48 protein-coding genes (1 of these 48 only partly in view) are annotated in these 57,671 nt (G+C 55.6%); 39 read left to right on the forward strand and 9 right to left on the reverse strand.

What is annotated here, in order from left to right; translation table 11 throughout:
* Positions 1–771, forward strand: the 3' portion of a protein-coding gene (gene pap, locus Q7F16_RS25450; RefSeq protein WP_409556508.1) for a polyphosphate:AMP phosphotransferase. 744 nt of this gene lie to the left of the window's left edge; only the last 771 of its 1,515 coding nucleotides appear in the window; the start codon falls outside the window, past its left edge; the stop codon is at positions 769–771.
* 103 nt (positions 772–874) lie between these two features.
* A complete protein-coding gene (locus Q7F16_RS25455; protein WP_095973951.1) occupies positions 875–2,059 on the forward strand; it encodes a thiolase family protein in 1,185 nt (394 codons plus the stop codon).
* Between the two features lie 191 nt (positions 2,060–2,250).
* Here Q7F16_RS25455 and Q7F16_RS25460 read toward each other — a convergent pair whose 3' ends face one another.
* Positions 2,251–2,448 (reverse strand): DUF6316 family protein, encoded by a 198-nt coding sequence (locus tag Q7F16_RS25460; protein WP_003199200.1) that lies wholly within the window; start codon positions 2,446–2,448, stop codon positions 2,251–2,253.
* Between the two features lie 190 nt (positions 2,449–2,638).
* Here Q7F16_RS25460 and Q7F16_RS25465 point away from each other — a divergent pair, with 190 nt between their 5' ends.
* Positions 2,639–3,589, forward strand: a complete 951-nt coding sequence (locus Q7F16_RS25465) for a DMT family transporter (protein WP_079305384.1) — start codon at positions 2,639–2,641, stop codon at positions 3,587–3,589.
* Positions 3,590–3,776: 187 nt separating this feature from the next.
* Here the strand turns inward: Q7F16_RS25465 and Q7F16_RS25470 are convergent, their stop codons facing one another.
* The gene (locus Q7F16_RS25470) at positions 3,777–5,171 is read right to left on the reverse strand and encodes a class II fumarate hydratase (RefSeq protein WP_014337208.1); all 1,395 of its coding nucleotides are present in this window, start codon (positions 5,169–5,171) and stop codon (positions 3,777–3,779) included.
* Positions 5,172–5,373: 202 nt separating this feature from the next.
* Between Q7F16_RS25470 and Q7F16_RS25475 the strand changes: the two genes are divergently transcribed.
* The 7 genes from Q7F16_RS25475 (at position 5,374) to Q7F16_RS25505 (ending at position 13,416) form a co-directional block, all read left to right on the forward strand.
* Positions 5,374–5,892 (forward strand): DUF2059 domain-containing protein, encoded by a 519-nt coding sequence (locus tag Q7F16_RS25475; RefSeq protein ID WP_018602923.1) that lies wholly within the window; start codon positions 5,374–5,376, stop codon positions 5,890–5,892.
* A gap of 12 nt (positions 5,893–5,904) precedes the next feature.
* Positions 5,905–6,204: a BolA family protein gene (locus Q7F16_RS25480; protein ID WP_014337210.1), complete on the forward strand. Its 300-nt coding sequence runs from the start codon at positions 5,905–5,907 to the stop codon at positions 6,202–6,204.
* A 314-nt stretch (positions 6,205–6,518) separates the two neighbouring features.
* A complete protein-coding gene (trhO, locus tag Q7F16_RS25485; protein WP_409556509.1) occupies positions 6,519–7,460 on the forward strand; it encodes an oxygen-dependent tRNA uridine(34) hydroxylase TrhO in 942 nt (313 codons plus the stop codon).
* Positions 7,461–7,496: 36 nt separating this feature from the next.
* Positions 7,497–8,099, forward strand: a complete 603-nt coding sequence (locus Q7F16_RS25490; RefSeq protein WP_200899336.1) for a DsbA family protein — start codon at positions 7,497–7,499, stop codon at positions 8,097–8,099.
* Entirely contained in the window at positions 8,092–9,918 is a 1,827-nt protein-coding gene (locus tag Q7F16_RS25495) for an ABC transporter ATP-binding protein (protein ID WP_409556510.1), read from the forward strand. Before Q7F16_RS25490 ends, Q7F16_RS25495 begins: the two co-directional genes overlap by 8 nt.
* 190 nt (positions 9,919–10,108) lie before the next feature.
* Positions 10,109–12,568 (forward strand): EAL domain-containing protein, encoded by a 2,460-nt coding sequence (locus Q7F16_RS25500; RefSeq protein ID WP_095962652.1) that lies wholly within the window; start codon positions 10,109–10,111, stop codon positions 12,566–12,568.
* A 77-nt stretch (positions 12,569–12,645) separates the two neighbouring features.
* The gene (locus Q7F16_RS25505) at positions 12,646–13,416 is read left to right on the forward strand and encodes a TenA family transcriptional regulator (protein WP_409556543.1); all 771 of its coding nucleotides are present in this window, start codon (positions 12,646–12,648) and stop codon (positions 13,414–13,416) included.
* Between the two features lie 126 nt (positions 13,417–13,542).
* Here the strand turns inward: Q7F16_RS25505 and Q7F16_RS25510 are convergent, their stop codons facing one another.
* The 5 genes from Q7F16_RS25510 to Q7F16_RS25530 all read right to left on the reverse strand — a co-directional run bounded on the left by Q7F16_RS25510 (position 13,543) and on the right by Q7F16_RS25530 (position 18,561).
* Positions 13,543–14,469 (reverse strand): GGDEF domain-containing protein, encoded by a 927-nt coding sequence (locus tag Q7F16_RS25510; RefSeq protein WP_409556511.1) that lies wholly within the window; start codon positions 14,467–14,469, stop codon positions 13,543–13,545.
* 353 nt (positions 14,470–14,822) lie between these two features.
* Positions 14,823–15,563: a YciK family oxidoreductase gene (locus Q7F16_RS25515; RefSeq protein ID WP_014337217.1), complete on the reverse strand. Its 741-nt coding sequence runs from the start codon at positions 15,561–15,563 to the stop codon at positions 14,823–14,825.
* A 230-nt stretch (positions 15,564–15,793) separates the two neighbouring features.
* Positions 15,794–16,465: an N-acetylmuramic acid 6-phosphate phosphatase MupP gene (mupP, locus tag Q7F16_RS25520; RefSeq protein ID WP_003199221.1), complete on the reverse strand. Its 672-nt coding sequence runs from the start codon at positions 16,463–16,465 to the stop codon at positions 15,794–15,796.
* 4 nt (positions 16,466–16,469) lie between these two features.
* Positions 16,470–17,168: a bifunctional 2-polyprenyl-6-hydroxyphenol methylase/3-demethylubiquinol 3-O-methyltransferase UbiG gene (gene ubiG, locus Q7F16_RS25525; RefSeq protein ID WP_014337219.1), complete on the reverse strand. Its 699-nt coding sequence runs from the start codon at positions 17,166–17,168 to the stop codon at positions 16,470–16,472.
* A 61-nt stretch (positions 17,169–17,229) separates the two neighbouring features.
* Positions 17,230–18,561, reverse strand: coding sequence for a TRZ/ATZ family hydrolase (locus Q7F16_RS25530; protein ID WP_046063019.1), 1,332 nt, complete (start codon positions 18,559–18,561; stop codon positions 17,230–17,232).
* Positions 18,562–18,667: 106 nt separating this feature from the next.
* Between Q7F16_RS25530 and mtnA the strand changes: the two genes are divergently transcribed.
* The 27 genes from mtnA to Q7F16_RS25665 all read left to right on the forward strand — a co-directional run bounded on the left by mtnA (position 18,668) and on the right by Q7F16_RS25665 (position 51,201).
* Positions 18,668–19,744, forward strand: a complete 1,077-nt coding sequence (mtnA, locus tag Q7F16_RS25535; RefSeq protein ID WP_409556512.1) for an S-methyl-5-thioribose-1-phosphate isomerase — start codon at positions 18,668–18,670, stop codon at positions 19,742–19,744.
* Positions 19,745–20,174: 430 nt separating this feature from the next.
* A complete protein-coding gene (gene gyrA / locus Q7F16_RS25540; RefSeq protein WP_018602945.1) occupies positions 20,175–22,844 on the forward strand; it encodes a DNA gyrase subunit A in 2,670 nt (889 codons plus the stop codon).
* 289 nt (positions 22,845–23,133) lie between these two features.
* Positions 23,134–24,219, forward strand: a complete 1,086-nt coding sequence (gene serC, locus Q7F16_RS25545; protein WP_046063021.1) for a 3-phosphoserine/phosphohydroxythreonine transaminase — start codon at positions 23,134–23,136, stop codon at positions 24,217–24,219.
* Positions 24,219–25,313, forward strand: a complete 1,095-nt coding sequence (gene pheA / locus Q7F16_RS25550; RefSeq protein ID WP_014337224.1) for a prephenate dehydratase — start codon at positions 24,219–24,221, stop codon at positions 25,311–25,313. The genes serC and pheA overlap by 1 nt, the downstream gene beginning before the upstream one ends.
* A gap of 13 nt (positions 25,314–25,326) precedes the next feature.
* Positions 25,327–26,439: a histidinol-phosphate transaminase gene (gene hisC, locus Q7F16_RS25555; RefSeq protein WP_409556513.1), complete on the forward strand. Its 1,113-nt coding sequence runs from the start codon at positions 25,327–25,329 to the stop codon at positions 26,437–26,439.
* 28 nt (positions 26,440–26,467) lie between these two features.
* A complete protein-coding gene (locus tag Q7F16_RS25560; protein WP_409556544.1) occupies positions 26,468–28,675 on the forward strand; it encodes a bifunctional prephenate dehydrogenase/3-phosphoshikimate 1-carboxyvinyltransferase in 2,208 nt (735 codons plus the stop codon).
* Positions 28,672–29,361 carry a (d)CMP kinase gene (gene cmk, locus Q7F16_RS25565; protein ID WP_014337227.1) on the forward strand — a complete coding sequence of 230 codons (690 nt, stop codon included), beginning with the start codon at positions 28,672–28,674 and terminating at the stop codon, positions 29,359–29,361. The genes Q7F16_RS25560 and cmk overlap by 4 nt, the downstream gene beginning before the upstream one ends.
* 120 nt (positions 29,362–29,481) lie before the next feature.
* A complete protein-coding gene (gene rpsA / locus Q7F16_RS25570) occupies positions 29,482–31,170 on the forward strand; it encodes a 30S ribosomal protein S1 (protein ID WP_057448474.1) in 1,689 nt (562 codons plus the stop codon).
* A gap of 276 nt (positions 31,171–31,446) precedes the next feature.
* Complete coding sequence (locus Q7F16_RS25575) at positions 31,447–31,725, forward strand: hypothetical protein (RefSeq protein WP_409556514.1); 279 nt, start codon at positions 31,447–31,449, stop codon at positions 31,723–31,725.
* Between the two features lie 142 nt (positions 31,726–31,867).
* A complete protein-coding gene (gene ihfB, locus Q7F16_RS25580) occupies positions 31,868–32,164 on the forward strand; it encodes an integration host factor subunit beta (protein ID WP_003199243.1) in 297 nt (98 codons plus the stop codon).
* 26 nt (positions 32,165–32,190) lie between these two features.
* The gene (locus Q7F16_RS25585; protein WP_041475801.1) at positions 32,191–32,415 is read left to right on the forward strand and encodes a lipopolysaccharide assembly protein LapA domain-containing protein; all 225 of its coding nucleotides are present in this window, start codon (positions 32,191–32,193) and stop codon (positions 32,413–32,415) included.
* A gap of 176 nt (positions 32,416–32,591) precedes the next feature.
* On the forward strand, positions 32,592–33,647 hold the full coding sequence (locus Q7F16_RS25590; RefSeq protein WP_409556515.1) for an LPS O-antigen chain length determinant protein WzzB: 1,056 nt from the start codon (positions 32,592–32,594) through the stop codon (positions 33,645–33,647).
* A 654-nt stretch (positions 33,648–34,301) separates the two neighbouring features.
* Positions 34,302–35,615: a UDP-N-acetyl-D-glucosamine 6-dehydrogenase gene (gene wbpA, locus Q7F16_RS25595; RefSeq protein ID WP_409556516.1), complete on the forward strand. Its 1,314-nt coding sequence runs from the start codon at positions 34,302–34,304 to the stop codon at positions 35,613–35,615.
* 17 nt (positions 35,616–35,632) lie between these two features.
* The gene (gene wbpB, locus Q7F16_RS25600; RefSeq protein ID WP_409556517.1) at positions 35,633–36,583 is read left to right on the forward strand and encodes a UDP-N-acetyl-2-amino-2-deoxy-D-glucuronate oxidase; all 951 of its coding nucleotides are present in this window, start codon (positions 35,633–35,635) and stop codon (positions 36,581–36,583) included.
* Between the two features lie 68 nt (positions 36,584–36,651).
* Positions 36,652–38,544, forward strand: a complete 1,893-nt coding sequence (locus Q7F16_RS25605; RefSeq protein ID WP_409556518.1) for an acyltransferase family protein — start codon at positions 36,652–36,654, stop codon at positions 38,542–38,544.
* Positions 38,541–39,116, forward strand: coding sequence for a UDP-2-acetamido-3-amino-2,3-dideoxy-D-glucuronate N-acetyltransferase (gene wbpD / locus Q7F16_RS25610; RefSeq protein ID WP_409556519.1), 576 nt, complete (start codon positions 38,541–38,543; stop codon positions 39,114–39,116). Before Q7F16_RS25605 ends, wbpD begins: the two co-directional genes overlap by 4 nt.
* 2 nt (positions 39,117–39,118) lie before the next feature.
* Positions 39,119–40,201, forward strand: a complete 1,083-nt coding sequence (locus Q7F16_RS25615) for a DegT/DnrJ/EryC1/StrS family aminotransferase (RefSeq protein WP_409556520.1) — start codon at positions 39,119–39,121, stop codon at positions 40,199–40,201.
* 253 nt (positions 40,202–40,454) lie between these two features.
* Positions 40,455–41,690, forward strand: coding sequence for a lipopolysaccharide biosynthesis protein (locus tag Q7F16_RS25620; protein ID WP_409556521.1), 1,236 nt, complete (start codon positions 40,455–40,457; stop codon positions 41,688–41,690).
* Positions 41,687–42,295 carry an imidazole glycerol phosphate synthase subunit HisH gene (gene hisH, locus Q7F16_RS25625; RefSeq protein WP_409556522.1) on the forward strand — a complete coding sequence of 203 codons (609 nt, stop codon included), beginning with the start codon at positions 41,687–41,689 and terminating at the stop codon, positions 42,293–42,295. The genes Q7F16_RS25620 and hisH overlap by 4 nt, the downstream gene beginning before the upstream one ends.
* On the forward strand, positions 42,295–43,050 hold the full coding sequence (locus Q7F16_RS25630) for an AglZ/HisF2 family acetamidino modification protein (protein ID WP_409556523.1): 756 nt from the start codon (positions 42,295–42,297) through the stop codon (positions 43,048–43,050). The genes hisH and Q7F16_RS25630 overlap by 1 nt, the downstream gene beginning before the upstream one ends.
* A gap of 106 nt (positions 43,051–43,156) precedes the next feature.
* Positions 43,157–44,290, forward strand: coding sequence for an N-acetyl sugar amidotransferase (locus tag Q7F16_RS25635; RefSeq protein WP_409556524.1), 1,134 nt, complete (start codon positions 43,157–43,159; stop codon positions 44,288–44,290).
* A gap of 17 nt (positions 44,291–44,307) precedes the next feature.
* Positions 44,308–45,423 (forward strand): glycosyltransferase family 4 protein, encoded by a 1,116-nt coding sequence (locus Q7F16_RS25640; protein WP_409556525.1) that lies wholly within the window; start codon positions 44,308–44,310, stop codon positions 45,421–45,423.
* 9 nt (positions 45,424–45,432) lie between these two features.
* Positions 45,433–46,653, forward strand: a complete 1,221-nt coding sequence (locus Q7F16_RS25645; protein WP_409556526.1) for a glycosyltransferase family 4 protein — start codon at positions 45,433–45,435, stop codon at positions 46,651–46,653.
* 14 nt (positions 46,654–46,667) lie between these two features.
* Positions 46,668–47,624, forward strand: a complete 957-nt coding sequence (locus Q7F16_RS25650; protein WP_409556527.1) for an NAD-dependent epimerase/dehydratase family protein — start codon at positions 46,668–46,670, stop codon at positions 47,622–47,624.
* 4 nt (positions 47,625–47,628) lie between these two features.
* Positions 47,629–48,645, forward strand: a complete 1,017-nt coding sequence (locus Q7F16_RS25655) for an MraY family glycosyltransferase (protein WP_409556528.1) — start codon at positions 47,629–47,631, stop codon at positions 48,643–48,645.
* Between the two features lie 113 nt (positions 48,646–48,758).
* Positions 48,759–50,753 (forward strand): polysaccharide biosynthesis protein, encoded by a 1,995-nt coding sequence (locus tag Q7F16_RS25660; RefSeq protein ID WP_409556545.1) that lies wholly within the window; start codon positions 48,759–48,761, stop codon positions 50,751–50,753.
* A gap of 112 nt (positions 50,754–50,865) precedes the next feature.
* Complete coding sequence (locus Q7F16_RS25665; RefSeq protein ID WP_409556529.1) at positions 50,866–51,201, forward strand: ComEA family DNA-binding protein; 336 nt, start codon at positions 50,866–50,868, stop codon at positions 51,199–51,201.
* Positions 51,202–51,561: 360 nt separating this feature from the next.
* On the opposite strand, the gene Q7F16_RS25670 is transcribed toward Q7F16_RS25665, so the two are convergent.
* A complete protein-coding gene (locus Q7F16_RS25670) occupies positions 51,562–52,779 on the reverse strand; it encodes an O-antigen ligase domain-containing protein (RefSeq protein WP_409556530.1) in 1,218 nt (405 codons plus the stop codon).
* 302 nt (positions 52,780–53,081) lie between these two features.
* Here Q7F16_RS25670 and Q7F16_RS25675 point away from each other — a divergent pair, with 302 nt between their 5' ends.
* On the forward strand, positions 53,082–55,112 hold the full coding sequence (locus Q7F16_RS25675) for an acyltransferase family protein (protein WP_409556531.1): 2,031 nt from the start codon (positions 53,082–53,084) through the stop codon (positions 55,110–55,112).
* A gap of 727 nt (positions 55,113–55,839) precedes the next feature.
* Here the strand turns inward: Q7F16_RS25675 and Q7F16_RS25680 are convergent.
* A complete protein-coding gene (locus Q7F16_RS25680; protein ID WP_409556532.1) occupies positions 55,840–56,085 on the reverse strand; it encodes a hypothetical protein in 246 nt (81 codons plus the stop codon).
* Between the two features lie 40 nt (positions 56,086–56,125).
* Between Q7F16_RS25680 and Q7F16_RS25685 the strand changes: the two genes are divergently transcribed.
* The gene (locus Q7F16_RS25685) at positions 56,126–57,223 is read left to right on the forward strand and encodes a hypothetical protein (RefSeq protein WP_409556533.1); all 1,098 of its coding nucleotides are present in this window, start codon (positions 56,126–56,128) and stop codon (positions 57,221–57,223) included.
* Positions 57,224–57,671 lie beyond the last annotated feature (448 nt).

Here is a 57,671-nt window from a genome sequence, read left to right on the forward strand (position 1 = left end):
CCGTTGCCTGCGCTGGACGGCCAGGTCACGCTGCTCGACAGCCTGGACATGACCCGCCGCCTGGACAAGGCCGACTACGAAGAGCAACTGATCACCGAGCAGGCTCGGTTCGCCGGCCTGCTGCGGGATAAACGCATGCGCCAGCATGCCTTGGTCGCGGTGTTCGAAGGCAATGACGCGGCAGGCAAGGGCGGGGCGATCCGACGGGTTGCGGCGGCCCTGGACCCGCGCCAATACAGCATCGTGCCGATTGCCGCGCCCACTGAAGAAGAGCGCGCCCACCCCTACATGTGGCGGTTCTGGCGGCATATTCCCGCGCGAGGCAAGTTCACCATGTTCGACCGCTCCTGGTACGGCCGGGTGCTGGTGGAGCGGGTCGAAGGGTTTTGCAGCCAGGCCGATTGGTTGCGGGCCTACGGTGAAATCAACGACTTCGAGGAACAGATCGCCGATGCCGGCGTGGTGGTGGTCAAGTTCTGGCTGGCCATCGACAAGGAAACCCAGCTGGAGCGTTTCCAGGAGCGCGAGGAGATCCCGTTCAAGCGTTTCAAGATCACCGAGGATGACTGGCGCAACCGCGACAAGTGGGACGCCTACCGCGCGGCGGTGTGCGACATGGTCGACCGCACCAGCACCGAGATTTCCCCTTGGACATTGGTGGAAGCCAACGACAAGCGCTGGGCGCGGGTCAAGGTGTTGCGCACCCTCAACCAGGCGCTGGAGGCAGCTTTCGAGCGGACTGCAAAACAGGCTCGCAAGAAGAAGCGCTAGGGCGATGGGCACGCATACGCGGGGTGAATGATTGTCGCGGTCGGTTATGCAGTGGATTTATGCTCGATCCACTCTCAACCGACTACAACAATGAGGTACAGCCATGCGTGAAGTGGTGATCGTCGACAGCGTACGGACCGGCCTGGCCAAGTCCTTTCGCGGCAAGTTCAACATGACCCGTCCGGATGACATGGCGGCCCATTGTGTCGATGCCTTGCTGGCGCGCAACGACATCAACCCGGCCAGTGTCGAGGACTGCATCGTCGGAGCCGGGTCCAATGAAGGTGCCCAGGGCTACAACATCGGGCGCAACGTGGCGGTGCTCTCGCAATTGGGCACCGGCACCGCCGGCATGACCCTCAACCGTTTCTGCTCCTCGGGCCTGCAAGCCATTGCCATCGCCGCCAACCAGATCGCTTCCGGTTGCAGCGACATCATTGTGGCGGGCGGCGTGGAATCCATCAGCCTGACGATGAAAAGCGTCAACACCGACAACCTGATCAACCCGCTGCTCAAGGAACAGGTGCCCGGGATCTATTTCCCCATGGGCCAGACGGCCGAGATCGTTGCCCGTCGTTACCAGGTCAGCCGCGAAGAGCAGGACCGCTACGCCCTGCAGAGCCAGCAACGCACCGCCAAGGCCCAGGCGGCCGGGTTGTTCGATGACGAAATCATCCCGATGGCGGTCAAGTACCGGGTCGAGGACAAGAACACGGGCGCTGTGCAGATCCTCGATGGCGTGGTCGACCGTGATGATTGCAACCGTCCGGACACCACCTATGAAAGCCTGGCCGGCCTGAAACCGGTGTTCGCCGAAGACGGTTCGGTGACGGCGGGTAACTCGTCGCAGTTGTCCGACGGGGCCTCGATGACCTTGGTGATGAGCCTGGAGAAAGCCCTGGCGCTGGGGCTCAAGCCCAAGGCATTTTTCCGTGGCTTCACCGTGGCCGGTTGTGAGCCGGACGAGATGGGCATCGGCCCGGTGTTTTCAGTGCCCAAGCTGCTCAAGGCCAAGGGCTTGCAGATCGCCGATATCGACCTGTGGGAACTCAACGAGGCGTTTGCTTCCCAGTGTCTGTACAGCCGCAACCGGCTGGAAATCGATCCCGAAAAGTACAACGTCAACGGCGGCTCGATCTCCATCGGCCATCCATTCGGCATGACCGGCTCGCGGCAAGTGGGGCATCTGGTGCGCGAGCTGCAACGGCGCAACCTGCGCTACGGCATCGTGACCATGTGCGTGGGCGGCGGGATGGGGGCTACGGGGTTGTTTGAGGCGGTGAGATAACCGGGCGCTGACGAGGGGATTATTTATGGCAAGGGGATTTATCTCTGTGGGAGCAAGGCTTGCCCGCGATGAAGTTGATGCGGTCTCTCAAACCGGGGTGTCTGCATCGCGAGCAAGCTTTGCTCCCACAGGGCGTTGCTCCCACAGATAAATCCTCTCGCCACAAGGTGCTGCGCCAGCCGTGGAAGTGTTTAGCTGGCAACCTGAGTCAGTTGCTGCATCCGCTGGATATACGCTTCTATCTCCACTTCTGCCGCTTCGCGGGTGGCGAACGGACCCTCTTGGGTGCCCTCACGTGTATTGAAATAAAACTCGCCGTTAACCCGGCAGATCCGGTCACTGCGAAAGATAGTCGTAGGGGCGGGATCCAAGGCGCGTTTTCCAAGCATGTCGGGTCTCCAGAGTGCAGCGAGGTCTGTTTCAAATGAGCATATGTGTTGTCCCAGATTCCCGCCTGTCCAGCCGATCGACGGCTACGACCCATACAATCCCACGGGCGGCCTCTGCCCAACTGTCCCTGTGTCGTGACGCAATAGACGCCTAGAATGGACGTCCTTTGTCTTGGGCTTCGAGGGTTGCATGCACATATCGTCCGGTCGCTGGGTCTATGGCCTGTTCCTCGCCCTGTTGACTGCCCTGCTCTGGGGAATCCTGCCGATCAAGCTCAAGCAAGTGCTGCAAGTGATGGACCCGGTCACCGTGACCTGGTTTCGCTTGCTGGTGTCCGGCGGTTTGCTGTTCATCTATTTGGCGGCGACCCGACGCCTGCCCAGTCACAAGGTCCTGGGCCCACGCGGCGGCTGGCTGGTGGCGATGGCAGTGCTCGGACTGGTGGGCAACTACGTGTTGTACCTGATGGGCCTGAATCGCTTGAGCCCCGGCACCGCGCAATTGGTGGTGCAGATGGGGCCGATCATGTTGCTGGTCGCCAGCCTGTTCGTGTTCAAGGAGCGGTTCAGTGTGGGGCAGGGCATCGGCCTGCTGGTGCTGCTGATCGGTTTCGCGCTGTTCTTCAACCAGCGCCTGGGCGAGTTGCTGACGTCCCTGAGCGACTACACCGCCGGGGTCTTGATGGTGTTGCTGGCGTCGACGGTCTGGACGTTCTATGCCCTGGGCCAGAAGCAATTGTTGACGGTGTGGAATTCGTTGCAGGTGATGATGGTGATCTACCTGTTCTGCGCGTTGCTGCTCACGCCCTGGGTGCATCCGTTGGAGGCGCTGCAATTGAGCCCGTTGCAAGGCTGGCTGTTGCTCGCGTGCTGCCTCAACACGCTGATTGCCTATGGTGCGTTTGCCGAAGCCTTGGCCCATTGGGAAGCTTCGCGGGTCAGCGCGACGCTGGCGATCACGCCGCTGGTGACGTTCGCCGCAGTGGCGATGGCGGCTTGGTGGTGGCCTGATTATGTCCATGCCGAGCAGATCAATCTGCTGGGGTATGGCGGGGCGGTGCTGGTGGTGCTGGGGTCGGCGCTGGTTGCCCTGGGCCCGTCGCTGATCGCCGGGCTCAGGGCCCGGCGCGTGGGGCGTTAGCCCCCTGTGGGAGCGAGCTTGCTCGCGATGGCGGTCTGTCAGGCAGTAGTGATGTCGAGCCTGCCGGCCTCATCGCGAGCAAGCTCGCTCCCACAGTGATTTTCAGTGGACGCAATATTGCGCTCCACACAGACCCCTTGTGGGAGCGAGCTTGCTCGCGATAGCGGCCTATCGATCAACGCAAGACTCAGCCCTGGCTACCCGCCTCCAGCATATTCTCCGGCCGCACCCAGGCATCGAACTCTTCATCGGTCAGGTACCCCAGTTGCAGCGCCGCCTCACGCAGGGTTAGCCCTTCGCCGTAGGCTTTCTTGGCGATTTCTGCAGACTTGTCGTAGCCGATGTGCGGGTTCAGCGCGGTCACCAGCATCAACCCTCGTTCCAGGTGCGCGGCCATCTGCTCGGCATCCGGCTCGAGCCCGGCGATGCAGTGCTGCTGGAAGTTGCTGCAGCCGTCGGCCAGCAGGCGAATCGATTGCAGCAGGTTGTGGATGATCACCGGTTTGAACACGTTCAACTGCAAATGCCCCTGGCTGGCGGCAAAACCGATGGTCACGTCGTTGCCCATGACCTGGCAGGCCAGCATCGACAAGGCTTCGCACTGGGTCGGGTTGACCTTGCCGGGCATGATGGAGCTGCCCGGCTCGTTGGCCGGCAGTTTCACCTCGGCGAACCCGGCCCGCGGTCCGGAGCCCAGCAGGCGCAGGTCGTTGGCGATTTTCATCAGGGTTACGGCGAGGGTTTTCAGTGCGCCGGACAGGGACGTCAGGGGTTCATGGCCGGCCAGCGCGGCAAACTTGTTCGGTGCGGTGACGAACGGCAGGCCCGACAGCGCCGCCAGTTCAGCGGCAATCGCTTCGCCGAAACCATGGGGTGAATTGAGCCCGGTGCCGACCGCCGTGCCACCCTGGGCCAGTTCGCAGACTGCCGGCAGCGCGGCGCGGATCGCTCGTTCGGCGTAATCGAGTTGGGCGATGAACGCCGACAGTTCCTGGCCAAAGGTGATCGGCGTGGCATCCATCATGTGGGTGCGGCCGGTCTTGACCAGTTTCATATGGCGCGCCGCCAGTTCCGCCAGTCCGCCGGACAGCTCGCTGATGGCCGGGAGCAATTGCTGGTGGACGGCCTGGGCGGCGGCAATGTGCATCGCGGTGGGGAAGCAGTCGTTGGAACTCTGCGAGCGGTTGACGTGGTCGTTGGGGTGCACCGGGCTCTTGCCGCCGCGCGGGTTGCCGGCCAGTTCGTTGGCGCGCCCGGCAATCACCTCGTTGACGTTCATGTTGCTCTGGGTTCCGCTGCCGGTCTGCCAGACCACCAGCGGGAACTGGTCGTCATGTTGGCCGGCCAGCACTTCGTCGGCGGCCTGTTCGATCAGGCGGGCAATGTCGACGGGGAGGTCGCCATTGCGATCATTGACCCGCGCGGCGGCTTTCTTGATCAGTGCCAAGGCGTGCAACACCGACAGCGGCATGCGTTCGTTGCCAATGGCAAAGTTGATCATGGAACGCTGCGTCTGGGCGCCCCAGTAGGCGTCGTCCGGGACTTCAACCTGGCCCAGGCTGTCGGTTTCGATACGGCTCATCGGGTCAAACTCCTTAAGGGCTGAATGCGCAGTTTAGGCCCAGATGGGCGGCTCCGGTTCCCTCAATCATCCCTCAATCCAGGAGCGGTGGGTTCGGCCCGTCAATCGGACCCGGCAAGCTCCGGGGTTGAGGCCCGGCGTTTTTTAGGCGCAGAATGGTCGCCCTTGGGGTTTTACCTCGCCTGTAATGAAAGGAAACTCGATGACCCGTCTTCGTGCCATCTGTACCGCAGTTGCTCTGGTGTGTGCCAGCGGCCCTGTTTTCGCCGATACCGCCAGCCACAACGCCAGCGCCGAAGCGTTCCTGACCCTGGCGCACGCTGACAAACTGGGTACTCCGGTGTACATGCAAGTGCAGCAGATGTTTGCCCAGCGCTTTGAACAGACCAAGGCCCCTGAGTCGAAAAAAGCCACCCTGGAAACCTACCAGGCCAAGGCCAATGCCGCGCTGGACCAGGCCATCGGCTGGAACAAGCTCAAGCCGGACATGGTCAAGCTCTACACCAGCAACTTCAGCGAATCGGAGCTCAAGGACCTGGTCGCTTTCTACCAATCGCCATTGGGCAAGAAAGTCCTCGAGAAAATGCCGCAGTTGACCCAGCAATCGGCCCAACTGACCCAGGCCAAGCTTGAAAGCGCGGTTCCGGTGGTCAACAAACTGCTCGCGGACATGACGGCCGAGCTCGAGCCAAAAGCCGCCCCAGCCAAGAAAAAGCCGTAAGCGGAGCCTGGTATGAGCATGCAACAACGCATCGAATCGACACTCGGGCTCCTGCAGCCCGAGCATTTGCAAGTGCTGGATGAAAGCCACATGCACAGCCGTGGCCTGCAGACCCACTTCAAGGCCGTGGTGGTCAGCCAGCAGTTCGAAGGGCTCAATCGCGTCAAGCGTCACCAGAAGGTCTACGGCACGCTGGGCGAGCTGATGGGTGAGTTCCATGCGTTGGCGCTGCACACCTACACCCCTGAAGAATGGGCGCAGATCGACGCGGCCCCGGCTTCGCCGACGTGTGCCGGTGGCAGCAAGCACTGATTGGGCTGCGGTGGATGGCAAAGCCTTGAGTCTGTGGGAGCAAAGCCCTGTGGGAGTGAGCACTTGTGGGAGCAAAGCTTGCTCGCGATGAAGTTGATGCGGTCTCTCAAAAACCGAGGTGTCTGCATCGCGAGCAAGCTTTGCTCCCACAGGGTCTTGCTCCCACCGAGTGATCCTCACGGCGCTGTTGCCCACAGCAATCGCTGTCTGCACCCCTCCTGTTTTTTGTTAGAATCCGCAACGCGCCTTCCCGGGCGCGTTTTTTTTCGCATCCGGTTCACCCTTTACGAGGGTAGCCACCTGGAGAAACACCCATGGCACAACCCATTGTCGTGGCGGCACTGTATAAGTTCGTCACCCTTGAAGATTACGTCGAACTGCGTGAGCCTTTGCTCAAGGCCATGCTCGACAACAGCATCAAAGGCACGTTGCTGATCGCCGAAGAAGGTATCAACGGCACGGTCTCCGGCACTCGCGAAGGCATCGACGGCCTGCTGGCCTGGCTCAAGAACGATCCGCGCATGATCGACATCGACCATAAAGAGTCGTACTGCGATGAGCAGCCGTTCTACCGCACCAAGGTCAAGCTCAAGAAAGAAATCGTCACCCTCGGCGTCGAAGGCGTGGACCCGAACAAGCAGGTCGGCACTTATGTCGAGCCGCAGGATTGGAACGCGCTGATCAGCGATCCTGAAGTGCTGTTGATCGACACCCGCAACGATTACGAAGTGTCCATTGGCACCTTCGAAGGCGCCATCGACCCCAAGACCACCAGCTTTCGTGAATTCCCTGAGTACATCAAGGCCAACTTCGACCCGGCCAGGCACAAGAAAGTTGCGATGTTCTGCACCGGCGGCATTCGTTGTGAAAAAGCTTCCAGCTACATGCTCGGCCAGGGTTTCGATGAGGTCTATCATCTCAAGGGCGGCATCCTGAAATACCTCGAAGAGGTCCCTCAGGAAGAAACCAAGTGGCGCGGCGACTGCTTCGTGTTCGACAACCGTGTAACCGTTCGCCACGACCTCAGCGAAGGGGACTACGATCAATGTCACGCTTGTCGTACCCCGGTAAGCTTAGAAGACCGCGCCTCGGAGCACTATGTGCCTGGCATCAGTTGCCCGCATTGCTGGGATAAACTGAGCGAGAAGACCCGTCGCAGCGCCATCGACCGGCAGAAGCAGATCGAGTTGGCCAAGGCGCGCAACATGCCGCACCCGATCGGCTACAACTACAAGCAAACATCTTCCGAGGCTTGAACCATGGCGTCACGCCTGCTCTATGTGATGGACCCGATGTGCTCCTGGTGCTGGGGCTTTGCGCCGGTGGCCGAGGCGTTGGTAGAGCAGGCGCATGCCGGGGGGGTGGAATTGCACCTGGTGGTGGGCGGTTTGCGTACCGGCAGTGGTTCGGCGCTGGAGCCGACCACCCGGCGCTACATTCTTGAACACTGGCAGGCGGTCACCCAGGCCACCGGCCAGCCCTTCAAGCTTGAAGGCGCGTTGCCGGACGGTTTCGTCTACGACACCGAGCCTGCCTGCCGGGCACTGGTGACGGCCCGCAGCCTGGCTCCAGACCTGGCCTGGAAACTGGTGAAGCTGATCCAGCAGGCTTTTTATGTGCAAGGCCGTGACGTGACCCACGCCAGCGTCCTGGTTGAGCTGGCCGAACAGGCCGGGCTGCCACGCATCGAGTTCGCCGCGGCCTTCGACCGTGCCGACCAACATGCGGCCACCGCTGCGGATTTCACCTGGGTGCAGGACTTGGGCATCGCCGGGTTCCCCACACTGTTGGCCGAGCGTGACGGCCAGTTGGCCTTGCTGACCAACGGTTACCAGCCCCTGAGCCAACTGTCGCCTTTGCTTGGCCGCTGGCTGGAGCGCGCGGCCTGTGCCTGACCGGCCGCCAGATACATCGCCCTCGCAGCGCATCGACCGGTTGAGCTGGGCACAAATCCGTCGACTGGCCCTCAAGCATAAAAAAGCCCTGTGGATCGCCAACGGCGTGGCCGTGTTGGCGACACTGTGCAGCGTACCGATCCCGTTGCTGTTGCCGTTGCTGGTGGATGAAGTCCTGCTGGGGCATGGCGATGCAGCCCTGAAAGTCATGAACCAGGCATTGCCCACGCAGTGGCAGCGCGCTGCTGGCTACATTGGGCTGATGTTGCTGGTGACCCTGGCCCTGCGCTGTGGCGCATTGCTGTTCAACGTGCTGCAGGCGCGCTTGTTCGCCCGCTTGGCCAAGGACATCGTCTATCGCATTCGCATCCGCTTGATCGAACGGCTCAAGCGCATTTCCCTGGGCGAGTACGAAAGCCTGGGCAGTGGCACCGTGGCGGCCCACCTGGTCACTGACCTGGACACCCTCGACAAATTCATCGGCGAAACCCTCAGCCGTTTCCTGGTGGCGATGTTGACCCTGGTGGGCACCGCCGGGATCCTGGTGTGGATGCACTGGGAGCTGGCGCTGCTGATCCTGCTGTTCAACCCGCTGGTGATCTATGCCACGGTGCAGTTGGGCAAGCGGGTCAAGCACCTCAAGAAACTGGAGAACGACAGCACCTCACGCTTCACCCAGGCCTTGACCGAAACCCTGGATGCCATCCAGGAAGTGCGCGCCGGTAACCGCCAGGGTTATTTCCTTGGTCGTTTGGGGATGCGTGCCAAGGAGGTCCGTGATTACGCCGTCAGTTCGCAGTGGAAAACCGACGCCTCGAACCGCGCCAGTGGTTTGCTGTTTCAGTTCGGCATCGATATTTTTCGCGCAGCGGCCATGCTCACCGTGGTGTTTTCCGACCTGTCCATCGGCCAGATGCTGGCGGTGTTCAGCTACCTCTGGTTCATGATCGGGCCGGTCGAGCAACTGTTGAACTTGCAGTACGCCTTTTACGCTGCCGGCGGCGCCTTGAGTCGAATCAATGAACTGCTGGCCCGGGCCGACGAGCCGCAGTACACGGGTGGCGTCGATCCGTTCAAGGGCCGTGACACCGTGGGCATCGATATCCAGGGGTTGAGTTTCGGTTACGGCGAGGAGCTGGTGCTCAACCAGTTGAACCTGTCCATCTCGCCGGGCGAGAAAGTCGCCATCGTCGGCGCCAGCGGCGGCGGCAAGAGCACCCTGGTGCAGTTGTTACTGGGGCTGTACACGCCACAATCGGGCAGCATTCGTTTCGGCGGCGCCACGCAGCAGGAGATCGGCCTGGAGACCATCCGCGAGAATGTTGCAGTGGTGTTGCAACATCCGGCGCTGTTCAACGACACGGTGCGGGCCAATCTCGCCATGGGCCGTGAGTGCAGTGACGACGACTGCTGGCGGGCACTGGAAATCGCCCAGCTCGATGCTACCGTACGGGCGCTGCCCCAGGGCCTGGAGAGTGTCGTTGGACGTTCCGGGGTGCGGCTGTCGGGCGGGCAGCGTCAACGGCTGGCCATCGCCCGCATGGTACTGGCCGACCCACGGGTGGTGATTCTCGACGAAGCCACCTCGGCACTGGACGCTGCCACCGAGTACAACCTCCACCAGGCACTGGCGCGCTTTTTGAGCGCACGCACCACGCTGATCATCGCCCACCGACTCTCGGCGGTGAAGCAGGCCGATCGGGTATTGGTGTTCGACGCAGGGCAAATCGCTGAAGACGGTGACCATTTGCAGTTGATTGCCGATGGAGGCCTCTACGCGCGACTCTACGGCCATTTGCAACAGATACAGCAGCCTTGAGTTTCCCGGGTTTTTCTGCGCTTAGTATCGGAAAAAAAGCAGGCAAACACGCCGATTTTTCCGAATTCCACGCAAAGCCTGTCGATCTGTTCATCCATTCATTCGAAGGGTTGAAAACTAGCCTAGGCTATTGAGTCAGGAGCGGAATTCTGGCGGGTGTTCGTCCAGCAATACCTGTGCAAGGGACCTCATGAAGCAAAAGCAGACTCTCGCAACACCACGGCTGCTGGGCATCGTCTGGCCCTTTATCGCCGTCGTGCTATTTCAGGCATTGCTTGGCGGTGTCAGCCTGTACGTGCTGTCCGCCGTTCGCGGCTACGTGGCGGGGGAGAGTCTCTGGTCCAAGGGCCAGAAAGACGCCATCTATTACCTCAACCTCTACGCCGACAGCCGCGACGAGGCGATTTTCCGCAAATACCAGCAAGCCATCGCCGTACCTGAAGGCGGCCATGAACTACGGGTGGCGCTGGACCGCGAACCGCCGGACCTGGAAGCGGCACGGGTCGGGATTCTCAAAGGCGGTAACCATCCTGACGACGTGTCCAGCGTGATCTGGTTGTACCTCAATTTCCGTCACTTCAGTTACCTGGAAGAAGCCATCGATCTCTGGACGGTGGGCGACGGCTACCTGATCGAGCTGGATAACGTCGCCCGGCAGATGCACAGCAGCATTACCGCAGGCCAGGCGACGGAGGTGGATATCCGCGGCTGGAAGGCCCAGATCTTTGCGATCAACGATTCCGTCACCCCGGCCGCCAAGGCATTCAGCGACGCACTGGGCGAGGGTTCGCGGTTCATTCTGCGGCTTTTGCTGGTGACCAATTTCGCCACCGCCCTGGGGTTGATCGTCCTGGCGTTGTTGCGTACCCATAAACTGCTGGCCCAGCGGCAGGTGTTCGCCAATGCGCTGCAAATGGAGAAGGAACGGGCGCAGATCACCCTGCAATCCATCGGCGATGGGGTCATCACCACCGACGTCGAGGGGGCCATCGCCTACATGAACCCGGCTGCCGAGGCGATGACCCATTGGAAAGCCGAACACGCCTCGGGCTTGCCCCTGGCCGCGCTGTTCAATTTGCTCGATGACAACGCCCAGACCGAGGGGCTGACCCTGATCGAGCACATTCTCAGCGGCCGGCTCAGCGGCGCCAGCGAACATTCCAAACTGATCCAGCGCCTGGATGGCAGCACCGTGTCGGTCACCCTGGTGGGCGCGCCGATCCGCCATGCGGGCAAGGTCAGCGGCGCGGTGCTGGTGTTGCATGACATGACCCAGGAACGCCAGTACATCGCCAACCTGTCGTGGCAGGCTACCCATGACGCCCTGACTGGCCTGGCCAACCGTCGGGAGTTCGAGTATCGCCTCGAGCAGGCCTTGCACAACCTCACTCGCCAGATCGGGCGCCATGCCTTGATGTTTCTCGATCTGGACCAGTTCAAGCTGGTCAACGATACCTGCGGCCATGCAGCAGGTGACGAATTGCTGCGGCATATCTGCGCCTTGTTGCAATCAGGGCTGCGGGAAAACGACACCCTGGCCCGGCTGGGCGGGGATGAGTTCGGGATCCTGCTGGAGAACTGTTCGCCGGAAGCGGCGGAAAAAATCGCCGAAGGGCTGCGCCAGACCGTGCAGAACCTGCACTTTGTCTGGAAGGGCCGGCCGTTCGTGACCACCGTGAGTATCGGCCTGGTGCATATTGCCCAGACGCCGACGACCCTGGAGGCGTCCCTGCGGGCTGCCGACATGGCTTGCTACATGGCCAAGGAAAAGGGGCGCAACCGGGTCCAGGTCTATCATGCCGACGACTCGGAGCTGTCCCTGCGCTTTGGCGAGATGGCCTGGGTCCAGCGCCTGCACATGGCCCTGGAGGAAAACCGCTTCTGCCTCTACGCCCAGGAAATCGCCGCGCTGGGCCCGGGCGATCATGGCGGTGGACACATTGAAATCCTGTTGCGCCTGCATGACGAAGCCGGGCGGATGATCCTGCCGGACAGCTTCATTCCCGCGGCGGAGCGCTATGGCCTGATGACCTCCCTGGACCGTTGGGTGGTGGAGAATGTCTTCAAGATCATCCGCCAGTGCCTGAATGATTCACGACAGGGGCCCATGGCGATGTGTGCGATCAATCTGTCAGGCACAACGATCGGAGATCAAGCATTCCTCGACTTTTTGCGTAAACAGTTCGCGGCTTATTCGATTCCGCCAGAAATGATTTGTTTTGAAATTACAGAAACCAGCGCTATTTCGAATTTAGGCAGTGCGATTCGCTTTATCAATGAACTCAAGAGCTTGGGATGCTACTTCTCGCTGGATGACTTTTGCGCCGGAATGTCTTCATTCGCTTACCTGAAACATTTACCTGTAGACTTCCTGAAGATCGACGGGAGTTTCGTAAAGGATATGCTGGACGACCCGATTAACCGTGCAATGGTCGAAGTGATCAATCACATCGGCCACGTCATGGGTAAGCGCACGATTGCCGAGTTTGTTGAAACCGCCCAGATCGAGCAGGCATTGCTGGAGATTGGGGTGGACTACGCTCAGGGGTATGTGATCGAACGCCCGCAATTGTTTACCTGCGACACGTTGCAATGTCGGCCGGCCCGGCCCCAGCCGTTGTTATTCAAGGCCCCCGGCACGTTCCGCTGAACCTCTTGTTGATCTGGAAAATCACAATCAAAAGGAGCCCGACAGTGATCGACACATTCAACCGAACAGGCCCGCTCATGGACGCCACGAGCTATCCGAAATGGGCACAGCAGCTCATTACCGATTGCAGCGAGAGCAAGCGCCGGGTTGTCGAACACGAACTGTATCAGCGCATGCGCGACAACAAGCTCAGCGCCAGGACCATGCGCCACTACCTCATCGGTGGTTGGCCGGTCGTCGAACAGTTCGCTTTATACATGGCACAGAACCTCACCAAGACCCGCTTTGCCCGCCACCCCGGCGAGGACATGGCGCGTCGCTGGCTGATGCGCAACATTCGTGTCGAACTCAACCATGCCGACTACTGGGTCAATTGGAGCGCCGCCCATGGCGTGACCCTGGAAGACCTGCAAGCCCAGCATGTGCCGCCTGAGCTGCATGCCTTGAGCCACTGGTGCTGGCACACCAGTTCCTCGGATTCGCTGATCGTGGCCATTGCCGCGACCAACTATGCCATTGAGGGGGCCACTGGGGAGTGGTCGGCGCTGGTGTGTTCCAGCGGTGTCTACGCGGCCGCATTCGCCGAGGAAGACCGCAAGCGGGCCATGAAATGGCTGAAGATGCATGCCCAGTACGACGATGCCCATCCTTGGGAAGCCTTGGAAATCATCTGTACGCTGGCTGGGATGAACCCGAGCAAGGCCCTGCAAGCCGAGTTGCGCCAGGCCGTGTGCAAGAGCTATGACTACATGTACCTGTTCCTGGAGCGTTGCATGCAACTGGAGCAGTCGGAGGCGGTGAGTAAGTCTTCATCCACCCGCGAGCGCCTGGCACTGGCGCAGAGCTGATTTCTACCCCAACAGATAGCCACAACCCATGTGGGAGCGAGCCTGCTCGCGAAGCGCTCTGACAGTCGACGGGGAGGTTGACTGCCAGACCGCTTTCGCGAGCAAGCCCGCTCCCACAGTTGTTTTTCAGCCTGCCATTGCCAGTCGGTTACGGCCTTCGCGCTTAGCCACGTACAGCGCGCTGTCGGCCCTGCGCAGCAGGCTTTCCGATGATTCCCCCGGTAGCAGGGTGGCGCACCCCAGGCTGACCGTCAGCTCGATCCTTTTGCCTGTGGCGAAATAGTCCTGGGTCTGGGCGGCATAACGCAGTCGTTCACCGACCATGGCTGCAGCATCCCGGCTGGTATTGGCCAGCAGGATCAGAAACTCTTCACCGCCGAACCTGAACACCATGTCCACGTTGCGCAGTTGGCTCTTGATCGACTCGGCCACGGCCTTGAGCACTTCGTCGCCAACGCCGTGACCATGGCTATCGTTGATGCGCTTGAAATGGTCGATGTCGAGCATCAGCACCGACAAGGGTTGCAAATGACGTTTGGCCATGTCGATTTCACGCATCAGCGTCTGGTCCATGGCGATGCGGTTGCCGGTACCGGTCAGCGGATCGCGCAGGGCGCTTTGGGTGGCGGCGCGGTAGAGCAGCGCGTTGCGCAGTGGGTACAGCAGCGTCGACATGATGGATTCAAGGTCGCTCTGTTCCGCTTCGGTGAAGCGCTGGTTGCGACGGAATACCAGTTCACCCAGGTGTTCGCCTTCATGGCTGAGGTTATAGCTGAGGGTGTGATGCCCGCGTTGTCCGAACTCCAGGCGCAGGTCACTGGCCTTGTGCTGATAGGCCAACGCATCCAGGGGTACCAACCGCTGGATTTCCCGGAAAAACAGGCCAAGGATGCGCTGTGGCTCCAGGCTGGTCTGCAATTGCTGGCTCAGTTGCTGGCGCAATTGCGAAAGGCTGACGGAGCGTGCCGCGAGCGGCGATGGCTGGCCAAGACCCAGACGCTGCAATTTGGCGCTGTCGAAGTCAATCGCGTTGATCTGGGTGGGCGTTTTCATATGGCGTTAGCCCCTAAGCTAAATCTGTCCTGGCAGGTTGGGTGTGGCGGCTTTGGGCTGCACGTCGTACTGGTCCTTCAGTCCCGTAGGACACTGATTTGAGTTTAGTCTGCTTTCCCTGGCAGGCATAAGTCTCGTCTCAACGTCCATTACTTGCCGAACATGGCATGTTTGAGGAAGTTTAGAGCGAAAGTCGTGCCATTCGGTTCACTTCAATAAAAACCGATTGAAAATCAATGAATTGGCAGCAAGGTGCGGCAAGCCCGGCGACGTGGAGTTGGCGGTTCGCCTCGCTGGGCATCGACCTGGGCCGGTGTCGCGACGGTAAATCGTCGCGACACCGGTAGGGCTCATTATTGCGCGTTGAACGCCTGGCCATTGACGCCGGTGCTGTCCGGGCCCATGAGGTACAGGTAGACCGGCATGATCTCCTCGGGCGTCGGATTGTTGAGCGGGTTTTCCCCCGGGTAGGCCTGGGCGCGCATGCTGGTGCGGGTGGCACCGGGGTTGATGCTGTTGGCGCGCACGGCGGCAACGGTGTCGACTTCGTCGGCCAAGGTCTGCATCAGCCCCTCGGTGGCGAACTTGGACACGCCGTAGGCGCCCCAGTACGCCCGACCCTTGCGCCCGACGCTGCTGGAGGTGAACACCACGGATGCATCCTTGGACAGCTTGAGCAGGGGTAGCAAGGTGCTGGTGAGCATGAACATCGCGTTGACGTTGACGTGCATCACCCGCATGAAATTCTCACCGGACAACTGCTCCAGCGGCGTACGCGGGCCGATGATCGAAGCGTTGTGCAGCAGGCCGTCCAGATGACCGAACTCGGTTTCGATCATCGCCGCCAGTTCATCGTACTGATGAGGCAGCGCGGTTTCGAGGTTGAACGGGATCACCGCCGGCTGCGGATGACCGGCCGCTTCGATTTCATCGTAGACCTGGGTCAGGTTGGCTTCGGTCTTGCCCAGCAGCAGTACGGTGGCACCGTGGGCGGCGTAGGCTTTCGCCGCAGCGGCACCGATCCCGCGACCGGCGCCGGTGACCAGGATCACCCGGCCATTGAGCAAGTCGGGGCGGGCGGAATAATCAAACATAAAAGAACCTCAACAAATTAAAGCGGCACGGTACTGTGGGTGCAGAGCAATCATGGCCAGTGAGCTTAGTGAGCTTAGTGAGCTTAGTGAGCTAGGTGGGCTCTTGTGGCGAGGGAGCTTGCTCCCGCTGGACCGCGAAGCGGTCCCCAGGCGATGGCTTCGCCGCCGGACGGGAGCAAGCTCCCTCGCCACAAAAGCGACATCACCAAAGCGACATCGGCAGAATCAGCTCAGCAACCGCACAACGCGTTATCCAGCACCTCGCGCAGCGCCGAGGGGTGATCGATCACCACATCCGCGCCCCAGTGCCGGGGGTTGTCATCCGGGTGGATGTAGCCATAGGTCACCGCGCAGGTCTTGGTGCCGGCGCTGCGACCGGACTCGATGTCCCGCAGGTCATCACCCACGAACAGCACGCTGGCCGGGTCCAGGTCGAGCAGCTTGCACGCCAGGGTCAGCGGTTCCGGGTCCGGCTTGCTGTTTTTCACGTGGTCAGGGCATATCAGCACTTTCGAGCGTTCGGCCAGGCCCAGTTGCTGCATGATCGGTTCGGCGAAACGCACCGGCTTGTTGGTGACCACGCCCCAGATCAGATTGGCCGCTTCGATATCGGCCAGCACTTCGGCCATGCCGTCGAACAAGTGGCTGTGGACCGCGCACCCCTTGAGGTAGCGATCCAGGAACTCCTGGCGCAGTTCCTCGAATCCTGGTGATTCCGGGTCCATGGAAAAGGTCACCGCGACCATCGCCCGGGCACCGCCGGAAATCTCGTCGCGAATGTGCTGCGTGTTCATCGGTGGCAAGCCACGGTCGGCGCGCATGGCCTGGCAGATGGCGATGAAATCCGGCGCGGTGTCGAGCAGCGTGCCGTCCATGTCGAAGAGAACCGCTTTGAGACGCATCGACTTACTCCTCGCGCAGGGTTTGGATCATGTAGTTGACGTCAACGTCGGCGGCCAGCTTGTAGTGCTTGGTCAGCGGGTTGTAGGTCAGGCCAATGATGTCCTTGACGGTCAGCCCGGCCGCACGGCTCCAAGCGCCCAGTTCGGAGGGGCGGATGAATTTCTTGAAATCGTGAGTGCCGCGCGGCAACAGCTTCATGATGTATTCGGCGCCGACGATGGCGAACAGGTAGGCCTTCGGGTTGCGGTTGATGGTGGAGAAAAACACCTGGCCACCGGGTTTGACCATGCGAAAGCACGCGCGGATGACCGACGATGGGTCCGGCACGTGCTCGAGCATTTCCAGGCAGGTGACCACGTCGAATTGGCCAGGCATTTCTTCGGCCAGGCCTTCGGCGGTGATCTGCCGGTATTCCACGCTGACACCGGACTCCAGTTGATGCAGTTGTGCAACCGCCAGCGGCGCTTCGCCCATGTCGATGCCCATCACCGTCGCGCCGCGCTGGGCCATGGCTTCGCTGAGGATGCCGCCGCCGCAACCGACGTCGAGCACCTTCTTGCCGGCCAGGTTGACCCGTTCGTCAATCCAGTTGACTCGCAGCGGGTTGATGTCGTGCAGCGGTTTGAATTCGCTTTCACGGTCCCACCAGCGATGGGCCAGGGCTTCGAATTTGGCGATTTCGGCGTGGTCGACGTTGCTCATGTGCAGATCCTCGAAAAGCTTGAAAAATCAGGTGCCCCGAGCCGCGGCTCAAGGGGCGTGGTCATTCGTTGTGGCCGCTGATGCGGCGACCCCAGGCCTGGGCCGTGGCGATCAGTGTTGATTCGTTCATGCGGGTCAGTCGGCCATCCTCCAGTAACGGCTTGCCGCCCACCCACAGGTGTTTTACGCAATCGCGACCGGTGGCATAAATCAGCTGTGACACCGGGTCGTAGATCGGCTGCTGGGCCAGGCCCGACAGATCGAAAGCCACCAGGTCGGCTGCCTTGCCCACTTCCAGCGAACCGACTGTCGCCTCGATGCCCAGCGCCCGAGCGCCATTGAGCGTGGCCATGCGCAGCGCCCGATGGGCATCCAGGGCCGTGGCCGAGCCGGCGACGGCCTTGGCCAGCAGGGCAGCGGTGCGGGTTTCGCCGAGCAGGTCCAGGTCGTTGTTGCTCGCCGCACCGTCGGTGCCGAGGGCGACATTGACGCCGGCCTGCCACAGACGCTCCACCGGGCAGAAACCACTGGCCAGCTTCAGGTTCGATTCCGGGCAGTGGATCACGCTGCAATTGCTTTCTACCAGCAAGGCCTGGTCTTCGTCGCTGATTTGAGTCATGTGCACGGCTTGAAAGCGTGGCCCCAGCAGGCCAAGGCGTCCCAGGCGAGCCATCGGCCGCTCAGCGGTGTTATCCACAGCCTGCTGCACTTCGAAGGCGGTTTCGTGAACGTGCATATGAATGGCCGCGTCCAGTTCCTCGGCGATCACGCGGATTTTCTCCAGGTTCTCGTCGCCCACGGTGTAGGGCGCGTGCGGGCCGAATGCGACTTTGATCCGCGGGTGGTGCTTGAGGTCGCCAAACAACTCGATGCCCTGACGAATGGCTTCGTCGGCGCTGGCGGCACCGGGGATCGGGAAGTCGAGGATCGGAATCGCGATTTGCGCACGAATGCCGCTGTCGTGGACACACTCGCTGGCAATCTTGGGGTAGAAATACATGTCGGAGAAGCAGGTGATGCCGCCCTTGATCTGCTCGGCGATTGCCAAGTCGGTGCCATCGCGCACGAAATCTTCATCGACCCATTTGGCCTCGGCCGGCCAGATGTGCTGTTCCAGCCAGGTCATCAAGGGCAGGTCGTCGGCCAGGCCGCGGAACAGGGTCATGGCCGCGTGGCCGTGGGCGTTGATCAGACCCGGGCAGAGCAGCATGCCGGGCAGTTCACGGACCTGGGCGGCGTTACACTTCAGGGCTTCTGCCCGTGGGCCGATGAACACGATGCAACCGTCGCGAATGCCCAGGCCATGATCCTTGAGCACTACACCGGCGGGTTCGACAGGCACCAACCAGGTCGGCAGCAATAATAAGTCGAGCGCAACGGCAGGCTTGGGCATCGTGGAGCGGTTCCATGGGGTATAAAGGATGGCGAAGTATACCCGAGCGTCTTCGCGGAGGGATCGCTATAATCGGCGGCTTTTGTTCATGAGTACGGGGTGAAGGATGCGCGATCGACTATTGGCTGCGGAGAAGGTGAAGGCCATCGATTGGCGCGATGGCGTCCTGTACCTGTTGGACCAGCGTGTCCTGCCGTTCGAGGAAAGCTGGATCGCCTGCACCCGTGCCGCCGATGTGGCCGAGGCCATTGGTTCGATGGCAGTGCGCGGCGCGCCGATCATCGGCATCGGTGCGGCTTATGGTGTTGTGCTGGCAGCGCGGACCAGGATCGCCGAGGGCGGTGACTGGCAAGCGGCGCTGGAGGCGGATTTTACCCTGCTGGCCGAGGCTCGGCCGACGGCGGCAAACCTCTTCTGGGCGCTGGATCGGATGCGCGACCGGTTGGGGCGCTTGAAAGAGCACCCCGAGCCGCTGGCGGTGCTTGAGGCTGAAGCGATCGCGATCCACGAGAGTGACCGCGAAGCCAACCTGACCATGGCTCAGCTGGGCGTCGACCTGATCCGCAAACACCAGGGCAATGCCCAGGCCATCCTGACCCATTGCAACACGGGTGCCCTGGCGACCGGTGGCTTCGGCACGGCCTTGGGCGTCATCCGTGGCGCGTATATTGAAGGCATGGTGGAGCTCGTCTATGCCGACGAAACCCGTCCATGGCTGCAAGGCTCGCGCCTGACAGCGTGGGAGCTGGCCCGCGAAGGCATCCCGGTGACCCTCAACGCCGACTCCGCCGCTGCCCACATCATGAAGACCAAGGGTGTGACCTGGGTGGTCGTCGGTGCCGACTGCATCGCCGCCAATGGCGACGTGGGGAGCAAGATCGGCACCTATCAACTGGCGGTCTGTGCCATGCACCATGGCGTGCGCTTCATGGTGGTGGCGCCGAGCTCGACCATCGACATGAGCCTGGCCAGTGGTGATGACATCCCGGTCGAGGAGCGCGACGGGCGCGAACTGCTGGAAATCGGCGGCAAGTGGCTCGGCGCGGAGGTGGACGCCTTCAACCCGGAATTCGATGTCACCCCGGCGGACCTGATCGACGTCATCGTCACGGAGAAGGGCATCATCGAGCGCCCGGACACCGCCAAGCTGGCGCAGTTGATGTGTCGCAAGCGGTTGCATTGAAGATTTTCAGGGTTTGATCTGGCGCCATCGCGAGCAAGCTCGCTCCCACACTGGATTTTTTGGCGTTCACAAAACTCCTGTGGGAGCGAGCTTGCTCGCGATGAGGCCCTTAAAGGCAACAAATACCTTGCATTTTCCCCCTGAATCTCCATCCGCAGCGCTTCTAAGCCCCTCTGATCCCATATCAGCCTGTCACCGGTCAACTAACTATGCACCATGCGCGTCTGGGGGATAGGTGCGTGGCGGCTCTTGTGATAACATTCGGCGGTTTCCAAGGCTGCCTCGCGAGGTGGCCTTTACTGCGCAGATCCATGGCATAACTCGTTGATTTGTCGTAAGTCGCTGCACGGCATTTGTTCTGCAGCGGCGAGCTTCGTTCGTCCCATCTGGATGTGACGAGGTTTCACCAGAAAAAGGAATCAGGCTTCTCATGGGCGAACTGGCCAAAGAAATCCTCCCGGTCAATATCGAAGACGAGCTGAAACAGTCCTACCTCGACTACGCGATGAGCGTAATTGTCGGGCGGGCGCTGCCGGATGCGCGCGATGGCTTGAAGCCCGTGCACCGGCGCGTGTTGTTCGCGATGAGCGAGTTGGGCAACGACTTCAACAAGCCGTACAAGAAATCTGCCCGTGTCGTCGGCGACGTGATCGGTAAGTATCACCCCCACGGCGACACTGCCGTGTACGACACCATCGTTCGTATGGCCCAGCCATTCTCCTTGCGCTACCTGCTGGTAGACGGCCAGGGCAACTTCGGTTCCGTGGACGGCGACAACGCCGCGGCCATGCGATACACCGAAGTGCGCATGACCAAGCTGGCCCACGAACTGCTGGCCGACCTGCACAAGGAAACCGTGGACTGGGTGCCGAACTACGACGGCACCGAAATGATCCCGGCGGTCATGCCGACCCGTATCCCGAACCTGCTCGTCAACGGCTCCAGCGGTATTGCCGTGGGCATGGCGACCAACATCCCGCCGCACAACCTCGGTGAAGTCATCGACGGTTGCCTGGCCCTCATCGACAATCCCGAGCTGACCGTCGATGAGCTGATGCAATACATCCCGGGTCCGGACTTCCCGACCGCCGCGATCATCAACGGTCGCGCCGGCATCATCGAAGCCTACCGCACCGGCCGTGGCCGCATTTACATGCGTGCCCGCTCCACCGTCGAAGACATCGACAAGGTTGGCGGCCGCCAGCAGATCGTCATCACCGAGCTGCCGTACCAGCTGAACAAGGCTCGCCTGATCGAGAAGATCGCCGAGCTGGTGAAAGAGAAGAAACTCGAAGGCATCACCGAGCTGCGTGACGAGTCCGACAAGGACGGCATGCGCGTCGTGATCGAGTTGCGTCGTGGCGAAGTGCCTGAGGTGATCCTCAACAACCTCTACGCCCAGACCCAACTGCAAAGCGTGTTCGGCATCAACATCGTCGCGCTGATCGACGGCCGTCCGCGGATCCTGAACCTCAAGGACCTGCTGGAAGCCTTCGTACGTCACCGTCGCGAAGTGGTCACCCGCCGTACCGTGTTCGAACTGCGCAAGGCTCGCGAGCGTGGTCACATCCTTGAAGGCCAGGCCGTTGCCCTGTCGAACATCGACCCGGTGATCGCCTTGATCAAGGCTTCGCCAACGCCGTCGGAAGCCAAGGAAGCGCTGATCAGCACCCCTTGGGAGTCCTCCGCGGTGGTGGCAATGGTCGAGCGCGCTGGCGCCGACTCGTGCCGCCCGGAGAACCTCGACCCGCAATACGGCCTGCGCGAAGGCAAGTACTTCCTGTCCCCGGAACAGGCGCAAGCCATCCTGGAACTGCGCCTGCACCGCCTGACCGGCCTGGAGCACGAGAAGCTGCTGGCCGAGTACCAGGAGATCCTCAACCAGATCGGCGAGCTGATCCGCATCCTCAACAGCGCCACGCGCCTGATGGAAGTGATCCGCGAAGAGCTGGAAGTGATCCGCGCCGAATACGGCGACGTGCGCCGCACCGAGATCCTCGATGCGCGCCTGGACCTGACCCTGGGTGACATGATCCCGGAAGAAGAGCGCGTGGTGACCATTTCCCACGGTGGCTACGCCAAGACCCAGCCGCTGGCCGCCTACCAGGCCCAGCGTCGCGGCGGCAAAGGCAAGTCGGCGACCGGCGTCAAGGACGAGGACTACATCGCTCACCTGCTGGTCGCCAACAGCCACACCACGCTGCTGCTGTTCTCCAGCAAAGGCAAGGTGTACTGGCTCAAGACCTACGAGATCCCGGAAGCGTCCCGTGCCGCACGTGGTCGTCCGCTGGTCAACCTGTTGCCGCTGGACGATGGTGAATACATCACCACCATGCTGCCGGTGGAGGAATACACCGAAGGTCACTACATCTTCATGGCTACCGCCAACGGCACCGTTAAGAAGACCCCGCTGGAATCCTTCAGCCGCCAGCGCAGCGTCGGCCTGATCGCCCTGGAGCTGGACGAAGGCGACGTGCTGATTTCCGCCGCTATTACCGACGGCGAGCGTGAGGTCATGCTGTTCTCCGACGGTGGCAAGGTCACTCGCTTCAAGGAATCCGACGTGCGTGCCATGGGCCGTACCGCCCGTGGTGTGCGCGGCATGCGCCTGCCGGAAGGCCAGAAGCTGATTTCCATGCTGATCCCCGAAGAAGGCAGTCAGATCCTCACCGCTTCGGCGCGTGGTTATGGCAAGCGCACGGCCATCAGCGAGTTCCCTGAGTACAAGCGTGGCGGCCAGGGTGTGATCGCCATGGTCAGCAACGACCGTAACGGTCGTCTGGTCGGCGCTGTCCAGGTGCTCGATGGCGAGGAGATCATGTTGATCTCCGACCAGGGCACCCTGGTGCGTACGCGAGTCGCCGAAGTGTCGAGCCTGGGCCGTAACACCCAGGGCGTGACGCTGATCAAGCTGGCCAGCGACGAAACGCTGGTAGGGCTTGAGCGAGTGCAGGAGCCATCGGAAGTCGAAGGCGAGGAGCTGGAAGGAGAGGAAGGTGAAGGCACGGCATTCGACGGCACCCTGGGTGCCGATGTCGACGACGTGACCGGCGACCAACCGCTCGACGCTGCCGCAGACGAAGAAGAACCGCAGGACTAAGCGGACACGCGGGGGGCGGATGAAGATTCGCCCCCTTGTTGTTTGTCTCGTTTGAAATTTCGTATCAAATTGCAGCTTTGTGAGAGCAAGGCTTGTGTGGGAGCAAGGCTTGTGGGAGCAAGGCTTGCCCGCGATGACGGTAGACCAGTCAACATCAATGTTGGATGACAGTCTGCTATCGCGGGCAAGCCTTGCTCCCACACCTTTGCTCTCCCGCCCTAGGTCCACAATGCGCACCACCTGATACCGTATTAATTGCGTGAACCCCCAGATCAGAGCGAGATTGGATGTGAGCAAGAGAGCCTATAACTTCTGTGCCGGCCCGGCGGCGCTTCCTGAGGCGGTCCTGAAGCGTGCCCAGGGTGAACTTCTCGACTGGCACGGCAAGGGCCTGTCGGTCATGGAAATGAGCCATCGCAGCGATGAGTTCGTATCCATTGCCACCAAGGCCGAGCAGGACCTGCGTGATCTGCTGAGCATCCCGTCCAATTACAAGGTGCTGTTCCTGCAGGGCGGCGCGAGCCAGCAGTTCGCCCAGATCCCGTTGAACCTGCTGCCGGAAAGTGGCAAGGCCGACTACATCGATACCGGTATCTGGTCGCAGAAAGCCATCGAAGAAGCTTCGCGCTACGGTCACGTCAACGTGGCTGCCACCGCCAAGCCCTACGACTATTTCGCGATCCCCGGCCAGAACGAATGGAACCTGTCCAAGGACGCGGCCTACGTTCACTACGCGCCGAACGAAACCATCGGCGGCCTGGAATTCAACTGGATCCCGGAAACTGGCGACGTGCCATTGGTGGCCGACATGTCCTCGGACATTCTTTCGCGCCCTGTGGATATCTCCCGTTTCGGCATGATCTACGCCGGCGCCCAGAAAAACATCGGCCCAAGCGGCATCCTGGTCAACATCATCCGTGAAGACTTGCTGGGGCGTGCCCGTTCCCTGTGCCCGACCATGCTCAACTACAAGGTCGCGGCTGACAACGGCTCGATGTACAACACCCCGCCGACCCTGGCCTGGTACCTGTCCGGCCTGGTCTTCGAGTGGCTGAAAGAGCAGGGCGGTGTCGAAGCCATTGGCAAGCTCAACGAAGTGAAGCAGCGCACGCTGTATGACTTCATCGACGCCAGCGGTCTCTACAGCAACCCGATCAACAAGACCGATCGTTCGTGGATGAACGTTCCGTTCCGCCTGGCCGACGACCGTCTGGACAAGCCGTTCCTGGCCGGTGCCGACGAGCGTGGCCTGCTGAACCTCAAGGGCCACCGTTCGGTCGGTGGCATGCGTGCCTCCATCTACAACGCCGTCGACATCAACGCCGTCAATGCGTTGATCGCCTACATGGCAGAGTTCGAGAAGGAACATGGCTGATGTCTGAGCAAGAACTCAAGGCGCTGCGCCTGCGCATCGATGCCCTGGACGAAAAGGTCCTGGAGCTGATCAGCGAGCGCGCGCGCTGCGCCCAGGAAGTTGCCCGGGTGAAGATGGCCTCCCTGGCCGAAGGCGAAGTGCCGGTGTTCTATCGTCCTGAGCGTGAAGCTCAGGTGCTCAAGCGTGTCATGGAGCGCAACAAGGGGCCGCTGGGCAACGAAGAGATGGCGCGCTTGTTCCGCGAAATCATGTCGTCGTGCCTGGCGCTCGAGCAGCCGCTGAAAATCGCCTACCTGGGCCCGGAGGGCACCTTCACCCAGGCAGCGGCCATGAAGCACTTCGGTCACGCCGTGATCAGCAAACCGATGGCTGCCATCGACGAAGTCTTCCGTGAAGTCGCCGCCGGTGCGGTGAATTTTGGCGTGGTGCCGGTGGAAAACTCCACCGAAGGCGCGGTCAACCACACGCTGGACAGCTTCCTCGAGCATGACATGGTGATCTGCGGCGAAGTCGAGCTGCGCATCCACCATCACCTGCTGGTCGGCGAGAACACCAAGACCGACAGCATCAGCCGGATCTATTCCCACGCCCAATCGTTGGCCCAGTGCCGCAAGTGGCTGGACGCCCATTACCCGAATGTCGAGCGCGTGGCGGTATCGAGCAACGCCGAAGCGGCCAAGCGGGTCAAGGGTGAGTGGAACTCGGCGGCGATTGCTGGCGATATGGCGGCCGGCCTCTACGGGCTGACTCGCCTGGCCGAGAAAATCGAGGATCGCCCGGACAACTCCACGCGGTTCCTGATGATCGGCAGCCAGGAAGTACCGCCGACCGGCGACGACAAGACGTCGATCATCGTGTCCATGAGCAACAAGCCCGGCGCGCTCCATGAACTGCTGGTGCCGTTCCACGACAACGGTATCGACCTGACGCGGATCGAGACCCGTCCGTCGCGCAGCGGTAAATGGACCTACGTGTTCTTCATCGATTTTGTCGGCCACCACCGCGATCCGCTGGTAAAAGGTGTGCTGGAGAAAATCAGTCAGGAAGCAGTGGCACTCAAGGTGCTGGGTTCCTACCCCAAGGCAGTTCTTTAAGGGCGGATAGCAAATGAGTGGCAACTTCCTCGCTCTGGCTCAGCCAGGCGTGCAACAACTCTCGCCTTACGTTCCGGGCAAGCCCGTGGACGAACTGGCCCGCGAGCTGGACCTGGATCCGGCCAGCATCGTCAAGTTGGCGAGCAACGAAAACCCGTTGGGCGCGAGCCCCAAGGCACTGGCGGCGATCCGCGACGAACTGGCCGAGCTGACCCGTTACCCCGATGGCAATGGGTTTGCATTGAAAAGCCTGCTGGCCGAGCGCTGTGGTGTCGAGCTCAACCAAGTGACGCTGGGCAATGGCTCCAATGACATTCTTGAGTTGGTGGCGCGCGCGTACCTGGCACCAGGTCTCAACGCCGTGTTCAGCGAGCACGCGTTTGCGGTCTACCCGATCGCGACCCAGGCCGTCGGCGCGGATGCCCATGTGGTTCCGGCCAAGAACTGGGGGCACGATCTACCGGCCATGCTGGCTGCCATCGATGCCAACACCCGCGTGGTCTTCATCGCCAACCCGAACAACCCGACTGGCACCTGGTTCGACGCCCAGGCCCTGGACGACTTCCTGCAAGACGTGCCCGCGCACGTGCTGGTGGTGTTGGACGAGGCCTACATCGAATACGCCGAAGGCAGCGATTTGCCCGATGGCCTGGATTTCCTCGCGGCTTATCCGAACCTGCTGGTTTCACGCACGTTCTCCAAAGCTTATGGCCTGGCTTCGCTGCGGGTCGGCTACGGCTTGTCCTCCGCGGTGGTGGCCGATGTGCTGAACCGCGTGCGCCAGCCGTTCAACGTCAACAGCTTCGCCCTGGCTGCCGCCTGTGCTGCATTGCAGGATGAGGCCTACCTGGCTGAAAGCCGTCGCCTTAACGCGGCCGGCATGCAGCAGTTGGAAGTGGGGTTCCGGGAGCTGGGTCTGAGCTGGATTCCATCCAAAGGCAACTTCATCTGCGTCGACCTGGGCCGTGTCGCCGCGCCGGTGTATCAGGGGTTGTTGCGCGAAGGTGTGATCGTGCGTCCGGTGGCCAATTACGGCATGCCGAATCACCTGCGTATCACCATCGGCCTGCCAGCGGAAAACAGCCGCTTCCTCGAGGCGTTGAGCAAGGTTCTGGCTCGTGGTTGATGTCACTTCGCTGCAACCTGCTGCCCCTATGATCGGTCGCCTGGTGGTGGTCGGTCTGGGGTTGATCGGCGGTTCGTTTGCCAAGGGCTTGCGTGAAAGCGGCCTTTGCCGCGAGGTGGTCGGTGTCGACCTGGATCCGCAGTCGCGAAAGCTGGCCGTGGAGTTGGGGGTGGTCGATCGCTGCGAGGATGACTTGGCGATCGCTTGCCAGGGCGCGGACGTGATCCAACTGGCGGTGCCGATCCTGGCCATGGAAAAACTGCTGGCGCGTCTGGCGACCATGAACCTGGGGCAAGCGATCCTGACCGACGTCGGCAGTGCCAAGGGCAACGTCGTACGTGCGGCCACCGAGGCCTTCGGTGGGATGCCGGAGCGCTTCGTGCCCGGCCATCCGATTGCCGGTTCCGAGCAGAGTGGGGTGGAAGCCTCCAATGCCGAGCTGTTTCGTCGCCACAAAGTGATCCTCACGCCGCTGGAGCAGACGGATTCAGCCGCGTTGGCAGTGGTTGATCGTTTGTGGCGCGAACTGGGCGCCGATGTCGAGCACATGCAGGTCGAGCGTCACGATGAAGTGTTGGCTGCCACCAGCCACTTGCCGCACCTGTTGGCGTTCGGCCTGGTGGATTCGTTGGCCAAACGCAATGAAAATCTTGAGATCTTCCGTTACGCTGCCGGCGGTTTCCGCGATTTCACGAGAATCGCTGGAAGCGACCCGGTCATGTGGCACGACATCTTCCTCGCCAACCGCGAAGCTGTCTTGCGCACACTCGATACATTTCGCAGCGATCTCGACGCCTTGCGCGACGCGGTCGATGCAGGGGACGGGCACCAATTGCTGGGCGTTTTCACACGCGCCAGGGTGGCCCGCGAGCATTTCAGTAAAATCCTGGCCCGTCGGGCCTATGTGGACGCTATGAACTCCAACGATCTGATTTTCCTGGCACAACCTGGTGGCTCCCTGAGCGGGCGTATTCGTGTACCGGGCGATAAATCGATTTCCCACCGTTCGATCATGCTCGGCTCCCTGGCCGACGGCGTGACCGAGGTGGAAGGCTTCCTCGAGGGCGAAGACGCCCTGGCGACGCTGCAAGCGTTTCGCGACATGGGGGTGGTCATCGAAGGTCCGCACCACGGTCGCGTGACTATCCATGGTGTCGGCCTGCATGGCCTCAAGCCTGCCCCGGGGCCGATCTACCTGGGTAACTCCGGGACCTCGATGCGCCTGTTGTCCGGCCTGCTGGCCGCGCAGGACTTCGACAGCACCCTGACCGGTGACGCCTCGTTGTCCAAGCGCCCGATGAATCGTGTCGCCAACCCGTTGCGGGAAATGGGCGCGGTCATCGAGACGGCTGCCGACGGTCGTCCGCCGATGATCATCCGCGGTGGCAACAAGCTCAAGGGCCTGACCTACACCATGCCGATGGCCAGCGCCCAGGTGAAATCCTGCCTGCTGCTGGCGGGTCTCTACGCCGAAGGCAAGACCACCGTCACCGAACCGGCCCCAACCCGTGACCATACCGAGCGCATGCTGCGCGGCTTCGGCTACCCGGTCACGGTCGACGGTGCCACGGCGTCCGTTGAGTCTGGTAGCAAGCTGACCGCTACCCACATCGAAGTGCCGGGCGACATCTCGTCGTCGGCATTCTTCCTGGTGGCCGCCTCGATCGCCGAAGGTTCCGACCTGGTGCTCGAACACGTTGGCATCAACCCGACCCGTACCGGCGTGATCGACATCCTGCGCTTGATGGGCGCTGACATCACCCTGGAAAACCAGCGTGAAGTCGGCGGCGAACCCGTGGCGGACCTGCGCGTACGAGCAGCTAAACTCAAGGGTATCGAGATTCCGGAGGCGCTGGTTCCGCTGGCCATCGACGAGTTCCCGGTGCTGTTCGTGGCGGCCGCCTGTGCAGAAGGGCGTACCGTGTTGACGGGCGCCGAAGAACTGCGGGTCAAGGAATCGGATCGCATCCAGGTGATGGCAGATGGCTTGCTCGCCCTTGGCGTCAAGTGCCAGCCAACGCCGGACGGCATCATCATCGACGGCGGCCAGATCGGCGGCGGCGAAGTCCATGGTCACGGTGACCATCGTATCGCCATGGCCTTCAGTGTGGCGTCTTTGCGCGCCAGCGCGCCGATTCGCATCCATGATTGCGCCAACGTCGCGACGTCGTTCCCGAACTTCCTGGCGCTGTGCGCACAGGTCGGTATCCGAGTGGCACAAGAGGCACAGTCGTGAACATCAAAGCACCGGTCATCACCATCGATGGCCCAAGCGGTTCGGGCAAGGGCACCGTCGCCGGGATCCTGGCCAGGCAATTGGGCTGGAACCTGCTTGATTCGGGTGCGTTGTACCGTCTGCTGGCCTTCGCCGCCGCGAACCACGGCGTCGACCTGACCAACGAAGAACTGCTCAAGGCACTGGCCGCTCATCTGGATGTGCAATTCATTGCGGCGACCGACGGTCAGCTTCAGCGCATTATTCTGGAAGGCGATGAGGTCAGCGACGTCATTCGTACCGAAAGCGTGGGTGCCGGGGCCTCCCAGGTCGCCGCGCTGCCGGCGGTGCGCGAAGCCTTGCTGCAGCGCCAGCGCGCCTTCCAGGAGCCGCCGGGGCTGGTGGCGGACGGTCGGGACATGGGCACGGTGGTTTTCCCCGATGCACCGTTGAAGATTTTCCTCACCGCCAGTGCGGAGGAGAGGGCGCGTCGCCGATATTTGCAGTTGAAGGGCAAAGGCGAGGATGTTAGTCTGTCGAGTCTGCTAGATGAGATCCGTGCACGCGATGAGCGTGACACCCAGCGCGCAGTAGCCCCGCTCAAGCCGGCGGCCGACGCGATACAGCTGGATTCCACGGAGTTGTCCATCGACCAGGTGCTGCAACGCATCATGAGTGAGATCGCCATTCGCGATATCGCCGGGTGACCAGGAAGCTTCGCAGGGGACCAGTCATAGTCCTGCGATGCTTCTTTTATATGAAACTAACCCACATCGTCTGGGATGTGGAGGCGGGCGTATTCTTCGCCCTAATCAACAGGAATTAAAATGAGCGAAAGCTTTGCGGAACTCTTTGAAGAAAGCCTGAAAACCCTGAACCTTCAGGCAGGCTCCATCATCACCGGTGTTATCGTTGATATCGATTACCAGGCTCGCTGGGTAACCGTTCACGCTGGTCTGAAGTCTGAAGCACTCATCCCGCTTGAGCAGTTCTACAACGACGCTGGCGAACTGAATATCAACGTCGGTGACGAAGTTCACGTTGCGCTGGATTCGGTTGAAGATGGCTTTGGTGAAACCAAGCTGTCCCGTGAAAAAGCCAAGCGCGCTGAATGCTGGATCGTTCTGGAAGCGGCTTTCGCAGCTGAGGAAGTGGTCAAGGGCGTTATCAACGGTAAGGTTAAAGGCGGCTTCACTGTCGACGTTAACGGCATCCGTGCGTTCCTGCCAGGTTCCCTGGTTGACGTCCGTCCAGTGCGCGATACCACGCACCTGGAAGGCAAAGAGCTGGAATTCAAGGTCATCAAGCTGGACCAGAAGCGCAACAACGTTGTCGTTTCCCGTCGCAGTGTCCTGGAAGCCGAGAACTCCGCCGAGCGTGAAGCTCTGCTGGAATCGCTGCAGGAAGGCCAGCAGGTCAAGGGTATTGTCAAAAACCTCACCGATTACGGCGCATTCGTCGATCTGGGTGGCGTCGATGGCCTGCTGCACATCACCGACATGGCCTGGAAACGTATCAAGCATCCTTCGGAAATCGTCAACGTTGGCGACGAGATCGATGTCAAGGTTCTGAAGTACGATCGCGAGCGCAATCGTGTTTCCCTGGGCCTCAAGCAACTGGGTGAAGATCCGTGGGTCGCTATCAAAGCCCGTTACCCAGAAAGCACCCGCGTCACCGCTCGTGTTACCAACCTCACCGACTACGGCTGCTTCGCTGAGCTGGAAGAAGGCGTTGAAGGCCTGGTACACGTTTCCGAAATGGACTGGACCAACAAGAACATCCACCCTTCGAAAGTCGTACAAGTCGGCGACGAAGTGGAAGTCATGGTTCTGGACATCGACGAAGAGCGTCGTCGTATCTCCCTCGGCATCAAGCAGTGCAAGTCCAACCCATGGGAAGACTTCTCTGGCCAGTTCAACAAGGGCGATAAAATCTCCGGCACCATCAAGTCGATCACCGATTTCGGTATCTTCATTGGTCTGGACGGCGGCATCGACGGCCTGGTTCACCTGTCCGACATCTCCTGGAACGAAGTGGGCGAAGAAGCCGTACGTCGTTTCAAGAAGGGCGACGAGCTGGACACCGTTATCCTGTCGGTTGACCCAGAGCGCGAGCGCATCTCCCTGGGTATCAAGCAACTGGAAAGCGATCCGTTCTCCGAGTACGTTCAAGAGAACGACAAAGGCGCAATCGTTAAGGGCATCGTGAAAGAAGTTGACGCCAAAGGCGCCATCATCACCTTGGCCGACGATATCGAAGCGACTCTGAAAGCCTCCGAAATCAGCCGTGACCGCGTTGAAGACGCGCGCAACGTTCTGAAAGAAGGCGAAGAAGTAGAAGCCAAGATCATCAGCGTTGACCGCAAGAGCCGCGTAATCCAGCTCTCCATCAAGTCGAAAGACGATGCTGAAGAGAAAGAAGCAATCCAGAGCCTGCGCGAGAAGCCAGCTACTGATGCTCCTGGTCCTACCACTCTGGGCGACCTGCTGCGTGCACAGATGGAAAAACAGAACTAAGTTCTGTCAGACCATAGAAAAAGGGCGACTTCGGTCGCCCTTTTTTGTGGGCGCGATTCGGGGAAACCAGACTTTACTCGTTCCAGGTGTGCTGTCTGGTCTCGCTGTGAGACCAATCCTGCAGCCCAGCTGTCTCTTTCTTTAAGCGGATCAATCATCTATTAAGGCTGGATTGCAGATGTCATGGTTCCCCCTGAGCAATGTGGGAGCGAGCCTGCTCGCGATAGTGCCAGATCAGGCACCACCCAGCCGAGTGATGGGTATTTAAGGAGATGAATGAACAGACTCATCCTGATATTCGCAATATTGGCATTGCCAGCTTGCACTACGAGCGCCAAGACCCACGCAGTGCGTGGTGTCAGCGGTATCGAGGTCGACTGCTCTGGGTTGGGCTCTGGCTGGGAGAAGTGCCATAAGCGAGCCGCAAGAGAGTGCAAGGGCGCTGGCTACAAAGTCATTACCCGATCCGATGACGCGAAGGATAACGATCAATACCTCTTTGGTTTTAATCCGGCTGGCTATCTGACGCGCACAATGTTGGTCATTTGCCGATAGCTTGAGAAATCTCCCGGCCTGCATGGAAAGAGGCGACAAGGGAGCAAGAAGAATGTCAATACTTGGGCTGTTCAAATCCCTCCGACCATGCTAAAACCTTTTCAAGCGATTTTCCTAGCTGCTTGAAAAAGAAGGGAAAAATATGACGAAGTCGGAGTTGATCGAACGAATTGTCACCCATCAAGGGCTGCTCTCATCCAAGGATGTGGAGCTGGCCATCAAGACCATGCTTGAACAAATGTCCCAATGCCTGGCGACTGGGGATCGTATTGAAATCCGTGGCTTCGGCAGCTTTTCCCTGCATTACCGTGCCCCGCGGGTAGGTCGTAATCCGAAGACTGGCCAGTCCGTCAGTCTTGATGGAAAGTTCGTCCCTCATTTCAAACCGGGCAAAGAGCTTAGGGATCGCGTGAATGAGGAGGAGGGGGATGAGCTCTGACGGAGCCCAAAAACAAAGGAGTTCTCATGCGGAACTTTAAACGCTTGGCCCTTGTCGTACTTGCGCTGCTCGTGGCCTCAGCTATCGTGTTGTTCGTGCTTGAAAATAACCAGCCGGTTGCACTCCTGTTTCTAGGTTGGTCGGCTCCGCAGCTTCCTGTCTCGGTTTTCGTGATCCTGGCGCTTCTCGCTGGTATGATAGTCGGGCCGTCGCTTGCGTGGTTCCTGGGAATGCGCAGACGGCCAAAATAATGGATATGTGAGCCCAGTAGTCTTGGTGTAAGGATCACGGCCAACAATTTTTTCTGACTTTGGGTGCGTTTTGTTCAAATTTAACTTGATTCGGTTTGTCGCTGTGCCCGTCTTGCCTTTTAGTGAGTTCGATGTGTCTGTAGACGCAATGCCAAAAAAGGGAGTCGGGATCACCTATGCAAAATAATCGTATTGAAACCCCAGGCGCCAATGAGATCGATCTGATTGCGCTTGCACGCGGGCTCTGGGGGCAAAAGTGGTTGATCCTTGCGGTCACCTTGTTGGTTGCCGTGGGTGCAGCTGCTTATGCGTACCTCAGTAAACCGGTCTATCAAGCCCAGCTTTTTATCATGCCACCTACTCAGAACGGTATTGCTGAGTTGAACTATGGTCGAGGGAAAAGCACTGAGCTGGATCCTTATTCCATCAAGCATGTCTACGACGTATTTACCCGAAACCTACAGGGTGAGTCTCTTCGTCAAACATTTTTCAATGAGGTTTATCTTCCTTCGCTTGATGAGTCCGAGCGAAAGGGTGCACTTGACCGCTTGTATGAGCGCTTCTCTCGAGAGCTGGTGATAAAGGGGGCTGGTAAAGATACGCCAGACCGCTATTCGGTGACGGTCCAGGGTCAGGATCCCGTTCGAGCTACGGATTGGGCGAAGGCTTATGTGGCGCGTGCCAGTGAAGCGGCTGAGTCAGAGCTGATCAAGAACGTTACGGCTGAGGCTGCAGTAAGGGCACGTAATCTGGAACAGCGTATTGTCAGTTTGCGCGAGACTGCACAGCGAATACGTGAGGATCGGATCCAGCAATTGCGCGAAGCATTGAAGATCGCCGAAGCAATTGGTCTCACCAGCCCGAGTATAAACTCTACGGCGGCCGTTGATATAACGGTAGAAACTGGCAATAAAATGGATTACCAGCGAGGCAGCAAAGCCTTGGCTGCGGAAGTGAAAGCGCTGGAGTCGAGAGCTTCTGACGACGCTTTCATATCGGATTTGCGTACGCTCCAGATGCGATACAGTTTTTATCGTAAGTTGAATATTGATCCAGAAAGCATTTCGGTTTATCGGCAAGACGGTAGCGTCGAGGTGCCGCAAAGCCCGATTAAACCAAGAAAGGCTTTGATATTGCTGCTGGGCATTATTGCTGGCGCGGTGTTGGGTGGTTTCATAGCGTTAATTCGATTTGCGGTTATTCGGAGTAAGGAGCAGCAACTGCAGAGTTGAGATGATCAGTTTCTCTATTCCAAAGTATTTTCGTGGCTCCTTAGAGAGAGCTCCGAGTAATTGTTTTTAAGCCCGTTTTTATGAGGATCCTCTTCGTAAAGATGGGTTTTTTATGGGGTTGAATAAATTAGAAATGGGTGCTGGTTTAAGTTGGGTTGGAGTTGCCATGGGCGCGTGGTTTGGATAAGCGGCGAAACCTCGTCTGTTGTCGTCATGAGGTACGCCAGCGGGGTCGGTCACAGTGATTGGATGTCATAATGATGTCAAAAATCAAGCCGGCTAACTGAAGCAAGCCCCTCAAAGCTAACCAGAACTCAGTAAAGTGCAATCCAGGAAAGCCATTTCGCTACACAACAGGCATAATGGCGGTTTGTGGTGGTGCGGGATGAGCGTGCCGCTCGGAAGCCGGTAGCAACAGGCCTGTCGTGTATTGCAATCAGCCCATGGTGAGACATCTGGAGAGCCGGCGGTAGGTGCCGCAGGTGCGGCCCTATAATGAGTTTTCAGCAAGAGCTGAGGTGAAAGCGTCCAGCATCCGTCTGGCGGGCTGAGACGGAGGTTTACCTGTTATGCAATGGTAGGGGCAGGCAGATTTAGGCCTGATCCATAGCTCTGATGAATTAGATGATTTTGACAAGTTAAATGGAGAGTTGGATGTCGAGCATAAAGCAGGCGAGCGTCGCCAAATTTAAAGCAAAAGAGGCCGTCATCGGTATCGTCGGTCTTGGGTACGTCGGCCTGCCTTTGATGCTGCGTTATAATGCGATTGGGTTCAAAGTCATTGGTCTCGATATCGATAGTTCAAAAGTTGAACTGCTAAACTCAGGCAAAAGCTACATTGAGCACATTCCTGGCGAAAAAATCGAAGCCGCTTGCCGGAGTGGGTTTGAAGCCACTACCGATTTTACGCGTGTGCCGGAATGTGATGCGCTGATTCTCTGTGTACCAACACCGTTGAATAAGTATCGCGAACCCGATATGAGCTTCGTGATAAACACTACTGATGCGATAAAGCCCTATCTAAGGGCGGGCCAGATCGTTTCTCTTGAAAGTACGACTTACCCGGGCACCACAGAAGAAGAGCTGCTGCCGCGTGTCCAGGAGAAAGGATTGCGTGTGGGTGAGAACATTTTCCTGGTCTACTCTCCTGAGCGCGAAGATCCGGGCAATCCGAACTTTGAGACCCGTACCATTCCAAAAGTAATCGGCGGGCATACGCCGGAGTGCCTTGAGGTCGGTGTCGCTCTCTATGAGCATGCGATCGATCAAGTGGTACAGGTTAGTTCTACCAAAGCTGCTGAAATGACCAAACTGTTGGAAAATATCCACCGTGCGGTCAATATCGGTTTGGTGAATGAAATGAAAGTGGTCGCAGACCGCATGGGCATTGATATTTTCGAAGTGGTCGACGCCGCTGCAACCAAGCCCTTCGGCTTTACTGCCTACTATCCGGGCCCCGGTCTTGGTGGTCACTGCATTCCAATCGACCCGTTCTATCTGACTTGGAAAGCCCGTGAGTATGGTTTGCATACACGGTTTATCGAGCTTTCGGGTGAAGTCAACCAGGCTATGCCAGAGTACGTTCTGAGCAAGCTGATGGACGGCCTGAATGATCGCGGCAAGCCTTTGAAAGGCAGCAAAGTTCTGGTGCTTGGTATCGCCTACAAGAAGAACGTAGATGATATGCGTGAGTCGCCTTCGGTTGAAATCATGGAGTTGATCGAGGCCAAAGGAGGCGTCGTAGGATATTCCGACCCCCACGTCCTGAAGTTTCCGAAGATGCGTGAGCACCACTTTGACCTTTCCAGTGAGCCTCTGACCGCTGAAGTCCTAAAGGCTTATGATGCTGTTATCCTGGCCACAGACCACGATAGGTTCGACTATGAGCTTATCAGTCAACATGCTCAACTGATCATCGATAGTCGTGGTAAATATCGCGCCCCTCAATCGAATATTATCAAAGCTTGATGACAGGAGAGTTCTGGATGAAACGTTTTGCTCTAATTGGTGCCGCCGGATATATCGCCCCACGCCATATGCGCGCCATTAAGGATACCGGCAATACATTGGTGTCCGCTTATGACATCAATGATTCGGTAGGCATCATCGACAGCATTTCACCGCAAAGCGAATTCTTTACCGAGTTCGAGTTCTTCCTTGATCACGCCCACAGCCTCAAGCGCGACCCAGCGACCGCCTTGGATTACGTGTCGATCTGCTCGCCCAACTACTTGCACCAACCGCACATTGCCGCCGGTCTGCGCCTGGGCTGTGACGTGATCTGCGAAAAACCGCTGGTGCCGACCCCGCAGCAGCTGGACCAGTTGGCCCTGATCGAGCAGGAAACCGGCAAGCGCCTGTTCAACATCCTGCAACTGCGCCATCACCAGGCAATCATTGCCTTGAAGGACAAGGTTGCCCGCGAGAACAACCCGCACAAGTACGAAGTCGACCTGACCTACATCACTTCCCGCGGCAAGTGGTATCTGCAAAGCTGGAAAGGTGACCCACGCAAGTCGTTCGGCGTAGCCACCAACATCGGCGTGCACTTCTACGACATGCTGCATTTCATCTTCGGCAAGCTGCAGCGTAACGTTGTGCACTTCACTTCCGAACACAAGGCGGCCGGTTACCTGGAATACGAGAAAGCACGCGTACGCTGGTTCCTGTCGGTCGACGCCAACGACCTCCCGGAATCGGTGAAGGGCAAGAAGCCGACTTACCGTTCGATTACCGTCAACGGTGAGGAAATGGAGTTCTCCGAAGGCTTCACTGACCTGCACACCACCAGCTACGAGGAAATCCTGGCTGGGCGAGGGTATGGCATCGAGGATGCTCGCCACTGCGTGGAGACGGTCAATACCATTCGCAGCGCGGCCATCGTCGTGGCAACGGACAACGAAGCGCATCCGTTCGTCCAAGCCCTTTCTCGCTGATCGGCGAGACAACACGGGTGGCCTTGCGCCACCCGTTTCAAGTTTCCCAAGCAGGATCGCAAGCCAGCGTGTCGAATAATAATTTCAACAAGCCAAACGAAGCGGGTGCAATCCGCCACGCGCGCAGTATTCGTCTGGATATTCAGGGCTTGCGTGCAATCGCGGTGCTGGCGGTCATGCTTTATCACGCCAATAATGGCTGGCTGAAAGCCGGCTATGTTGGTGTCGACATCTTTTTTGTCATCTCTGGCTTCATCATAACGGCATTGTTGACCGAGCGAAGCGACAAGGTCGATCTCGTTTCATTCTATGCCAGCCGCATCAAGCGTATTCTGCCGGCGTATTTCGTCATGCTGGTGGTGGTGTGCGCGCTGTCCGTGCTTCTGTTTCTGCCTGATGACTTTGCATTTTTCCTCGACAGCCTGAAGTCCTCGGCGCTGTTTACCAGCAACCAGTACTTCTCTGGCTTCGGCAGTTATTTCGCGCCGCGGGCCGATGAGTTGCCGCTTCTGCATACCTGGTCCTTGGCCATCGAGATGCAGTTCTACCTGTTCTTCCCAGTGCTGGTCATTTGCTTGCCAAAGCAATGGCGTCTCATGGCGTTTGCCTTGCTAGCCGCCAGTCTGTTTGCCTGGAGCGGCTACCGTGGACTGGGTGAATCGCAAGATGGGATGTACTTTGCCCTGTCGGCACGGATTCCCGAGTTCATGGTCGGTGCCATCGCTGCCTTGCTGATGCGCCAGCGCGAGCTACCGATTTTACTGGCAAGCGTGTTCGGTGGGCTGGGCGCAATCCTGCTGGCTTGGGCGGTGCTGGCTATCGATAAGCAACACTTCCCAGGCTTCTGGTCTATCCTGCCTTGTGTTGCGGCAGGGCTGCTCATCGTCGCCCGACGTGGCCCGGTCAGCGCGTTGCTGGCCACTCGGCCGATGGTCTGGATCGGCGGCATTTCCTATTCGTTGTACCTGTGGCATTGGCCGGTGCTAGCGTTCATTCGCTATTACACGGGGCAGTACGAGCTGACGGCCGCATGGTTGCTGATTTTCGTGGCCAGCTCTGTACTGCTGGCATGGCTTTCCTATCGTTTGGTCGAAACACCTGCCAGAAACGCTTCCGGCATGATGCGCCAGCTGCCCAAGTGGGCTGTAACTGGTGCTGTGGTCGTGCTGGTGGCGTGGGGTGGGCAACGTGTCAACGCCTCGCTGGTCGCTCCGTTGCCTGTGGAACTCACCCGTTATGCTGCTCCAGAGCTTATCTGCCATGGCACCCAAGTGGGCGCGTGCAAGCGAGGCAAGTCGGATGCCGAAGTGTCCGTCCTGGTTATTGGCGATAGCCATGCCGCCCAATTGAACTACTTCTTCGACCAAGTGGGCGAAGAGCAGGGCGTTGCTTACCGCGTGCTCACTGCCAGCAGTTGTGTGCCTATCCCCGGTTTCGACATTGAACGCCTGCCAGCCTGGGCGCAAAAACCTTGCCGCGCGCAGATCGAGGCCGTGGCTCGTGAGTTGCCGAAGGTGGAGCGGGTGATCATCGCAGGCATGTGGCAGTACCAGATGCAGAGCCAAGCATTCGCCAAGGCGTTTGCTGAATTTCTCGTCGATACTGCAGGAGCCCATAAGCACATCGTGGTGCTTGCTCAGGTACCCATGTTTGAAACGGACGTGCAGCGGGTAAGGCGCTTTACCGAGCTTGGCCTGCCGGCGCCATTGACATTCAATCGCGAGTGGCAGGTTGCCAACCAGCAAGTTCAGGCCATCGTCGACCGCACGCCGGGCGTGCGTTTCCTGGACTTTTCCAATAGCAGTTTTTTTGCCGCTGCGCCTTATCAGCAGGGCTTGCTCATCTACCGTGACAGCCACCACCTCAACGAGGTGGGTGCAAGTCGTTATGGGCACTATGCTGCCGAGCCACTGCAGCGTGCTTTTGATCAATCTCAGTCTAATGTGAGTCTGAAGCCATGAGTTACTATCAGCACCCAAGCGCGATCGTCGATGAGGGCGCGCAGATCGGTGAAAACTCCCGTGTCTGGCACTTTGTCCATGTTTGCGCGGGCGCCCGCATCGGTGTCGGCGTTTCGCTCGGTCAGAATGTGTTTGTGGGCAACAAAGTCGTGATCGGCGACCGCTGCAAAGTCCAGAACAATGTGTCGGTCTACGACAATGTCACGCTGGAAGAGGGCGTGTTCTGTGGCCCCAGCATGGTCTTCACCAATGTCTATAACCCGCGTTCGCTGATCGAGCGCAAGGACCAGTACCTCGATACGCTGGTAAAAAAGGGCGCGACGCTTGGCGCCAATTGCACCATCGTCTGCGGCGTTACCATTGGTGAATATGCCTTCGTCGGTGCCGGCGCGGTCATCAACAAGGATGTACCGGCCTACGCATTGATGGTGGGTGTGCCCGCACGGCAGATTGGCTGGATGAGCGAATTTGGCGAGCAATTGCAGTTGAACGAGCAGGGCGAGGCCTTCTGCTCGCATACGGGGGCGCGCTACGTGCTGAACGGAAAACTTTTGAACAAGACGGATGCCTGAGCATGATTGAATTCATTGACCTGAAAAGCCAGCAAGCACGTATCAAGGACAAGATCGATGCCGGTATCCAGCGTGTCTTGAGCCACGGCCAGTACATTCTCGGCCCTGAGGTAGCGGAACTCGAGGAAAAACTTGCTCAGTTTGTTGGCGCCAAACACTGCATAACCTGCGCCAATGGCACCGATGCTTTGCAGATCGCTCAAATGGCGCTGGGAATTGGGCCAGGTGATGAAGTTATAACACCAGGTTTCACCTATATTGCGACCGCCGAGACAGTTGCCTTGCTCGGTGCAAAACCGGTGTACGTGGATATTGATCCACGCACATATAATCTCGACCCGCAAAAGCTGGAAGCAGCTATTACCCCGCGTACGAAAGCTATCATTCCTGTTTCTCTATACGGACAGTGTGCAGACTACGATGCGATCAATGCGATAGCCGCTAAATATTCAATCCCCGTAATCGAAGACGCAGCACAAAGCTTCGGCGCTACCTACAAAGGGAAACGCTCCTGCAACCTCACGACAATAGCCTGCACCAGCTTCTTTCCAAGCAAACCGCTGGGATGCTATGGGGATGGTGGTGCGATTTTTACCAATGATGACGAACTGGCCAAAGTACTGCGGCAGATCGCCCGGCACGGGCAGGACCGCCGCTATCATCATGTGCGCGTGGGAGTTAATAGTCGCCTGGATACACTGCAAGCGGCAATTCTCTTGCCCAAACTTGAAATTTTTGAGAAGGAGCTTGAGCAACGTCAGCGTGTTGCAAAATTGTATAATGAGTCACTCAAGGCTCTAGGTGTAAACACAGTTCCTTACGTGGAAGAGTGGAATACCAGTGCCTATGCTCAATATACAATTCTCGTTGACGAGCGTGATCAGTTACAAGAGAAGCTAAAGAAGCAGGGAATTCCGACGGCTGTTCATTACCCTATCCCGTTGAACAAACAGCCTGCTGTGGCCGATGCAAACGTCCAGTTACCTACGGGAGATCGCGTCGCAGAACAGGTCATGAGTTTGCCAATGCATCCTTATCTGGATGATGAGGCTGTGGCAACTATTTGTGCTGCGGTAGCTGGTTAAGGTATGTATGTTTCTTTGAACGTTGGTAAAGATGTTTTTTGGGTGCCTTGTACTTTTTTATCTGTTTCGGAAGTGCCGGGTTGTATTTTCAGTATTTTTTCTGATGTCTTGTTTTAGTTATGATGGAGGAGTCTATATTTCTTGGCTGCTGTTCGGTGCGATGTTTGTTGGTTGAGGGGCTCTAATTTGAATTGGAGTATGTGGGATCCCTGGCCTTCTCTGGAGAGTCAATGGCCCGGATTAGGAGCGTAGCTTGAAGAACAGATTTTTTTCTCGAGTACGGAGTGTGCTCGTTGGGACGTTGGGGGCCCAGGCGATATCATTGGGTGTGATGTTGCTTCTGGTAAGATTGTATTCTCCAGGCGAACTGGGCTCTTTTAACGTTTGGCTCTCATTCGCTACAATAATGGCGGTTATAGTCACTGGACGCTATGAACTTGCATTATTTAGCGGTGATGCGAATGATGATTCAAAATCAATTATTAAATTAGTTCTTTTGGTAACCATCGGCCTGTCAATTTTAACTACGTTTATAGTCTCGATAGCGAGTTTGTTTGTAGAGCAAATACCTCCAATAGTCAAAAGCTACTCCTTTGTCTTGGCTTTTGTCGTTTTTGGGATGGGTATCAATAAAGCACTCCTTTCATTACTAGCTTTTCAACAAGCTTTCAGTAAGCTTGGAGTTGCCAGAGTCGCGCTGGCAAGTGCTGTTGCGGTGGCGCAGGTACTGGCTGGTTATTTCGCATTGGGAGTAAGCGGGCTAATTTACGGTCAAACGGTTGGCGTGCTATTGGCCACGCTATTGGTGTTTTTTTGGTTTGATCGCTCTTGGCTAAAAACATGTTGGAACGAAAACATTCATTCAGTGAGAAACGCCGCACGTAGATATAAAGACTTTCCAAAGTTTTCCCTCCCCGCTGATCTTGTCAACACTATCGCCAGCCAGTTACCTGTCATCTTGATAGCCTCCCGGTTTGGCGCAGAGGCTGCAGGTTGGTTTGCACTAACAATAAAAATGATGGGGGCGCCCATTACATTGCTTGCCACTTCAGTCTTGGATGTGTTCAAAGAGCAAGCTGCTCGGGATTACAGGGTTGAAGGTTCTTGCCGTTCCGTTTTCTTGCGTACTTTTGTTGTCCTCGCCCTATTAGCCTTGCCCCCCTTTCTTTTGTTTTGGTGGTTGGGTGAGTGGGCGTTCATGTTTGTATTTGGTACAGAATGGATTGAGTCAGGGAAATATGCAATTTTGCTTATTCCCATGTTCTATATGCGCTTTATAGTTAGCCCTCTTAGTTACACTATTTATATTGCCCAACGACAAGGGTTGGATCTTATCTGGCAATTGGGGTTGCTGGTCATCACGACGGCATGCTTTCTGCTTGCGGGGACGGTAATAGACGCCCTGTGGTGGTACTCGGCAAGCTATGCCATAATGTATATTATTTATTTTGCGATGTCATATCGTTGTGCTAAGGGAGTTTCCTCATGATTGTAGTGGTCGATTATGGTGTGGGGAATATCGCCTCGGTACTGAATATGTTGAAGCGAGTTGGGGCGAAGGCCAAGGCTTCCAACCTCGTCGATGAAATTGTAAACGCAGAAAAACTGATTTTGCCCGGCGTCGGGGCATTTGATGCCGGAATGAGGACCCTGCGTGAGAGTGGCCTCATAGATGTACTTAATCATCAGGTGCTTGTCGCTCGTAAACCTGTGATGGGAGTATGCTTGGGGTCGCAGATGCTGGGACGTCGTTCTGAGGAAGGTATCGAACCAGGGTTAGGCTGGATCGATATGGATATCAAGCGTTTTGAGAAGCGTCCAGAACGAAAAGTGCCTCACATGGGGTGGAGTCATGTTTCATGTAATTATGAACATCCATTGGTGCGAGGTCTAACAGACGAAAGTCGCTATTACTTTGTCCACAGCTATTATATGTGTCCCGATAATGAACGCGATACGCTTTTGACGGCCGATTATGGGCAGAAATTTACGGCAGCGGTTGCCAAGGATAATGTTTTCGGTTTTCAGTTTCATCCTGAAAAGAGTCATCGCTTCGGCATGCAGCTTTTCAAAAATTTCGTCGAGTTAATCTGATGCAGAGAAAACGCGTAATTCCATGCTTACTGTTAAAAGACAGGGGGCTGGTTAAAACGGTAAAGTTTAAAGCTCCGAAATATGTGGGTGACCCGATTAATGCTATTCGCATTTTCAATGAAAAAGAGGTTGATGAGCTGGTTCTACTGGATATAGAGGCGTCTATATTAGGCCGTGAGCCGGACTATGAGCTGTTGTCCGAAGTGGCAGGCGAGTGTTTCATGCCTATTTGTTACGGTGGTGGTATTCGTACGCTTGAGCACGCACAGCGCGTTTTTGCTCTAGGTGTGGAAAAAATAGCCTTGAATACTGCGGCTTTGGAGGACGTCGAGCTTCTACGGAGAATAGCTGATCAATTCGGCTCTCAAAGTGTCGTCTGTTCTATTGATTGTAAAAAAAGCTTGTTGGGCCGTTATTCGGTCTATTCTCAATCAGGCACGAAAGATACCAAGGTCTCACCAGTCGAATGGGCGAAAAGGGTCGAGGATGCTGGAGCCGGGGAAATATTTCTGAACTCCATAGATCGTGATGGAACTATGCAAGGATTTGACATCCCGCTCATCAAGTCGGTTGTTGCTGGAGTTCATATACCTGTCGTGGCGTGTGGTGGAGCGGGTTCAATAGCTGACCTTAACGAGCCCTTTGAAAAAGCGGGTGTTTCTGCGGTCGCGGCAGGAAGTTTTTTCGTTTTTCACGGAAAGCATAAAGCGGTTTTGATAAGTTATCCGGATCTTAATCATTCTATACCTGGATAGATACGTTGCTTTCCTTGGTCTTGGCGCTCTTGTAAATTTTGTTCTTATGCCGTCATGACTGAGCTGGGGATTAGAAGTAATTGTAATGAATTCGAGAGGAAAGACCGTGTATAAAATATGTTCACGCTGCGTGATGGATGAAACTGACGCGAATATCAAATTTGACGAGCATGGCGTTTGTAATCATTGTCATAAATTTGATGATGTGCAGTCCCTTCAATTGTTTAGCGGAGTCGAAGGTGAGACTCGATTGAAAGGCATAATTGATAAGATAAAGCGAGAGGGAGCGGGTAAGGAATACGATTGCATTATTGGCTTGAGCGGCGGAGTTGATAGTTCTTATCTGGCTGTAAAGGTCAAGGATTTTGGCCTGCGACCTTTGGTGGTGCATGTAGATGCAGGTTGGAACAGTGAGCTTGCAGTAAGTAATATCGAAAAAATTATTAAGTATTGCGGATATGATCTCCATACTCATGTGATTAATTGGGAGGAGATGCGTGACTTACAGCTTTCCTATATGAAGGCTGCGGTGGCCAATCAAGATGTTCCTCAAGATCATGCTTTTTTTGCTAGTATGTATCACTTTGCCGTGAAAAATGGTATTAAATACATTCTAAGTGGCGGCAATTTAGCCACTGAGGCAGTATTTCCTGATTCTTGGCACGGAAGTGCAATGGATGCTATTAATTTAAAGGATATTCATAAGAGATATGGTTCAAAACCTTTGCGTGACTATAAAACCATCAGTTTTTTTGAGTATTATTTTTGGTACCCTTTTATAAAAGGGATGCGCACGGTGAGACCTCTAAATTTCATGGAATATAATAAAAAAGAGGCGGAAAAGTATCTTCAGGAAACAATTGGATACCGGTCTTATGCTCGTAAACATGGAGAGTCTGTTTTCACTAAGTTGTTCCAGAACTACTATCTTCCTACTAAGTTTGGATATGATAAGCGCAAGTTGCACTATTCGAGTATGGTTCTTTCCTCACAGCTGTCGCGGGAAGAGGCATTGTTAAAACTAGAAGAGCCTCTTTATGACGCTCATGAGCTTGAGATTGATATAGAGTATTTTTGTAAAAAAATGCGTATTACGCGAAGTCAATTTGATGAGTTAATGGCTGCTCCAATCCAAGATTTTACAAGTTTTAAAAACTGGGGCGGGCTACAACGCGGCACCAAAAAAACTCAAAAATTTATTCAGAAAGTTACCGGGAAAAAAATTGCTGTTTATTCGTAAATGGTTAAGGGATTAATATGAAAGTTGCTCATCTTACGTCTGCTCATCCACGCGATGATATGCGAATTTTCCATAAGGAATGCTGCTCGCTCGTAGCCGCTGGCTACGATGTTAGTCTTGTTGTAGCAGATGGTAAGGGCGCGGAAACAAAAAAAAATATAAGAATTGTTGATGTGGGTAAAGCCTCAGGCCGGCTAGGTCGAGTATTTTATACAACTAGAAAAGTATTTAAGGCCGCACTGGCTGAAAATGCGGCCATTTATCATATCCATGACCCTGAATTGATACCTTGTGGAGTAAAGCTGGTAAAAGCTGGAAAGGTTGTCATTTTTGATTCGCATGAAGATGTTCCGTCTCAATTGTTGGCAAAACCTTATTTTAATAAGGTGGTTGCTAGGATAGTGTCTAGGTTGTTTTCCTTTTATGAGCAGTGGGCTTGTAAAAAATTTAACGCAATTGTAGCGGCTACGCCGTTCATTGAAGAGAAATTTTTAAAAATCAATCCACTGTCTGTTTCTGTGAATAATTTTCCTATTTTAAGCGAGTTTTCTTTTGTCGATTCAAATCCCTCTGTTAGAGATGGAAAAGAAATATGCTACGTGGGAGGTATTTCTGTCATAAGAGGTATATACGAAATCGTTTCTTCAATGCAATTTGTAAAGAGTGATGTGAAGCTACTGTTGGGTGGTAAGTTTTCTGAAAGAGATGTTGAAGTAAAGACTAAGTCGCTTCCTGGTTGGGATCGTGTGCAAGACCTTGGATGGCTGGATAGGGAGTCGATAGCAAATACTCTAGCCCGCTCTTCGGCTGGTCTGGTTACTTTGCATCCCGTGATTAATTACTTAGATGCTTTGCCCGTCAAGATGTTTGAATATATGTGTGCCGGGTTACCGGTGATCGCTTCAGATTTCCCGTTATGGAGAGAAATCATCGAGAGTAGCAAATGTGGTGTATGCGTTGATCCGCTTGATCCGAGTAAAATTGCAGAAGCTATTGATTATATTGTATCGAACCCCACGATAGCCGCTGAGATGGGGGCGAATGGTAGAGCTGCTGTGTTGAGTCGTTACAATTGGGGGGTTGAAGAAAAAAAACTTCTAGACCTTTATTTAACGTTTCAAGCTGGTCTTTAAGGTTCAGATATGAATATCTGGTATATTAATCCTTATGCAGGCGGTCCTGGGGTTGGTCGCTATTGGCGTTCGTTTTATTTGGCTAACGCATGGAAGGCTCAAGGGAACAGTGTTGAGATAATTACCCCTAGCTATCATCATTTGATGGATGGAGAAACAAGAAAATCAGGGAGTGAAGTCATTGAAGGAGTCTCATATAACTTTGTTAGGGGTATAAGGTACAAGGGCAATGGTGTTGGTAGGCTCTTGTCCATGTTGTGTTTTGGTTTTGTTCTTTTCTTTTTTTTATTACGTCTGGGGCTGAAAAAAAGACCGCAACGTATTATATACTCTTCTGCACACCCGTTTGGTTATCCAGCTGCTTTTTTTTGCGCAAAACTTTTTGGAGCGAAAATTTCTTTTGAAGTTAGAGATATCTGGCCTTTAAGTCTGATAGAGATCGCTGGTTTTAATAAATTTCATCCAGTTGTCCTCGTTTTGTCGCTTATTGAACGTTTTGCATATATTTCAGCTGATACGGTCATTTCTCTATTGCCTGGGGCCCAGCAGTATATGGTATCTCGAGGAATGAAGGCTGAAAAATTTCAATACGTCCCTAATGGTTTTTCGCTTACTAATGCTTGCTCTATCAGCAAAATTAGTAGCGCTAGTTTATTAGAAGATTTAACGAAATTTAAGTCTCAGGGCGATTTTTTATTTTTTTACGCGGGAGCCTTGGGAGAACCAAATGCAATGCATTTGTTTTTAGACGCTCTACGTTATTTTAAAGTTCCTGAGGGTGTCTCGGTAAAGTTTATTATTGTCGGTAAAGGGGAGCAGGACGCTGAGTTGCGTGCTCGCTGTAAGGAGCTTGGGTACAATTTTGTGCTGTTTTACTCGCAGGTTGATAAAGCTCAGATTCAGCAAGCTCTTTCGCTCGTAGATGTTGGTTTTTTTGTTATGCATGACCTGCCTATTTATAGGTTCGGTGTAAGCTTGAACAAGCTTTATGATTATATGGCTGCAGGTGTTCCTGTTGTTGCTTCATACAATGCTTTTAATGACCCGGTAAAAGAAGCCGATTGTGGTATGTCCGTAAATCCTGGTGTACCTGAGCAGCTTGCAGATACACTCACAAAAATGTTGTTGCTTGATCGAAATATTTTGAAGGAGATGGGTGTGAGAGGTCGCCTTTTCTTGGAGGCTAATTTTGAGTATACGTCTCTGGCTCGGCGGATTCTGGAAAATTAATTAAGGTGCATTGCATGCTGTTGGTTACCGGAGCGTCAGGTTATATAGGCGGTTTGCTTTGTACGGTTTTGAAGGCGCGAGGTTACGTCGTGAGGGGAAGCGGTCGTAGTTCCATTACCTCGCCGCCGGGTTTTGATTATGTATCTGTGGATCTTGAAAAAGATCCTCTAGAGGGATTGTGTCTTGATGTCGACACAATCGTACATCTTGCAGGAAGGGCCCATATTCTGAATGAAAAGGAAAAGGACCCTCTTTCCGCTTTCAGACGTGCAAATGTAGACGCGACTCTACGTTTGGCAAAAAATGCAATGCGTTGCGGTGTTAAGAGATTTATTTTTATCAGTTCAATTGGTGTCAACGCTACGGAGACAAAAAACTCAAAAGTTTCTGAGTTGAGTGGTAATAACCCAAATACGCCATATGCGCTTTCAAAATTTGAGGCAGAAGAGGCCTTAAAGGAGCTGGTTAAAAATTCCTCCATGGAGCTGGTTATTATTCGCCCACCCTTGGTGTATGGCGGGAGTGCCCCTGGAAATTTTCACCGCTTGCTGAAAATTGTTCAACTCGGCATCCCACTACCTTTCTTGGCGGCAAATAATCAACGCAGCATGATTGCACTGGATAATTTTATAGATTTTATCGCGCGCTGCATTAAACATCCTGCGGCGGCCGGTGAGCTGTTTTTGATTTCCGATGGGACCGATATCTCTACAGCCGATATTGTACGTTCTGTTGCCAGCGGCATGGGACGTACAGCCCGCTTGATTTATGTGCCCGTAGGAGTCATCCGTTTGGGAGCAAAACTATTGGGAAAAGAAAGTATGTTCTCCCAATTATTTGGCTCCTTGGTTATTGATTCCCGCAAAGCGCATCAGCTACTTGACTGGACGCCCCCGCTTGGAACAACTGAAGCGTTATTCAAGGCTGGCGCGGATTATATGACCCTTTCATCAAAAAAAGGTCGAGTTTGAATTCATGGCAATTTTCTTTGTAGTGTGTGTTGTATTTTTTGTTTCGTTGGTCTTAACCGGTGGCTTACGACGTTACGCCTTGGCGCGAAGCCTTATGGATGTTCCGAACGCACGAAGTTCACATTCGGTTCCAACGCCTCGTGGTGGTGGCGTGGCGATCGTATTAGGATTTCTATCGGTGTTGCCGATCCTGGCTTTTCTTGGGGGGCTCAGTTGGACATTTACCTGGGCTTTGTTGGGGGCGGGAGCAGGTATAGCGCTTTTAGGCTTTCTCGACGACCACGGCCACATCGCTGCACGCTGGAGATTACTAGGACATTTCCTCGGTGCTGGCTGGGCTCTTTTTTGGCTGGGTGGCCTGCCTGCGCTGGAGCTGTTTGGTTTTGTATTGGATTTGGGCTGGCTAGGGCATGTGCTCGCGGCGATTTATCTGGTTTGGATGCTCAACCTTTATAATTTCATGGATGGCATCGATGGAATCGCCAGCGTCGAGGCGATTTGTGCATGCCTTGGAGCCTGTCTGCTCTATTGGTTGGGAGGTTTTGAAAACCTGATTTTGGCTCCGTTGGTACTTGCGATGGCAGTAGCGGGGTTCCTGTACTGGAATTTTCCTCCCGCCCGTATCTTCATGGGCGACGCGGGTAGTGGATTTCTTGGCATTATCCTGGGGTTGCTATCGCTGCAGGCGGCTTGGAGTTCACCCAAGCTTCTTTGGGTCTGGCTGATTTTGCTGGGGGTCTTCATTGTCGATGCTACCGCCACATTGGTACGGCGCCTGCTGCGCGGCGATAAGGTCTACGAGGCTCATCGCAGTCACGCCTATCAGTTCGCTTCCCGTCATTATGGCCGCCACTTGCCGGTTACGTTGGCAGTGACGGCAATCAATCTGTTCTGGCTACTGCCTTTGGCAGCTTGTGTCGTGTTGTGGAGCATGGATGGAGCATTGGCTTTAATATTGGCTTACGTGCCACTGCTGGTACTGGCAATCAGGTTTCATGCCGGTGAGCTTGAGAAGGCCTGATTTCGTTGTAGGGGTCGCGTTTTTTGTTTATCGGTTGTCCAACGGACGAAAATGTAACTGCGTGTATCGAAAATGGATTAGTTTAGGAGCTGGCCAAGGTGCGTGAAGGGTTTATGGGCAAATTAAGAACAATCCTACTGGGGCTGCCGAGACGCCACAAGCGCGCTATCCAAGTGGCCACTGATGTCGTTTTGGTCTGGGTCGCCTTATGGCTGGCATTCGTCGTACGGCTCGGCGTCGAGGCTTTGGCCAGCCCGATCGAAACGCATCTTTGGCTCTTTGCCTCTGCTCCGCTGATTGCCATACCGATTTTCATCCGCTTTGGCATGTATCGCGCCGTCATGCGTTATTTCGGTAACGATGCGCTGATTACTATTTGCAAGGCTGTCAGCCTTTCGGCCTTGCTGCTGGCTCTTGTGGTGTATTGGTACAGCAATCATAAGACCGTAGTGCCTCGCTCTATCATTTTTAACTACTGGTGGTTGAGCCTGATCACGATTGGCGGGTTGCGCCTAGTGATGCGGCAGTATTTTCTGGGGGACTGGTTTACCGCAGCCCAACATGTACCGTTTACCAGTCGTGATGATGGCCTGCCCAAGGTCGCTATTTATGGTGCCGGAGCCGCAGGTAACCAACTCGTTGCGGCATTGCGCATGGGGCGAGTGATGCGGCCGGTCGCGTTCATCGACGATGACAGCAGCATCGCCGATAGAGTCATTGCCGGGTTGCAGGTCTATCAACCCAAACACATTCAAAAAATGATTGATGTCACCGGCGCGCAAGAGATTTTGCTTGCCGTTCCGTCTTCGTCACGGGGTCGCCGTCGAGAGATATTGACGCTGCTTGAAGGTTTTCCGCTGCATGTGCGTAGTATCCCCGGCTTCATGGATCTGGCCAGCGGTCGGGTCAAGGTCGACGATATCCAGGAAGTCGATATTGCGGACCTTCTTGGGCGTGATCCGGTACCTGCACAGGCTGATTTGCTTGAGCATTGTGTCGCTGGACAGTCAGTTCTAGTGACCGGGGCGGGTGGTTCGATTGGCTCCGAACTATGTCGGCAGATCCTCGCGCTCAAGCCAACGACTCTGCTGCTGTTCGAGCATAGCGAATTCAATCTTTATAGCATTTTATCCGAACTTGAACCTCGAATTGCTCGCGAGTCGCTGTCGGTTCGATTGCTACCTATCTTGGGTTCGGTACGGGATCAGGACAAGCTACTGGACGTGATGAAGACGTGGAATGTCGACACGGTCTACCACGCGGCGGCTTATAAGCATGTGCCAATGGTGGAGCATAATATTGCTGAAGGCGTCTTGAACAACGTGATCGGAACGCTGAACACCGCGCAGGCCGCGCTACAAGCAGGTGCATCGAATTTTGTATTGATTTCGACGGACAAGGCTGTGCGTCCCACCAATGTGATGGGCAGTACCAAGCGCCTTGCTGAGCTTACCTTACAAGCCCTTAGTCGTGAGCTGGCGCCTGTGCTGTTCGGCGATAAGGCCAACATCTCACGTGTTAATAAAACCCGTTTTACGATGGTCCGTTTCGGTAACGTACTGGGGTCATCCGGTTCGGTTATTCCACTGTTCCATAAGCAGATCAAATCAGGTGGGCCCTTAACCGTTACGCATCCGAAGATCACGCGTTATTTCATGACAATTCCCGAGGCCGCTCAGTTGGTAATTCAGGCGGGGTCCATGGGGTTGGGCGGAGACGTTTTCGTGCTGGATATGGGGGAACCCGTAAAGATTATCGAGCTGGCGGAAAAGATGATTCATCTCTCTGGTCTGAGTGTCCGTTCGGAAAAGAACCCCCACGGTGATATTTCAATCGAATTCACGGGCCTGCGACCAGGCGAGAAACTCTACGAAGAGTTGCTGATTGGCGACAATGTCGTCGCGACCCAGCATCCTATGATCATGAGTGCCAACGAGGACCATTTGCCCTGGGACGCGCTCAAGCTCAAGCTGGCCGAGTTGTTGACCGCCATCGAACAGGATGACTACAGCAGGGTCCGTCAACTGCTTCGCGATACCGTCAGTGGCTACGCTCCGGACGGAGAAATTGTCGATTGGATTTATCAGCAGCGTCGCCTTGAACCCTGATTGTTACATAAGCTGTAACATACACATTTTTGACAACGATACGTCATCGCCTAAGTTTGAGAGGCAGCCTCGGAAAAGCTGCTTCTCTTAACGATGTCATGGAGCGTCATTTATGCGTACAGGCTATTTCTACTCTTTGATCTTTGCCCTTCTGACCAGCGCCTCGATTGTGGCTGTCGCCGCCCCAGCAGCCAAACCCGAGTCGGTGGCTACGCCACCGTCAGTGGAACAGCCGGCCAAAACGCAGAGCGCCAAGGTGGACTTAAACGGGGCGGATGCTGCAACGCTGCAGCGTGAGTTGTCAGGGATAGGCAAGGGCAAGGCAGAAGCGATTGTTGCATACCGAGAAAGTAATGGTCCATTCTCTTCGGTGGAAGAGTTACTGGAAGTTAAGGGGATCGGCAAAGCTATTCTCGACAGGAACCGTGACAAGCTCGAGGTGAATTGAGTGTGTAATTGAAGGCGGGCCGGTCGAATTGATCGGCCTTTTTACTTTCTGGTCGGTATAAATTTTTAACCGATGTAAAAATGTTTCGTTGTTGGCGGCGCCATTAATTTTTTCTATGCGAGCCGGCAAGGCCTGAGATTAGATATACCTTTGAGTAACTGCCTCATAGCGTAAGCTCAGATGCAAGCACAATGGAGTTCTTCATGTTAGGCATCAACATGTGTATCGACTTTCGTCGAGTTTCATCAGGTGGCAGCACGTCTTAACCGGCGTCAACTAAGGGGCTGTAATCGCACGCTGATTTTATTCACTCGATGCGCCTTTGACGAGTGGGGATGCGCAATTTGATGGACGCAGACTTTACTGAATCTCAACAGGTGCGGATTTAAAATTAGTCTCGGTTGGTTTCGTACAGAGTCTAGTACTGGGCGCTATGAGTCTGGTCGAAGAATAATAACCAAGGACGGCTGGTAGCATTAGATAGGTGAAATATTTTCCAAAAACAAGAAGAATAAAGCACGAAAGCATTGCAGAGAAAATAAATGCCTGCCCTGCATCTGATCTGCCTTTTAGGGTGATATTCATGCCAGTTGTGGATAAAGGGATAAGGATTAAAATAAGGAAATAAATAAATCCAAAAAGGCCCAAGTCTAGCCATGCAGATAATATGTTGTGTATGTAGTAGCCCTTTTCGTATTCTCCATAATTCCCAAGAATAGGATTGTCCATTATTTTAGAGAACCCTTGTTCGGAAAGCTGATCTCGCACCGTCGATGAATTATCGTTACTTAAATTTAGGAGTAGTGTCACCCTGTTCTCTGGAAGATTAATGATGCCAGAATAAAGTGTGGCTGAGAGAGTGAAAATTAGAACTATCGAAGAAATGACAGAAAACATTTTAATCCGTGATCTGCATACTTCGAACGATACGATGAATATTAGTAGGCCGATAAACTCACTTCGAGCGCCGTTCACGTACAAAGCATATGTTATAGCGGGATAGGTAAGTATTCGTAATATTCTAGTTTGTGTGCTTGAGATTGCGACAATTACACAGAGTAAGTAGTACAGTGCAAAACCTTGATAGCTGGAGATGTTTTCTGTTTTTCCGGATATTGATCTTATGGAAAATACCCCCTCTTCCATAAAATAAAATATGCATGTCGTCATGGCTAAAACCGAAAGCCATAACAAAAACTTTGATGCTGTCGACTGTCGGGTCATTCCCTTAAATACCAAATAGACAGCAGCGGATTGGATAATTGACGCAAGATGCCAGGCTAAATATTTACTGTCATCCATGAGGATCGCGTTAAAAATGGCGATTCCAGCGAAGTAGAGTAGAAATCCAAAATAAGCAGTATCAAACGTCTGTAATTTGAGGTTTTTCAATGTGTCTAAGGCGTATCGCGCACCGAGTAATATAAACAGCGCAGCGCATGCCACGCCGAAGTAACCGCCCGCAAACGCTGGTATGAGTCCAGTACCTACGCAAACCTGATAGAAAAATGCACCAGGAAACAAAGCTAGCATTGAAAGTAGAGCGAGGCGATCAGTAGTGGGACGCGATGTTTTCATAGGTCAGCATAAAAGGTGACAAGCAGTGTGGGCGCTTTGAGCGCCGCCAAGGTAGCGATCTTGAAGCTCTCTATCGCTAAGGTCTTGATGGTCATGTTCTCATCCTTGGGATCCGTTCGTGGCGATTACTGCCATTCAAAAAATGACGCATTTTACATGGGTTTTTAGGATTATGTGGGCTTCGATAAGAATTTACCATTGAGCTGGCCTGCTTCCTGTCCTCCGGTGGAAGGGGCGGGTTTTTTCAAGCCGCTACAGCCCGTATACTGCGCAGCATTTTTCGCGACGGGATACGCATAGGAATGATTGTCAAAGCTGCGATACAAACCTCATCGGGCTATAAGCCCTTTATTGACGGGCTTAGGGCTCTGTCGATTTTGGCTGTCGTGGGCTATCACGCCGGTATCACACAGATATCCGGTGGCTTTATTGGGGTTGACGTTTTCTTTGTTATCTCAGGTTTCTTGATCGTCACCCATATCCTGAGTGCCATTCAATCTGCCTCCTTTTCCTTTGGAGAGTTTTGGGCTAGGCGCGCGCTTCGAATCCTGCCGCCTTACCTTTTGATCATATTCGCATGCTCCGTTGTAGCGCCGTTTATCCTCATCCTCCCTAAAGAATTGACGGAGTTCGGTAATCAGGTTGCGTATTCAGCAGCAATGCTCGTCAATCATTATTTCCTAGGGCAGCAGGGCTATTTTGACGGCCTAGCCGACACGAAGCCGTTGCTTCATTTGTGGTCTCTCGCTGTCGAGGAACAATTCTATCTCATTGCTCCTATCTTTATATTCGGGCTATTTGCGCTCACCAGGAAACGTACGCCGTTGCAGGCTGTAACGATCTGCGGATTAGTGGTGCTCTCCATCTTCACCCTGTCACTGTATGGCAGCATGAGCCTCAGCGGAGGTGGCGCAGGCAAAAACTATGCTTTTTTCTTGATGCCACTCCGTGCTTGGGAATTCATTGCTGGCGGATCGATCGCATTTTTAGTGCCGCTTGCACAGAGGATCCCTCGTTTCGTCGTTGAGGTGGCGGCGTGCCTTGGGTTATGGTTGATCGGATACTCAATTTTCACTTATTCTGGTTCGAGTCCCTATCCTTCATGGCGGGCGATCTACCCAGTCTCTGGCGCCGCGCTCATCATTCTTTGCGGAGTGGTTAACCCGGGCATTCTTGTGGCGCGCGCGCTAGCACTTAGGCCATTCGTTGCTATTGGACTTGTTTCGTACGCATGGTACCTGTGGCATTGGCCTCTTCTCACCTTTGGGCGGATTTATAATTTTGGTGAGCGCATCCTTCCATTCGACATTGCAATGGTTGCTATATCGTTGCTTTTGGGCTGGGCTACCTACGCGCTGCTGGATAAAAAAATTCTTGCCTGGAGAAAACGCCTAAAGGGCGGTGCCGGCTGGGGCCATACAGCAATGTCGATTTCATTGTGCATACCCCTTGGGGCGGCAGGATGGTACATGTCAAACGAGTACGCTCCGTCGGTAGCGAAAAGTTTTACAGAGGCGCAAACCCCAAAGCCGGCGACGCGTGCCGGGGTTTGCGATCTTCACTTTGTTGCAAGCCCGGACGCATGTGTCGACTCGGCCAAAAATAAAACATTAGGGCTTTTGATTGGTGACTCCCACGCCGATGCTGCATACCGAGGCCTATCAAAGCACGCTGTTGAAAATGGTGCTGTGATTGCCACCATGTCTTCCGGTGGTTGTGCCGCTCTTCTGGATGTTCATGTGAACAATCCAGATATAGCGATGCAGGGCCGCTGCGAGAAAGGTCGGGAGAATGCCTTGTCGATGGTGGGGGACAAGATAAAGCCGAAGTTTGCGGTACTTTTTTCGAGCTGGACAATCTATGCCGGTCGCGGAAGGTACTCTTTAAGCGAGCCTGGAACGACCACACCTTTCCCAAATACTCAGGCTGGATTCATTCAAAAGCTCCGAGGCACCTATGACTACCTTAGGGCGCAGGGTGTTGAAAGGATATTGGTTATTGCTCCTGTGCCTATATTCAAAGCACCTGCTCCGCCTTGCGTGATGCGAACAGACCGATACATGCTTGATCGCGACACGCATTGCTCAATTACTCGCACTTCAGCTGACAAAGAACGGAATGATGTTGTTTCTTGGATTCGTGAATCAATTGCAGGGGAAAATAATGTCAGAATTATCGATCCTGTTAATAATTTTTGTGACGAAAAAAAATGCAGGAGTTATGGCGAGGAGGGTGTTTTGTACGTTGATACAAACCATATAGGTGATGCTGGTTTGGAGCGAATATATAAGTCCGAAGAGCTAGCTTTCGACTGGTTGTTTGGGGAAAAATAGATATTTTATTGGCCGCATTTAATGGGTTATTCAATTAAAAAGCCGACTTTAAGCTAATGCTGTTCATTTAGGCAGAGCAGCCATTCGATCCACTGGATACCGGGCTTCAATATCTTCACCGTCCTTGGCTGTCTGGCCTAGGGTGGTGATTCAGAAACGGCAGGGGTGAACCGTATTTCTGACGCTCGACCAAAAGCTCCTGCGGCTTTGTTAGCTTTGGGGCGAATGCTGTAGGCAAGGGGAATGTATCTGATCCGTGAAGCACACCTACCGCTACGCGTGCTTCCATCAACGGGGCTTTTTTGGTGAGTAGTTCCACGGCAAAAAGGCTTCGTGAGTGCCTGGGTAGGGGGCGCATGTCTTGGATTACACCCCTAAGGTAACAAACCTTGGAGTCAGAACCTTGTGCAGGCGATTGTGCCAGAGGTCGAACTTATCCAGGTAACCAGTTCAGTTCCTGCGCCGTCAACACGAATGGTTCGTCCCGTTCATCGGGGGAGGCTTTGAATCGCTTGGACTCCTGACGCTTTAGCAAAGGGGCGGAGCCGGTTGAATCCCGGTACAACAATTTTGAAAACGGCCTCGATCCCCTGTTCGATCAGCGCACCCAAGCCATCTATGGATTTTCGAAGGTCTACCGACTCGTAGAGATAGAGTTTTTAACGCAGGCATTGGGAGCATCCGGGATCATTTGGCGGCCTTGAATGTTGGGGGAGGGGTTACGACATCAAGCTGACGTGGAAATGAAGCGCATGCCCAATGAATTGTCGCCGTCATCGACGACAGCGACAGGGCGATGATCAAGCTGGCTGCCTGCCAAGCCTACGTCCATGAAGTGGTGGCAAGAAATGATATGAGCAAATCCGTAGCCAGCGGCGTTTGTGGTGTCATAATTCAGCCTTTTCACGCAGGCGGGTTTTTTGATGAACCGTAGGAGCTTTCTGATATCGGCAGGGGTTGTTGCAGCGTTCACTTCAGTTCCTCTAATTCGGCGTTATATGCCGAATCGACCATTGAACATTCGTAACGCATACAGTCTTTGGTATAATCGCCCGGCTGTCGCTGAAGTCTTTGGGGGGTTCTGCATTGGTTATATCAGCTCAGCCGGTGATGTGCTGGTATCTGAAGTCAGTGAGCAATTGCTTGTTAATAGGACCGTCAAGTTACATACTTTCGATGGGGCTAGCGACCATGGTTCTCCGTCGCTATTGAAAATCCCTTCAGGGAAATATGCCGGTCACGTAATTGCTTGTTTCAGCAACCATTCTTCGCCGTTGTTCTTCGCTCGCACATCACGCCCAGAAACAATTGGTGAGTGGGGAAAGGTTCGCATAATCGACGGTGGGCGCTCGACCTATGTTTCGTTGGCAGCGTTGCCAGACGGAAAAATCGTTCTTATGCATACACTACAAGAGCGTGTTGGGCAGTACTCAGCAGGTGAGTGGCGTAAAGTCGTGGCAAGAACTTCGGAGGACGGTGGCGATACCTGGAGCAACCCCATACTGATCGCAGGTATTGGGCCAGGCACTTTCCCATATTCAACGGCGTTGTCAACTTCGGTCAATGGGCGTTGCGCGATGACATACGCCATATACTCAGCCACGGAGAAACGTCATCAAGGTCTGACGGTGCTCATCACTGGCGATGCCTTTCAAACAAAAATCGAGATACCTATCGAACTCGGAGACTTTGCACTGGCGGACACTGTTCCATTTGAGACCAAGTGGGTTTCTGAAAGCGTTTTGTCGGTGTCCTACACCCAAATGAGTGAAGCTCGGCAGGTCGGGCTCAGCAGAGTTATTCTGGTGGATGTGGAGAATCGGCGGTGCCTCTCTAATAGAGAGATTGCTGACGTGGCGGTCCATACTTACGCTGGCGGATCGGCAATTACGGACGATGGGCTCTTTGCTGTTTTTTCCCCTAAAAGCGGCGGATTGGTTAGAAAAGACTTAACGACTGGACATGTGCTCGAACTGCTTAAGAATGGGAGATTCGCTTCTCCGACGCTGGTAAGGGTCAACGATCAGTCACTGATTGTTGTGCTGAAGAATCCGTTGATCAAAACCACACGAGACTTCTCGGGGGAACTCTTTATCATGCCGGCGACATAGCAAGAAAATTAGCGTTCTAATATTACTGTAGTGATATCCAACACTAACCTATTGAAGTCGCGCCTACCAAACGAAAGCCGCTTTTCTGAGCGGCCTATAAGAGTAACCGAGAGGTGGCCTTGTTTGCGTCTTGAGCTTGGGCTTGAGCAAACTTTTTTAGTGTTTTTGCCAAACGACCAGGGGACCTATTCCTTCAGGTAGGCGCTCGTCTTGATATAAACCAAACATCATTGGTGTGCCCGCTGATAGTGCTTCGTTATATTGTCATCGGCATGATCCAGCAGAGCCTTAATTTACTTCTGCGGAAACTCTACTGTTCCTCTGCGCCTTACTCTTGGCTCGTAGCAACGAAGTAATAATGCTCAATTCTGTGAATCCTGCATCGTTGAGGTTTTCTTACTCATCGACAACAATGCGGTGGAAAGAGCGATCAAGCTGTTTGTATAGG

The sequence above is a fragment of the Pseudomonas sp. Lb2C2 genome, assembly GCF_052112205.1.
Classification (GTDB): Bacteria; Pseudomonadota; Gammaproteobacteria; order Pseudomonadales; family Pseudomonadaceae; genus Aquipseudomonas; species Aquipseudomonas kilonensis.

Coding starts and splice junctions, on each gene's coding strand:
- Q7F16_RS25575 (WP_409556514.1), top strand. CDS start 31,447: ATGAACAGACTCATCCTGATATTCGCAATATTGGCATTGCCAGCTTGC.
- wbpD (WP_409556519.1), top strand. CDS start 38,541: ATGAGTTACTATCAGCACCCAAGCGCGATCGTCGATGAGGGCGCGCAG.
- Q7F16_RS25460 (WP_003199200.1), bottom strand. CDS start 2,448: ATGCTTGGAAAACGCGCCTTGGATCCCGCCCCTACGACTATCTTTCGC.
- hisC (WP_409556513.1), top strand. CDS start 25,327: ATGAGTGGCAACTTCCTCGCTCTGGCTCAGCCAGGCGTGCAACAACTC.
- Q7F16_RS25510 (WP_409556511.1), bottom strand. CDS start 14,469: ATGAAAACGCCCACCCAGATCAACGCGATTGACTTCGACAGCGCCAAA.
- hisH (WP_409556522.1), top strand. CDS start 41,687: ATGATTGTAGTGGTCGATTATGGTGTGGGGAATATCGCCTCGGTACTG.
- Q7F16_RS25675 (WP_409556531.1), top strand. CDS start 53,082: ATGATTGTCAAAGCTGCGATACAAACCTCATCGGGCTATAAGCCCTTT.
- Q7F16_RS25590 (WP_409556515.1), top strand. CDS start 32,592: ATGCAAAATAATCGTATTGAAACCCCAGGCGCCAATGAGATCGATCTG.
- Q7F16_RS25505 (WP_409556543.1), top strand. CDS start 12,646: ATGGACGCCACGAGCTATCCGAAATGGGCACAGCAGCTCATTACCGAT.
- Q7F16_RS25655 (WP_409556528.1), top strand. CDS start 47,629: ATGGCAATTTTCTTTGTAGTGTGTGTTGTATTTTTTGTTTCGTTGGTC.
- Q7F16_RS25585 (WP_041475801.1), top strand. CDS start 32,191: ATGCGGAACTTTAAACGCTTGGCCCTTGTCGTACTTGCGCTGCTCGTG.
- Q7F16_RS25465 (WP_079305384.1), top strand. CDS start 2,639: ATGCACATATCGTCCGGTCGCTGGGTCTATGGCCTGTTCCTCGCCCTG.
- rpsA (WP_057448474.1), top strand. CDS start 29,482: ATGAGCGAAAGCTTTGCGGAACTCTTTGAAGAAAGCCTGAAAACCCTG.
- Q7F16_RS25650 (WP_409556527.1), top strand. CDS start 46,668: ATGCTGTTGGTTACCGGAGCGTCAGGTTATATAGGCGGTTTGCTTTGT.
- ubiG (WP_014337219.1), bottom strand. CDS start 17,168: ATGAGCAACGTCGACCACGCCGAAATCGCCAAATTCGAAGCCCTGGCC.
- Q7F16_RS25670 (WP_409556530.1), bottom strand. CDS start 52,779: ATGAAAACATCGCGTCCCACTACTGATCGCCTCGCTCTACTTTCAATG.
- Q7F16_RS25665 (WP_409556529.1), top strand. CDS start 50,866: ATGCGTACAGGCTATTTCTACTCTTTGATCTTTGCCCTTCTGACCAGC.
- ihfB (WP_003199243.1), top strand. CDS start 31,868: ATGACGAAGTCGGAGTTGATCGAACGAATTGTCACCCATCAAGGGCTG.
- Q7F16_RS25560 (WP_409556544.1), top strand. CDS start 26,468: ATGATCGGTCGCCTGGTGGTGGTCGGTCTGGGGTTGATCGGCGGTTCG.
- mtnA (WP_409556512.1), top strand. CDS start 18,668: ATGCGCGATCGACTATTGGCTGCGGAGAAGGTGAAGGCCATCGATTGG.
- Q7F16_RS25470 (WP_014337208.1), bottom strand. CDS start 5,171: ATGAGCCGTATCGAAACCGACAGCCTGGGCCAGGTTGAAGTCCCGGAC.
- Q7F16_RS25515 (WP_014337217.1), bottom strand. CDS start 15,563: ATGTTTGATTATTCCGCCCGCCCCGACTTGCTCAATGGCCGGGTGATC.
- trhO (WP_409556509.1), top strand. CDS start 6,519: ATGGCACAACCCATTGTCGTGGCGGCACTGTATAAGTTCGTCACCCTT.
- Q7F16_RS25455 (WP_095973951.1), top strand. CDS start 875: ATGCGTGAAGTGGTGATCGTCGACAGCGTACGGACCGGCCTGGCCAAG.
- pheA (WP_014337224.1), top strand. CDS start 24,219: ATGTCTGAGCAAGAACTCAAGGCGCTGCGCCTGCGCATCGATGCCCTG.
- Q7F16_RS25480 (WP_014337210.1), top strand. CDS start 5,905: ATGAGCATGCAACAACGCATCGAATCGACACTCGGGCTCCTGCAGCCC.
- mupP (WP_003199221.1), bottom strand. CDS start 16,465: ATGCGTCTCAAAGCGGTTCTCTTCGACATGGACGGCACGCTGCTCGAC.
- Q7F16_RS25630 (WP_409556523.1), top strand. CDS start 42,295: ATGCAGAGAAAACGCGTAATTCCATGCTTACTGTTAAAAGACAGGGGG.
- Q7F16_RS25660 (WP_409556545.1), top strand. CDS start 48,759: ATGGGCAAATTAAGAACAATCCTACTGGGGCTGCCGAGACGCCACAAG.
- wbpB (WP_409556517.1), top strand. CDS start 35,633: ATGAAACGTTTTGCTCTAATTGGTGCCGCCGGATATATCGCCCCACGC.
- Q7F16_RS25615 (WP_409556520.1), top strand. CDS start 39,119: ATGATTGAATTCATTGACCTGAAAAGCCAGCAAGCACGTATCAAGGAC.
- Q7F16_RS25645 (WP_409556526.1), top strand. CDS start 45,433: ATGAATATCTGGTATATTAATCCTTATGCAGGCGGTCCTGGGGTTGGT.
- wbpA (WP_409556516.1), top strand. CDS start 34,302: ATGTCGAGCATAAAGCAGGCGAGCGTCGCCAAATTTAAAGCAAAAGAG.
- Q7F16_RS25640 (WP_409556525.1), top strand. CDS start 44,308: ATGAAAGTTGCTCATCTTACGTCTGCTCATCCACGCGATGATATGCGA.
- Q7F16_RS25475 (WP_018602923.1), top strand. CDS start 5,374: ATGACCCGTCTTCGTGCCATCTGTACCGCAGTTGCTCTGGTGTGTGCC.
- Q7F16_RS25490 (WP_200899336.1), top strand. CDS start 7,497: ATGTGCTCCTGGTGCTGGGGCTTTGCGCCGGTGGCCGAGGCGTTGGTA.
- gyrA (WP_018602945.1), top strand. CDS start 20,175: ATGGGCGAACTGGCCAAAGAAATCCTCCCGGTCAATATCGAAGACGAG.
- Q7F16_RS25500 (WP_095962652.1), top strand. CDS start 10,109: ATGAAGCAAAAGCAGACTCTCGCAACACCACGGCTGCTGGGCATCGTC.
- Q7F16_RS25530 (WP_046063019.1), bottom strand. CDS start 18,561: ATGCCCAAGCCTGCCGTTGCGCTCGACTTATTATTGCTGCCGACCTGG.